General features: G+C 30.6%; 52 protein-coding genes (1 of these 52 running past the window's edge). 26 read left to right on the top strand and 26 right to left on the bottom strand.

Features of this window, described 5'->3' with window-relative positions; translation table 11 throughout:
* Positions 1–157: 157 nt before the first annotated feature.
* From HNV10_RS17235 to HNV10_RS09035, 12 genes are all read right to left on the bottom strand, one after another.
* Complete coding sequence (locus HNV10_RS17235) at positions 158–397, bottom strand: DUF6095 family protein (protein WP_241695484.1); 240 nt, start codon at positions 395–397, stop codon at positions 158–160.
* Positions 384–1,196, bottom strand: a complete 813-nt coding sequence (gene murQ / locus HNV10_RS08985; RefSeq protein WP_173301019.1) for an N-acetylmuramic acid 6-phosphate etherase — start codon at positions 1,194–1,196, stop codon at positions 384–386. Before murQ ends, HNV10_RS17235 begins: the two co-directional genes overlap by 14 nt.
* 79 nt (positions 1,197–1,275) lie before the next feature.
* Positions 1,276–2,088, bottom strand: a complete 813-nt coding sequence (locus tag HNV10_RS08990; RefSeq protein WP_173301020.1) for a DUF4249 domain-containing protein — start codon at positions 2,086–2,088, stop codon at positions 1,276–1,278.
* Between the two features lie 2 nt (positions 2,089–2,090).
* Positions 2,091–4,466, bottom strand: a complete 2,376-nt coding sequence (locus tag HNV10_RS08995; protein ID WP_173301021.1) for a TonB-dependent receptor — start codon at positions 4,464–4,466, stop codon at positions 2,091–2,093.
* A gap of 143 nt (positions 4,467–4,609) precedes the next feature.
* The gene (locus HNV10_RS09000; protein ID WP_173301022.1) at positions 4,610–6,829 is read right to left on the bottom strand and encodes an NADP-dependent isocitrate dehydrogenase; all 2,220 of its coding nucleotides are present in this window, start codon (positions 6,827–6,829) and stop codon (positions 4,610–4,612) included.
* 972 nt (positions 6,830–7,801) lie between these two features.
* On the bottom strand, positions 7,802–8,152 hold the full coding sequence (gene rplS / locus HNV10_RS09005; protein WP_173301023.1) for a 50S ribosomal protein L19: 351 nt from the start codon (positions 8,150–8,152) through the stop codon (positions 7,802–7,804).
* A gap of 185 nt (positions 8,153–8,337) precedes the next feature.
* The gene (trmD, locus tag HNV10_RS09010) at positions 8,338–9,015 is read right to left on the bottom strand and encodes a tRNA (guanosine(37)-N1)-methyltransferase TrmD (protein ID WP_173301024.1); all 678 of its coding nucleotides are present in this window, start codon (positions 9,013–9,015) and stop codon (positions 8,338–8,340) included.
* Positions 9,016–9,076: 61 nt separating this feature from the next.
* Positions 9,077–11,101: a DUF3857 domain-containing protein gene (locus tag HNV10_RS09015; RefSeq protein WP_173301025.1), complete on the bottom strand. Its 2,025-nt coding sequence runs from the start codon at positions 11,099–11,101 to the stop codon at positions 9,077–9,079.
* Positions 11,067–12,896 (bottom strand): transglutaminase-like domain-containing protein, encoded by a 1,830-nt coding sequence (locus HNV10_RS09020; RefSeq protein ID WP_173301026.1) that lies wholly within the window; start codon positions 12,894–12,896, stop codon positions 11,067–11,069. The genes HNV10_RS09015 and HNV10_RS09020 overlap by 35 nt, the downstream gene beginning before the upstream one ends.
* 406 nt (positions 12,897–13,302) lie before the next feature.
* Complete coding sequence (locus tag HNV10_RS09025) at positions 13,303–13,911, bottom strand: tRNA (guanine-N1)-methyltransferase (RefSeq protein WP_173301027.1); 609 nt, start codon at positions 13,909–13,911, stop codon at positions 13,303–13,305.
* Positions 13,912–14,174: 263 nt separating this feature from the next.
* The gene (locus tag HNV10_RS09030; RefSeq protein WP_173301028.1) at positions 14,175–15,623 is read right to left on the bottom strand and encodes a glyceraldehyde-3-phosphate dehydrogenase; all 1,449 of its coding nucleotides are present in this window, start codon (positions 15,621–15,623) and stop codon (positions 14,175–14,177) included.
* A 148-nt stretch (positions 15,624–15,771) separates the two neighbouring features.
* The gene (locus HNV10_RS09035) at positions 15,772–17,181 is read right to left on the bottom strand and encodes a trypsin-like peptidase domain-containing protein (RefSeq protein WP_173301029.1); all 1,410 of its coding nucleotides are present in this window, start codon (positions 17,179–17,181) and stop codon (positions 15,772–15,774) included.
* Positions 17,182–17,342: 161 nt separating this feature from the next.
* Here HNV10_RS09035 and dapF point away from each other — a divergent pair, with 161 nt between their 5' ends.
* The 5 genes from dapF to HNV10_RS09060 all read left to right on the top strand — a co-directional run bounded on the left by dapF (position 17,343) and on the right by HNV10_RS09060 (position 21,370).
* Positions 17,343–18,122 carry a diaminopimelate epimerase gene (gene dapF / locus HNV10_RS09040; protein ID WP_173301030.1) on the top strand — a complete coding sequence of 260 codons (780 nt, stop codon included), beginning with the start codon at positions 17,343–17,345 and terminating at the stop codon, positions 18,120–18,122.
* A complete protein-coding gene (locus HNV10_RS09045; protein WP_173301031.1) occupies positions 18,116–18,640 on the top strand; it encodes a GNAT family N-acetyltransferase in 525 nt (174 codons plus the stop codon). The genes dapF and HNV10_RS09045 overlap by 7 nt, the downstream gene beginning before the upstream one ends.
* A gap of 2 nt (positions 18,641–18,642) precedes the next feature.
* Complete coding sequence (gene mltG, locus HNV10_RS09050; protein WP_173301032.1) at positions 18,643–19,686, top strand: endolytic transglycosylase MltG; 1,044 nt, start codon at positions 18,643–18,645, stop codon at positions 19,684–19,686.
* 39 nt (positions 19,687–19,725) lie between these two features.
* Positions 19,726–20,595: a DUF2279 domain-containing protein gene (locus HNV10_RS09055; RefSeq protein WP_241695485.1), complete on the top strand. Its 870-nt coding sequence runs from the start codon at positions 19,726–19,728 to the stop codon at positions 20,593–20,595.
* 118 nt (positions 20,596–20,713) lie between these two features.
* The gene (locus HNV10_RS09060; protein ID WP_173301034.1) at positions 20,714–21,370 is read left to right on the top strand and encodes a lysozyme family protein; all 657 of its coding nucleotides are present in this window, start codon (positions 20,714–20,716) and stop codon (positions 21,368–21,370) included.
* Positions 21,371–21,382: 12 nt separating this feature from the next.
* Here the strand turns inward: HNV10_RS09060 and HNV10_RS09065 are convergent, their stop codons facing one another.
* The 4 genes from HNV10_RS09065 to dnaA all read right to left on the bottom strand — a co-directional run bounded on the left by HNV10_RS09065 (position 21,383) and on the right by dnaA (position 25,484).
* Positions 21,383–22,099, bottom strand: a complete 717-nt coding sequence (locus tag HNV10_RS09065) for an SAM-dependent methyltransferase (RefSeq protein WP_173301035.1) — start codon at positions 22,097–22,099, stop codon at positions 21,383–21,385.
* A complete protein-coding gene (locus tag HNV10_RS09070) occupies positions 22,099–23,520 on the bottom strand; it encodes a PQQ-dependent sugar dehydrogenase (protein ID WP_173301036.1) in 1,422 nt (473 codons plus the stop codon). Before HNV10_RS09070 ends, HNV10_RS09065 begins: the two co-directional genes overlap by 1 nt.
* A gap of 65 nt (positions 23,521–23,585) precedes the next feature.
* Positions 23,586–24,044 carry a low molecular weight protein-tyrosine-phosphatase gene (locus tag HNV10_RS09075; protein ID WP_173301037.1) on the bottom strand — a complete coding sequence of 153 codons (459 nt, stop codon included), beginning with the start codon at positions 24,042–24,044 and terminating at the stop codon, positions 23,586–23,588.
* Positions 24,045–24,056: 12 nt separating this feature from the next.
* Positions 24,057–25,484 carry a chromosomal replication initiator protein DnaA gene (dnaA, locus tag HNV10_RS09080; protein WP_173301038.1) on the bottom strand — a complete coding sequence of 476 codons (1,428 nt, stop codon included), beginning with the start codon at positions 25,482–25,484 and terminating at the stop codon, positions 24,057–24,059.
* A gap of 200 nt (positions 25,485–25,684) precedes the next feature.
* Here dnaA and HNV10_RS09085 point away from each other — a divergent pair, with 200 nt between their 5' ends.
* Entirely contained in the window at positions 25,685–26,092 is a 408-nt protein-coding gene (locus HNV10_RS09085) for an acyl-CoA thioesterase (RefSeq protein WP_173301039.1), read from the top strand.
* Here the strand turns inward: HNV10_RS09085 and HNV10_RS09090 are convergent.
* The 5 genes from HNV10_RS09090 to HNV10_RS09110 are packed head-to-tail and all read right to left on the bottom strand — an operon-like array spanning position 26,087 to position 29,607.
* The gene (locus HNV10_RS09090; RefSeq protein WP_173301040.1) at positions 26,087–26,692 is read right to left on the bottom strand and encodes an IMPACT family protein; all 606 of its coding nucleotides are present in this window, start codon (positions 26,690–26,692) and stop codon (positions 26,087–26,089) included. The genes HNV10_RS09085 and HNV10_RS09090 overlap by 6 nt on opposite strands.
* Positions 26,692–27,543, bottom strand: coding sequence for an EamA family transporter (locus tag HNV10_RS09095; protein WP_173301041.1), 852 nt, complete (start codon positions 27,541–27,543; stop codon positions 26,692–26,694). Before HNV10_RS09095 ends, HNV10_RS09090 begins: the two co-directional genes overlap by 1 nt.
* On the bottom strand, positions 27,540–28,157 hold the full coding sequence (locus HNV10_RS09100) for an HAD family hydrolase (RefSeq protein WP_173301042.1): 618 nt from the start codon (positions 28,155–28,157) through the stop codon (positions 27,540–27,542). Before HNV10_RS09100 ends, HNV10_RS09095 begins: the two co-directional genes overlap by 4 nt.
* Entirely contained in the window at positions 28,144–29,148 is a 1,005-nt protein-coding gene (ribD, locus tag HNV10_RS09105; RefSeq protein WP_173301043.1) for a bifunctional diaminohydroxyphosphoribosylaminopyrimidine deaminase/5-amino-6-(5-phosphoribosylamino)uracil reductase RibD, read from the bottom strand. The genes HNV10_RS09100 and ribD overlap by 14 nt, the downstream gene beginning before the upstream one ends.
* Positions 29,149–29,607 carry an LEA type 2 family protein gene (locus tag HNV10_RS09110; RefSeq protein ID WP_173301044.1) on the bottom strand — a complete coding sequence of 153 codons (459 nt, stop codon included), beginning with the start codon at positions 29,605–29,607 and terminating at the stop codon, positions 29,149–29,151.
* 50 nt (positions 29,608–29,657) lie between these two features.
* Between HNV10_RS09110 and HNV10_RS09115 the strand changes: the two genes are divergently transcribed.
* The 5 genes from HNV10_RS09115 (at position 29,658) to HNV10_RS09135 (ending at position 35,310) form a co-directional block, all read left to right on the top strand.
* Positions 29,658–30,149 carry a GNAT family N-acetyltransferase gene (locus tag HNV10_RS09115; RefSeq protein ID WP_173301045.1) on the top strand — a complete coding sequence of 164 codons (492 nt, stop codon included), beginning with the start codon at positions 29,658–29,660 and terminating at the stop codon, positions 30,147–30,149.
* 3 nt (positions 30,150–30,152) lie between these two features.
* On the top strand, positions 30,153–31,025 hold the full coding sequence (gene prmC / locus HNV10_RS09120; protein WP_173301046.1) for a peptide chain release factor N(5)-glutamine methyltransferase: 873 nt from the start codon (positions 30,153–30,155) through the stop codon (positions 31,023–31,025).
* A gap of 52 nt (positions 31,026–31,077) precedes the next feature.
* Entirely contained in the window at positions 31,078–32,454 is a 1,377-nt protein-coding gene (locus tag HNV10_RS09125; RefSeq protein WP_173301047.1) for a hypothetical protein, read from the top strand.
* An 11-nt stretch (positions 32,455–32,465) separates the two neighbouring features.
* On the top strand, positions 32,466–34,460 hold the full coding sequence (ligA, locus tag HNV10_RS09130) for an NAD-dependent DNA ligase LigA (RefSeq protein WP_173301048.1): 1,995 nt from the start codon (positions 32,466–32,468) through the stop codon (positions 34,458–34,460).
* Between the two features lie 103 nt (positions 34,461–34,563).
* Positions 34,564–35,310 (top strand): hypothetical protein, encoded by a 747-nt coding sequence (locus HNV10_RS09135; protein WP_173301049.1) that lies wholly within the window; start codon positions 34,564–34,566, stop codon positions 35,308–35,310.
* Between the two features lie 83 nt (positions 35,311–35,393).
* Here the strand turns inward: HNV10_RS09135 and HNV10_RS09140 are convergent, their stop codons facing one another.
* Together HNV10_RS09140 and HNV10_RS09145 are read right to left on the bottom strand one after the other, a co-directional pair.
* Positions 35,394–36,305 (bottom strand): bifunctional metallophosphatase/5'-nucleotidase, encoded by a 912-nt coding sequence (locus tag HNV10_RS09140; protein WP_173301050.1) that lies wholly within the window; start codon positions 36,303–36,305, stop codon positions 35,394–35,396.
* Positions 36,306–36,309: 4 nt separating this feature from the next.
* Positions 36,310–37,035 carry a 5'-nucleotidase C-terminal domain-containing protein gene (locus tag HNV10_RS09145; RefSeq protein WP_241695486.1) on the bottom strand — a complete coding sequence of 242 codons (726 nt, stop codon included), beginning with the start codon at positions 37,033–37,035 and terminating at the stop codon, positions 36,310–36,312.
* Between the two features lie 104 nt (positions 37,036–37,139).
* Between HNV10_RS09145 and HNV10_RS09150 the strand changes: the two genes are divergently transcribed.
* The 15 genes from HNV10_RS09150 (at position 37,140) to HNV10_RS09220 (ending at position 54,009) form a co-directional block, all read left to right on the top strand.
* The gene (locus HNV10_RS09150) at positions 37,140–37,658 is read left to right on the top strand and encodes a DUF6913 domain-containing protein (RefSeq protein ID WP_173301052.1); all 519 of its coding nucleotides are present in this window, start codon (positions 37,140–37,142) and stop codon (positions 37,656–37,658) included.
* Positions 37,658–38,542, top strand: coding sequence for a 4-hydroxy-tetrahydrodipicolinate synthase (gene dapA, locus HNV10_RS09155; RefSeq protein ID WP_173301053.1), 885 nt, complete (start codon positions 37,658–37,660; stop codon positions 38,540–38,542). The genes HNV10_RS09150 and dapA overlap by 1 nt, the downstream gene beginning before the upstream one ends.
* A gap of 108 nt (positions 38,543–38,650) precedes the next feature.
* Entirely contained in the window at positions 38,651–39,463 is an 813-nt protein-coding gene (locus HNV10_RS09160) for an outer membrane protein assembly factor BamD (protein ID WP_241695487.1), read from the top strand.
* A 2-nt stretch (positions 39,464–39,465) separates the two neighbouring features.
* The gene (locus HNV10_RS09165; protein WP_173301055.1) at positions 39,466–39,792 is read left to right on the top strand and encodes a DNA-directed RNA polymerase subunit omega; all 327 of its coding nucleotides are present in this window, start codon (positions 39,466–39,468) and stop codon (positions 39,790–39,792) included.
* Between the two features lie 8 nt (positions 39,793–39,800).
* Entirely contained in the window at positions 39,801–41,012 is a 1,212-nt protein-coding gene (gene coaBC, locus HNV10_RS09170; protein WP_173301056.1) for a bifunctional phosphopantothenoylcysteine decarboxylase/phosphopantothenate--cysteine ligase CoaBC, read from the top strand.
* A complete protein-coding gene (gene porD, locus HNV10_RS09175; RefSeq protein ID WP_173301057.1) occupies positions 41,005–41,892 on the top strand; it encodes a type IX secretion system protein PorD in 888 nt (295 codons plus the stop codon). Before coaBC ends, porD begins: the two co-directional genes overlap by 8 nt.
* A 108-nt stretch (positions 41,893–42,000) precedes the next feature.
* On the top strand, positions 42,001–43,653 hold the full coding sequence (gene recN, locus HNV10_RS09180) for a DNA repair protein RecN (protein WP_173301058.1): 1,653 nt from the start codon (positions 42,001–42,003) through the stop codon (positions 43,651–43,653).
* A 53-nt stretch (positions 43,654–43,706) separates the two neighbouring features.
* Positions 43,707–44,525, top strand: coding sequence for an enoyl-ACP reductase FabI (locus HNV10_RS09185; protein WP_173301059.1), 819 nt, complete (start codon positions 43,707–43,709; stop codon positions 44,523–44,525).
* A gap of 240 nt (positions 44,526–44,765) precedes the next feature.
* Positions 44,766–48,440 (top strand): GEVED domain-containing protein, encoded by a 3,675-nt coding sequence (locus HNV10_RS09190; protein ID WP_173301060.1) that lies wholly within the window; start codon positions 44,766–44,768, stop codon positions 48,438–48,440.
* Positions 48,441–48,607: 167 nt separating this feature from the next.
* Positions 48,608–49,609: a glycosyltransferase gene (locus HNV10_RS09195; RefSeq protein ID WP_173301061.1), complete on the top strand. Its 1,002-nt coding sequence runs from the start codon at positions 48,608–48,610 to the stop codon at positions 49,607–49,609.
* 11 nt (positions 49,610–49,620) lie between these two features.
* Positions 49,621–50,583: a YbbR-like domain-containing protein gene (locus HNV10_RS09200; protein ID WP_173301062.1), complete on the top strand. Its 963-nt coding sequence runs from the start codon at positions 49,621–49,623 to the stop codon at positions 50,581–50,583.
* Between the two features lies 1 nt (position 50,584).
* Positions 50,585–51,172: a dephospho-CoA kinase gene (gene coaE / locus HNV10_RS09205; RefSeq protein ID WP_173301063.1), complete on the top strand. Its 588-nt coding sequence runs from the start codon at positions 50,585–50,587 to the stop codon at positions 51,170–51,172.
* A 111-nt stretch (positions 51,173–51,283) separates the two neighbouring features.
* A complete protein-coding gene (locus tag HNV10_RS09210; RefSeq protein WP_241695488.1) occupies positions 51,284–52,816 on the top strand; it encodes a sensor histidine kinase in 1,533 nt (510 codons plus the stop codon).
* Between the two features lie 10 nt (positions 52,817–52,826).
* Positions 52,827–53,534 (top strand): response regulator transcription factor, encoded by a 708-nt coding sequence (locus tag HNV10_RS09215; RefSeq protein WP_173301065.1) that lies wholly within the window; start codon positions 52,827–52,829, stop codon positions 53,532–53,534.
* A gap of 73 nt (positions 53,535–53,607) precedes the next feature.
* Positions 53,608–54,009: a VanZ family protein gene (locus HNV10_RS09220; RefSeq protein WP_173301066.1), complete on the top strand. Its 402-nt coding sequence runs from the start codon at positions 53,608–53,610 to the stop codon at positions 54,007–54,009.
* An 8-nt stretch (positions 54,010–54,017) separates the two neighbouring features.
* Here HNV10_RS09220 and miaA read toward each other — a convergent pair whose 3' ends face one another.
* The 3 genes in view from miaA to HNV10_RS09235 are tightly spaced (at most 24 nt apart) and all read right to left on the bottom strand, a layout consistent with a single transcriptional unit that may run on beyond the window.
* A complete protein-coding gene (gene miaA / locus HNV10_RS09225) occupies positions 54,018–54,923 on the bottom strand; it encodes a tRNA (adenosine(37)-N6)-dimethylallyltransferase MiaA (RefSeq protein WP_173301067.1) in 906 nt (301 codons plus the stop codon).
* A complete protein-coding gene (locus HNV10_RS09230) occupies positions 54,916–55,794 on the bottom strand; it encodes an ion transporter (protein ID WP_173301068.1) in 879 nt (292 codons plus the stop codon). Before HNV10_RS09230 ends, miaA begins: the two co-directional genes overlap by 8 nt.
* A 24-nt stretch (positions 55,795–55,818) precedes the next feature.
* Positions 55,819–57,671 carry the 3' portion of a DUF3857 domain-containing protein gene (locus HNV10_RS09235; protein ID WP_173301069.1) on the bottom strand. The gene runs 94 nt beyond the window's last position, so the window shows 1,853 of its 1,947 coding nt (coding positions 95–1,947); its start codon lies off the right edge, out of view — the gene reads right to left on this strand; it ends in the stop codon at positions 55,819–55,821.

The raw sequence follows: 57,671 nt of genomic DNA on the forward strand, positions 1-57,671 counted from the left end.
GTTAAGCCCGTTTGCGCCGATGGTACTGCTTAACTGTGGAAGAGTAGGTCACCGCCTTTTTTTACCGAATTAATCGGTATTGTAAAACCCTTACTATATTATTTAGTAAGGGTTTTTGTGTTTTATAAAGTAATTTAGAAAAATAAAAAATATGGAATTACTTTTTATTATTAAACATACTATTCATTATTGTGTTAATACCAACTACTAATAAACCGATAGCCAAGATACATAGTAAAATCGCCAAAATTAGTAGTGCAATATAAAGTGGTTTGTTTTGATTGCTAAAGGCTAAGTGGAGTATTGCAGGTCCTAAAAACATAAAGATTAAACACAATAGTAACTGTTTCAACCCTTTGGTTAAAACCTCTTTGTTCGTTCTGTTATTTTCTTCCATGGATAATACTTTTTCTAACTGACTTAAATTTAGTTAATAATTTAGAGGCTTCTGATTCAGCAATGTTTAGTTCTTGCATTATCATTTGTATACCTCGCTTTACTAGTTTGTCATTGCTTAATTGCATATCGACCATTTTATTCCCTTTAACTTTACCCAACTGAATCATACTTGTAGTTGTAATCATATTAAGTACAAGTTTTTGTGCGGTACCTGCTTTCATCCTTGAACTTCCTGTTAAAAATTCAGGGCCAACGATGACTTCAATAGGATATTTTGCTGTTAAAGATAGTGGGCTATCTTTGTTACATGTAATGCAAGAGGTGATTATATTATGTTTATTACATATTTCTAAGGCATGAATCACATAAGGAGTAGTCCCAGAAGCTGCTATACCTATAACAATATCTTTTTCTGAAATATTCACGTTTAATAAATCTTTCCAGCCTTGAGTAGTTGAATCTTCTGCATTTTCGACAGCTTTTCTAATTGCTTTATCTCCACCTGCAATTATTCCAATTATTAAATTATTTTGAACTCCAAAAGTGGGAGGGCATTCAGATGCATCTAGAATTCCTAATCTCCCGCTTGTTCCTGCTCCAATATAAATTAATCTTCCTCCAGTTTTTAGTTTTGAAACAACTTGTATAATAACACTTTCTATTTGAGATATTGATTTTTCGACAGCTAATGGAACTGATTTATCTTCGTTATTAATAGAGCTCACAATCTCATTAATAGACATATCTTCGAGATTATTGTAATTTGATTCTTGTTCAGTTGTTTTTGTAAATTTCATGATTTAAAGATATGAAATTTATTATGTAGAATTTCGAATTTATAATTGTATTGAATTACTATTTTAATCAAATAAAATATTATTCTATGATATATATTTGTTCTTCAACTTCCGATAGTCGGAAGTACCCAAAAGGATAATTATCTTCATTAGTTGTATTGATACAGTTTCCTCTTACAGTTGCTGGTTGTGTTTCAAATGGACCTCCACCATCTTCACTACCTTGCTGTAATAGTATAAACATGAATTCATAGTATTGTTCTGAAACTCCATAATGTCTTATCGTTATCTCATTTCCTATTTCTAAATCTTCTTCTGCATAAAATCCGAAAATTTGATTACCATCTATAAATTTATCATCTAAAACATCTAATGATATATCTTCTAAGTCAGTGTAATACTCAAAGAAATAGTAATTATCTATATTTATTGGGTCTGTAAAATATACTTTAACCTCTATTTCATCACCTAAAAAACCACCATCATTATTTTGTTCTATATAATCTATTGGTACTACTGACATTAATATTTCTTTGGCGGTATAAATCTCATTGTTATAATTAATAGTTAAAGTGTATTCTTGATTAATGATAGGAATAAAATTATTATTTAAATAGATGCCTGTATTTGCATCTTCGATAAAATTAAAGATATTATTATTTGTGTCCGTAATCTGAACTATTGCTCCATTAGCAGGAGGAATTTCATCGTCAAAAAATGGAGATGAAAGAGATAGTTTAATACTCTGCTCGTTTCCCGCAGTATTTTTATACCAGTTTATTGAAGCTTCTATAACCAGTCTTGGTTCCGTTTCATTTAAATCTACATCTATTACATCCTCACAATTGTAAAATGAAATACAAATTATAAATAGGTATATTAACTTTTTCATAATTAAAATTTAAAATTATATGAAATTGATGGCACCATTCCGAAAATTGCTAATTTTATGGCTTCGTTTGTGCCAGTATCACTATTTTCTCTAAAAGAAATACTAGCGGCATTTTTGCGACCATATACATTATAAATTCCAAATACCCATTCTCCTTTAAAAGTCCTATTACTTTCTGGTTTTGGATTGTAATTGGCAGATAAATCTAAACGATGATAAGATGGTAGCCTACTAGAGTTTCTAGCTTCATAATTAGGAATTACAAGTCCATTATATTCATATTGACTATTAGGATAGGTGGTAGGTTGACCAGTTTGAAATATAAAATTAGAACTAAATGACCATTTTTTATTTAATTCATAACTCCCTGTTAGCGAAATGTCATGTGTTTTATCGTAGGCTGTGTTGTACCATTTTCCATTATTTATGCCTGTTTCTACATCAGTTCTTCCAGGTGTTCGTTGTTCAGATTTAGATAGTGTATATGCCAACCATCCTGTAAAGCGGCCTTCATTTTTTCTAAATAATACCTCTAATCCATATGCTTTTGCTTCTCCATTTAATATAACTTGTTCAATAGCATCATTAGCAATTAAATCTGCTCCATCGACATAATCTATGCGATTTTTAATGGTTTTGTAAAAACTTTCTACTTCTAATGAAAAAGTATTGTTCTTAAAAGTTTTAAAATACCCTAGTGCGATTTGATCTAATAATTGTGGCTTTACATATTTACCACTTGGTGTCCAGACATCTAAAGGGGTAGGAGAGGTGGTATTAGATAATAAATGCAAATATTGACTCATTCTATTATAACTAGCCTTTATGGATGATACCTTATTTAATTGATACGCAACAGCAAGTCTTGGTTCTAAATTGGCAAATGATTCAATAACATCGCTTTTATCAAATGTTTCGGTTGCAATAGGTTCTGCCTTTTCGTATATGCCAATTTCTTCATTAAATGTTAGAGGTAAGTTGTTCTCATAAATATTTAATTCATCTTGGCCGAGCCTATGGAACATACTTAACCTTGCACCATAACTTAAGGATAGTTTATTATTTATTTTATGTTCAGCATCTATATATATGGCATTCTCTAAAGCATATTTGTCAATTAATTTGTAGGGATTAATTCCTGATGTTTCTGTCGTAGGATTAATTTCTCCGGGATTAAAATTGTAATACATACTATTAAAACCGTATTCTAGTTTAAAATCATTATTAAGATAATGTTTAAAATCATATTTAAGGTTGAAGTTTAAAATACCAGAAACCCAATCAAATTCAACAAAACTCAATTCTAGTCCATAATAATAATCTGAATAGATTAAAGACAGATTAGAAAATAATTTATCAGAAAACAAATGATTCCACCTAAAGTTAAGAACTGTATTTCCAAACGTATTTTGAAAACTATCAGAGATTTCAAATACATCACGCCCAAAATAACCTGATAAATAAACATTATTATTGTTATTAATATTGTAGCTTAATTTAGTATTTAAATCATAAAAATAAGCTTTACTGTCTATGTCAAATAACGGTAAGAACAAATGTGCATAACTACTTCTTCCTCCAATTAAAAAAGAGCCTTTATCTTTTTTTATAGGACCTTCTGCTAGTAAACGGCTTGATATAAGGCCAATTCCTCCATTCATATGAAACGAATTACTATTGCCTTCTTTCTGATAAATATCTAAAACAGATGAAACTCGACCTCCATATTTAGCAGGAATTCCTCCTTTATACAATTTAAGATCTTTAATCGCATCTGGGTTAAAAACTGAAAAGAAACCAAAAAGATGTGAGGAATTAAAAATTGTAGCTTCATCTAATAGAATTAGATTTTGATCGGCTGCTCCACCTCTTACATTAAAACCTGAAGCACCTTCACCTGCATTTGTAACACCAGGTAAAAGCGTGATGGATTTTATAACATCTACTTCACCTAAAACTACAGGCATATTCTTTATCGTTTTTATAGATAAAGAGTTAACACTCATCTGTGGTTTTTTTAAATTTAATTTTTCAATTTTCTCTGTAATAACTACTTCATCTAAACTCTCAGTAGTTTCCTCTAATCGGTAGTTTTTAGTAAGGTTAGCGGTAAGTTCTAATGTTTCAGTTATAGTTGTAAAACCAATATAACTAATTTGAATCTCATAGTTGCCAGAAGGTAAAGTTATAGAGTAAAAACCATATTCATTAGTTATAGTTCCTGTTTGTAATTCAGGAATAATAATGTTAACACCTATAAGTGTTTCATTACTGCTACTATCTGTTATTGTTCCACTTAATGTTATCTTATCTTGAGCACTAAGATTGAACGAAATAAAAAATAAACACAGAAAAAAAACTCTTATTAGTGTTTTCATATATAATGATAATAGTTTTATTGATGAATTCTTATTTTTAAAACGAATACTTTCAAATCTTGTTACACTAAAAGTAAATTAAAAAGCATAAAAAAAGCTTCTCGGAAGAAGCTTTTTAACAAAATCTTAATTGTAATATATAGTTAATTTATAATACTATTAAATGCCTTACTTGGTCGCATTGCATTTGAAACTAAATCTTCATTTGGTAGATAGTATCCTTCAATATTTACAGGTTCACCTTGGCAATCTATTAATTCTTTAACTATAGTTTCTTCATTTTTAGATAATGCGCTAAATACTTTAGTAAATTCTGCTTTTAAATCAGCATCGTCATTTTGGTTAGCTAATGCTTCTGCCCAATAAAGTGCAAGGTAAAAGTGGCTACCTCTATTATCTAATTCATTTACTTTTCTAGATGGTCCTTTTCTGTTTTCTAGTAATTTATCTGAAGCATCATCTAAAGCAGCACCTAAAATACTTGCTTTTTTATTTTTGTTTACTTCAGAAAAATGTTCTAAAGAAACCGCTAACGCTAAAAACTCTCCTAAAGAATCCCAACGTAAATGGTCTTCTTCTAAAAATTGTTGAACGTGTTTTGGTGCAGATCCACCTGCTCCGGTTTCAAATAAACCTCCACCATTCATTAATGGTACAATAGATAACATTTTAGCACTTGTACCAACTTCTAAAATAGGGAAAAGATCTGTTAAATAATCTCTCAATACGTTTCCGGTTACAGAAATCGTGTCTTTTCCTTCTTTAATTCTTTTTAGAGTAAAATTAGTAGCTTCAACGAGGGATAAAATTCTAATATCCAAACCTTCAGTATCGTGGTCTTTTAGATATGTATTTACTTTTTTAATTAATTCTGCATCATGTGCTCTTTTCTTATCTAACCAAAAAACTGCAGGAGTCTGAGATGCTCTTGCTCTAGTTACGGCTAATTTTACCCAATCTTGAATAGGCGCATCTTTAGTCTGACACATTCTCCATATGTCTCCAGCTTCCACTTTATGCGTTAAAAGAACATTGCCATCTGCATCAATTACTTCTACTTTTCCTTTAGATTCAATTTCAAAAGTTTTGTCATGAGAACCATATTCTTCAGCCTTTTGAGCCATAAGTCCAACATTAGGTACTGTACCCATAGTTGTAGGATCAAATGCGCCATGTTTTTTACAAAAATCTATTGTAGCACTATATACTCCAGCATAACTACTATCTGGAATCACTGCTTTTGTATCTTGTTGTTTACCATCTGCGTTCCACATTTGTCCAGATGTTCTGATCATCGCAGGCATAGAAGCATCAATAATTACATCACTTGGTACATGCAAATTTGTAATTCCTCTGTCAGAATTTACCATGGCTAAATCAGCGCTATGGTCTAAGGCAAAACGAATATCATCTCTAATTTCGTCGCGTTTATCTTCTGGTAAATCATGTAATTTTTCTAGTAGATTACCAAAACCATTATTAACATCAACACCAATTTTATCGAAAGTTTTGCCATGTTTTTCAAATAAATCTTTAAAGAACACACGTACAGCATGACCAAATATAATTGGGTCAGAAACTTTCATCATTGTTGCTTTCATGTGTAAAGAAAATAATACACTTTTATCTAAGGCATCTTCAACTTGCTCCTCTAAAAATTCAAGCAAAGCTTTTTTGCTCATTACAGTAGCATCAATAATTTCACCTTTTAATAAAGATAATCCTTCTTTTAAATTTGTTGTCTGCCCTTTAGAATCTGAAAGTACAATTTTTATAGTTGTAGCATCAGCAAGCGTAACCGATTTTTCATTGTGAGCAAAATCACCTTTTGTCATTGTTGCTACATGGGTTTTAGAGTCTGGAGACCAAACACCCATGCTATGTGGATTTTTCTTAGCATAATTTTTAACGGCTTTTGGTGCTCGTCTATCAGAGTTTCCTTCTCTAAGTACAGGGTTTACGGCACTACCTTTTATCTTATCGTATCGCGATTTTATTTCTTTTTCCTCATCATTTTTTGGTTCTTCTGGATAATCAGGCAGTTTAAATCCTTTTCCTTGCAACTCTTCTATTGCAGCTGTAAGTTGAGGAACTGAAGCGCTAATATTTGGTAATTTAATAATATTGGCTTCAGGTTTTTTTGCTAGGTCGCCTAATTCAGCTAAAGCGTCGTTAACTTTTTGATCAGTGGTTAAAAAATCCGGAAATGCAGCTAAAATTCTAGCTGCTAATGATATATCTTTTGTTTCTATGGTAATGCCAGAAGACTTTGTAAATGCTTGAACAATAGGTAAAAATGAACGTGTTGCTAGAGCTGGTGCTTCATCCGTTTTTGTATAAACAATCTTTGCTGTTTTTGTCATAAGTCTTGAAAAAATTTTGAATGAGATTTTGCTTAAAATTAAGCTTGCCAAATATACGAAAACGTTTGATTTTTTTAGATAAAAGATTTACAGTAAACAGCTTCTAATTTTAGGAAATTGACAAAATAATTATATATAATATATTTTTAACTAATTATCTTAATGTTGAAGGCATTGCGTAAGCCAGAAATTGTTTCTTTTGTATACATTAAATGAAAATTCAATTAGTGAGATTTACGTAGTAATTGTTTATTTTAGTTTATTTGAATATCGATTTTTAAACTAATTCTATAGATAATAGAACTAAAAATTTAGACAAATAAAAAGCCATATCACTCAGATTAAATCTGTGTTGACATGGCTTTCTTAGAAACAGTACTACGTGACCTGTCTAGCTTACGCTAACTCTTAGGAGGATGACCGAAATCATTCCGTTTTTGGTTCAAGTGTTCCTGCTTCAAATTCGAAACAATTCATACCTTTCAAAATGTATTGACCTGATATTACTATGTCTCTTAGGTCTGTTTTTCTTGATGTTTTTCCTTTCAAACTTCGTATAAACGAACAAATAGGTTTAAACATTGCTCTTTCTTTTTGTGTTCACTTTCGATTCCACTACTTTTTCTGAGCTTTCCACTTTATTAATATCACCTACAACGCATGTCATATTACTAAAGCTTCATGATTGTTTTACAAACACTTGCTAATGCAAATTGCTACACAATCTCAAAAAACGACCTCAATACATAAAGAACGAATCTTTAGTAACAATTTAACATAAATCTAAATTTTACTTTAAAACCAAACTAAGTTTGTTGTTAATTGTTTGACTAAATTATAATTTTTTTTAATAAATCACAACCTTTTAACACTTTAGATATCAACAGCTTATAAACTGTAGTTATTAACAATTGTTTATAACCAAAAAAGCCTTCTAAAAAGAAGGCTTTAATTGTAATATATAAGTTGGAATTATCTTCTAACTTCTTTGATTCTTGCTTTTTTACCAGTAAGACCTCTAAAGTAGTAAATTCTTGCTCTACGTACTTTACCACGCTTGTTAACTTCTATCTTTTGTAAAGCTGGTAAATTTACTGGGAAGATACGTTCTACACCAATAGTTCCTGACATTTTACGGATAGTAAAGGTTTCAGAAGATCCACTTCCTTTACGTTGCAATACAACTCCTCTAAAAAACTGAGTACGTACTTTTTCACCTTCTCTAATTTCGTAGTAAACAGTGATTGTATCACCAGCACTAAATTCTGGAAAGTCTTTACGGGTTACAAATTCGTCTTGTACAAATTTTACTAAAGAATTCATTTTCTTTTATTTATTATAGTTGATTTAAAGCAACATTCACGATTTTCGCCAGAGGTTGGTCTAAAATGGTGTGCAAAAGTAATGATATTTTAAATATACACAATGGTTTAAAGGGAAAAATTTTATTTAAAGATTACTAGTTGTTTGACCTTAGCCTTTAGGTATTTGACTATAGCTAACAGAACTTAGTCATCTAAAAGGTCTGGTCGTCTTTCTTGAGTTCTTTTATAAGCTTGTTCTTCTCGCCATTTTTCAATTTTAGCAAAGTTGCCACTAAATAAAACTTCAGGAACTTTCATACCATCATATTCTCTTGGTTTAGTATAAATAGGTGGTGCTAATAGATTGTCTTGAAATGAATCGGTTAGGGCAGAGGTTTCATTTCCTAATACGCCAGGAATTAATCTAATTACGGCATCACACAAAACGGCAGCTCCCAATTCGCCACCAGAAAGCACATAATCTCCAATTGATATTTCACGTGTAATAAATCTATCTCTCACACGTTGATCGACACCTTTATAATGGCCACAAAGAATAATAATATTCTCTTTTAAAGATGTTTGGTTGGCAATACTTTGATTTAATTGTTCACCATCTGGTGTCATATAAATAATTTCGTCGTAATGACGTTCAGATTGTAATTTAGAAATACATTTATCAATAGGAGCAATAGACATTACCATACCTGCGCCTCCTCCAAATTGTGTGTCATCCACGGATTTGTAGTTTCCGGTGGCATAATCTCTTAAATTATGAAAGTGTACTTCTACTAGACCAGCTTCTATAGCTCTCTTTAATATGGAAGCTTCAAACGGGCTTTTTAAAAGTTCTGGTAAAACGGTAATTATATCTATGCGCATGGGTAATATATATAGTTTGCAAAGATAGGATTAATAAAAGAAAATTTAATATTTGTAATTATTACTGTTTTAATTTTATTATTAGACGCATGTTTTTTACGATCTTAATTTTTTCATTAAGACGTTTTAGTTCTTCATAATTTTCTTTAGGTATTAAGTTTTGAATTATTCTATATTTTGAATTAAATCTCAATTGGTTATTATTACTCGTCATGATTTTAAAAAAATATTCTCCATATTCATTTTTAAAATCAACATTTTTGTTATCAAGTCCTACAACTTCTATATCGCACGGAAAATTTAAATCGAAAAATAAATTGTCGGAATAGCTATAATCAAGATAATAATCTAATTCTGACGTATCAGTAATTGTTTCTATTTCATTATGTTGTATTAATTTGTTTACTGATACACTTACTAAGCTATCATTTATAAACGATACTACATTATTTAAAGTCCCATTGCCATTCATAGTATAAGAAAACGGTTTATTTCTATTAAATATTACATCTGTTATAGTATCAATTTCTAAAGTGTTATCATTGCCTTCAAAATCAGATAAGGCCTCATAAAAATTACTTGCATCTTCATTTTCATTTAGCATTTCAAAAAAAGTTCTTACATCTGTTGATAACCCTCCAGAGATTTTAAATTTGTATCTAAAAGATGTGGTTTTTTTATCTATATTTATATTACTCGATATTGATTGTATTATATAATTATGGTTGGCGTCCATTTCAGGTAAATTAATTTTAGCAACGGATACCGAATCTACTTCTGCAAGTTCTAAATCTCTATTTATAAATTTGTCTTTTCTTTTCTTGTTAGCTTCAAAATAAGGCTTAACTATAATGGCTTCTGTACCATAAATAGATGTTGGTATTTCATCAATTTGGTACATATAAAAGTCTTCATGTGGATATAGAAATTTAAGAAATCCTTTTTCGTTTTCATATGCGAAAAAAATATGATCAAATTCACCTTTTCTAATATAATGTGCATCTATTTTACCAGCTCGTTTGGTTCTGCTAAAAACTGCCCAATATTTTATGTCTAAATCCTCTAATATTTGTCTATAAAAACGTCTTATACTGATAGCATCAAATCGTTGTTCTTTTAAAAAATATCCTGTGGACTTTATAAATTCACTATCATTTATGGGCTCAACTTTAAAGTTGTCTAATACTGCGGAATGTAATAGTTTAAATTTATGATATTTACTACTATCTTTTGCAGTACCAATTACTCTTCGTTTCCACCTTTTGTAATATGAGGAATTGTCATAGTCTAGTGCCATAGGTTGTGTTAGAAAATTAAATTCTTGGTTGTAAACATCTTTCCATGTTCTTAATTCGCTATCTTTTTCTTCTAAAGAGTAATATATATATGGTTTTTCACATGGTAAACAATTGTGGTCGTTTACCAATTGTCCTTTTAATTTATCCATAGAAAATTGTACATAAACCATGGTGTCGTTTGCAACAATTGCTGGCTTAGGGAAGTTGTTGTAAGACTTATATCTTACTGATAACTCAGGGCCAGTTCTTACAGTAAACTGACTATTTATACTGGGAATGTCTCTATACAAATTAACAAAATTCATTAATTCGTGCTGTCGTAGGTTTTTATAATATACGTAGTTGGTTTCAATGGTGTCACCAGGTTCTACAGCAGGTATAGGGTAATTTATAGCGCTAAATTTTTTGCCTTTTGAGTTTTTAAAAAATACTTTACTTGAATCTAATTCTACTATAGAACCATCTGCTTTTAAGGTTTTTATTTTAATGCTTTTTAAGTGGTTGCTTTCGTATTCGTCTAAATTTAAGAAAGCATAATTTTCCACACCTTTTATAGAGTTAACAACTAATTTATTACTGACCGAAATATAAGTTTTATAACGTGCCCAGCTTTTTGCATAGGAAATATCTGTATATGAGTACAAATAATACGCATCTGCATTTTTACATAACTCAGTGAAAGGGTCGTCGCTATTATTTTTAAAGTTAGGTTTAAAGCTGAAAAATAATGCAAATGAGCATATGATGATAATGCTATATTTTTTGTTTTTTAAGAACAATTGGTTCATTTATTATTTTTTTAAATGATTGTAGTATTTCATTGGTTTTACTAATGTTTTCTTTGTCTATAAAAATATAGTTGGAGATAAAATCATAGTTGCACTCTAAGACTAAATTAGATGTAGCTTTTATTTCCATTTTAAGCGAAATTCCATTTTCCATATATTCATAGTTGATGGAATTAAATATTTCTATTGGCTCATCTAATAGAATTGTTACTTGTACTTGTTTATAAAAAGAGTTTCTTAAGTAAGTACCTTCCATTAAAGTTTCTCTATTTTCAGTTTCTATTAGTCTTGGTAAAAAATCAATAAAAAGATATTTATTTTGGTTATCATTAAAAGTTTTTCCATTTATAGATATATGACCATTAAAGTGAAATTTTTGTACCTCGTTGGTGAAATTTAAGTTGCTAACTGATTGGTTACCAAAAATTTCTTGGTACAATTGTTTGCTATAATTATTAAATTCTATTTTAGTTTCATAATTAAGATTTCTACGTAAATAATTGCCAGAAGCTCCAAAATAATCAATATTAAAATCACCTTCTATAAGTGTTTTTTTAGAATCTAATTTTAAATTTATTTTATAATTAATTTTGTTTTGTTGAGGCGTTAATGCTTCCACTTTATAGAATAAACCTCCATTAGAGTTAACAATTAATATGGTGCGTCCTTGCAAACTTTGAACTGGTGTTCCTTCTATATGGATTGGGTCAGTTGGGTCTAATAGTAGTGTTTTATTGTTAATGAATGCCGTTGCTATAACATGATTAGCTGAGCTTAAAGAAGGAAAATCACAATCACTAATATGGTCAAAAGTTGCAGCCAAAGCAATGTTACTAGTAATCCCTTTATATCTTAAAGCTTCAGATAAAAAATTAGATAAATCTTTACAGTCTCCTTGTTTATTTAAATATACTTCGTTTGGATGAGAAGGAATAAACGCTCCCATACCAATTTCTATAGCGACATATTTGAAGCTATTTTTTACATAATTATATATAATATTAACAATTTCAAGAGGGTCATTAGTGTGTGATGTTAAATCATCTATTTTTTCTTTAACTGTTACATTTAATCCCTTTTTTTCTGCTACATTTTTATTATACCAATCATTAATATAACTGATAGGTTTATTATTATATGAATTAGGGTATACTATGGTCCTCATAAAGGGAATCTTCATATTTTTATAGATTCCAAAAAACTGTAGAGGATCAGGTTTAATTTTTTTTGGACATGCGACAATAAGCCATTCAGATCCTGTATTGGTTTTTGTTGAATCTATCTTAAAAAAAGGTAATGAGTCTGTATAAATTGTTTTGTGTGCTAATTGAAATTGCTTAGGAATATTGATTTGATACTTTAAGGTATCTATAACGTTATATGAAGAGAAGTGCAAACTAGCGAAATACATTAATTGGTTGCATGATATTTGATAGCTTAATATTATATCCATATCAGCTGGTATCACTACAGATTTATTTTTTTGACTAGTTATGTAATCTAATTTAACGTCTTGCTCATATATTTTTTTGATAGCTATTTGTTTTTGGCGTTTTCCTTTTTTAACATAGAGTCTAATATTTGAAATTTCTTCTAGTTCCGAATCATAAAATATGGGATAGATCCTGACTTCATCACTTTTTTTAAATGTAACTATTATTTCATTTGTAAAAGTGGAGTCTTCTTTTATTTTAATTTTTTCAAACTTAGATTTTAAATGTAGATTTTGAGAGACTCCATTTAAATTGTAAAAGGTTAAAAGCAAAGTAATTATTGGGACAAAATAACTTTTCATATTTAAATTTAATCAATTTTATATAATTTTAAAAATTTGAAATGATTAAATTTTTTGTAAGTTATTTATTACTATATTTTTTAATCTATAATATTAGAGATTTTGGATATGTTTTATTTAAGACTCTATTTCTCTTTCAATTATAGGGGCAATAGCTTCTCTGTATTTATTGTAAGCTCATGCAGTCAGATGAATGCTATCAAAAGAGAATACGTCTTTTAATATTTGCTTATAAGGGAATAGTATATTAAAATCAATATATTACCATTCTTCTCTCACATAGTTTTTTACTTATAAAATGTTTTTGTTAAAGCATTTTAGGTTATATAAGATTGGGAATCTTCTGAATTATAAATAAAAAAATCCGTAATTAAATTACGGATTAAACTTATATTTAATTTTGTTATTAAGACTTTTGCTTATTTAGCTCGTCTTGTAACTGGCGTCTTACTTTTTGTTCGCGTTCTAAAGCGGTACGTCTGTGATCTTCAAACTCAATTTCTACTTCTTCTAATTTACGCTTAGCTTCTCTTGTAGATGAATTGCTTCCTTTAAATTTGTAAATAAACAAAAGTAATAAGGCAAATAAAGCACCAATAATACTCCACATTAAAACCTTATAACTTGCTTTACTAGTTTGTATGCCAAATAACGAAATGTTATCTTTTTCCTCATTTGTGGCATTTAGCGTAGTTTCAGTATTTGCTAAATTAGATTTTAAACTTTCAATTTCATCTGCTTGTTTCTTTACTACTGCCTGTGTGTCTGATAAATCTTTGTGTACTGCCTTTAGTGTATCTGCTACATGAGATTTTAAGGTATACAACCAAGTTCTTTTAACTACTTTGTATTCTTGATACTTACCAGATTTTCTAATTAAATATTCAAACTGATTATCTATTGTACCACTGTTAAGAGATAATTTCTCTTCTGTTTCCGTTTCAGTTTGTGCTTTTATAGTTTGTAAACTAAATGTAACTAAAAGAATAACAGAGACTTTGGTTAGGAATTTCATCTAAGGTGTAATTTTGATTTTGTTAGATTAATTGATTGCCAAGATAATAATTTTATGAAGATTTCCATACATATTTACTAAACAAATAGCCTCACAATAATGTGAGGCTACTTATATACGACTTAAAAATTATTTTAGATGTTCAACAATCTTAAAAGTAAAAAATTTCTAATTATTGCACTTTAAAGTATTGGTTATTGGATACCAAAATGAAAAAAATCTCACCAATGGGTAAGATTTTTTCTTTTCCTTTTTCAATAATTCTAATAGTAAGTATAGCGTCTTACTTTAGAAATATACTTTGCCAAACGAACTACTTGATGACTATAACCATATTCATTATCATACCATATATAGAGTATAGCATTTTTACCATCTTTTCTCACAATAGTTGCTTTACTGTCATAAATAGAAGGTGCAGAGCTACCAACAATATCGCTAGATACAAGCTCGTCGCTCATTTCGTATTTAATTTGTTCTACCAAATCACCTTCAAGCGCATATTTTTTCATAATAGTATTAATGCTATCAACTGAAGTTTCATTTTTTAATTCTAAATTTAAAATTGCTAGAGATCCATTTGGTACAGGAACTCTAATAGCATTTGAGGTTAGCTTGCCTTCTAAAGATGGTAAAGCTTTGCTTACAGCTTGGCCTGCACCAGTTTCTGTAATTACCATATTTAATGCTGCAGCACGTCCTCGTCTATATTTTTTATGAAAATTATCTACTAAATTCTGGTCATTGGTATAAGCGTGTATTGTTTCTAAATGACCTGTAATAATACCAAAAGAATCTTCAACGGCTTTTAATATAGGAGTGATAGCATTGGTTGTACAAGATGCAGCTGAAAATATTTTAACCTTATCTGGATTATGTTCTGTATGATTAACACCATGTACAATATTAGGAATTCCTTTACCTGGTGCAGTAAGTAATACTTTGTCAACACCTTTTGCTTTAAGATGTCTACTTAGAGCTTCCTTATCTCTAAATGCACCAGTATTATCAATAATTAAGGCATTTGAGATTCCATATTTAGTATAGTCTATATCTTCTGGCTTATTTGCCGAAATGATTTTTACAGTAGTACCATTAATAATTATTGCTGAGTTTTTTGGGTCTGTACTTACCATTCCGGAGAAATCACCATGTACAGAATCGTTTCTTAGTAAAGAAGCTCGTTTTTCTAACACCGTTTCATCAATGTCGCCTCTGGTAACAATAGCTCTTAATCTTAATTGGTTCCCTTTACCAGTACGTGTCATTAATTCACGTGCTACTAAACGTCCAATTCTACCAAATCCATAAAGTACAACATCTTTAGGTTCAATAGCTTTATTGTTTTTAGCCTTACCTAATTTTGAAGCTACAAATGCTGTAGCATTACTATATTTTTGGTCCTCTAAATGAAACTCGTAAGTTAACTTCCCTATGTCTAGCTTAGCAGGAGGGAAGTTTAAAGCACTAATTGCTTGTGCAATTTCAACAGAATCAAAAATTGAAATTGGTTTTTGAACAAATTCACCTGCATATTCATGTAAATTTAAAATTTCGCTTACATTTCTGTCTATTAATTGATTTCTAAACAAAACGAGCTCAATAGACTTATCATACCATAAGTCACTTATTATTTTAATAAATTCTACTGTTGCTCTGCGACGGTCAGCTTGAAACGCTAACTCTTTCTCGTAAGTGGCATTAAAACCCATATTAATTGGTTTAGAGATTAAATATTGATTAGTTTATTTTTGCGAAAATACTATATTTCAAACGTTTTCGTAGCACTTTTTAACGAAAATAAAAACCCTTCAAAGAATATTACTTTGAAGGGTTCTCTTAACCTAATTATTAAAGAATTTATCTAAAATTATAGACTACTTTTTCACCATCATTATTAATAACCTCTATTTGTAAAGGTTCATTTATTGCTCTTGTTTTTATAGCATTTTGTGCATCGTCAATGGTATAAAGTTTATTACCATTAATTTTTGTGATAATAGAACCTTCTTCAATACCATTTTTATTCCAATATGGTTTATAATTTTCGTCGAAGGTTGAAATCTTAACCCCAAATTCAGTTTTATATTTTTTAAGTTCTGCTTTTGTAGCATTTTTTATAAAACCAATTGTTGGTAGTTTAATAGTTGAAGGCTTAAGTAAAGTTACTGGTACTGTTTCTTCTTCTCCATCTCTAAGTAATGTAACGTTTACGACATCATTAGGGCTTTTAGTTTTTAAATAGCCAGATAAGTCTGAAAATTTTTGAATTTTAACATTATCAATTTTATAAATGATATCACCAGATTGTATACCAGCTTTTTCAGCACCTGTGTCTTCTTGCACATCACTTACATAAAAGCCTTCTGTAGTGTCTGTCCCTAATTCTTTTGCAGCATCATTATTTAAAGCACCACCAACAACACCAAGAATTCCGTTTTGAACATTACCATATTCCATTATATCATTCACAATTTTACGCGCAATATTACTTGGCACGGCAAAAGAATAACCAATATAAGAACCAGTTTGCGATGATATAGCCGTATTTATACCTATTAAATCACCACTGGTATTTACCAATGCACCTCCTGAGTTTCCAGGATTTACAGCAGCATCAGTTTGTATAAAGGACTGTGAGTGGTTGCCAGATAAATCTCTAGATTTTGCACTTATAATACCAGCAGTTACTGTTGAGTTAAGGTTAAAAGGATTACCTACTGCTAAAACCCATTCGCCAACTTTAGCATTATCAGAATCTCCAAAGGCCATAAATGGTAGGTCTTCATCGGTTTCAATTTTTAACAATGCTATATCTGTGGTTTCGTCCGTACCTATTAATTCTGCCATATATGCTTTATTGTTATTTAGCGTAATGCTTATTTCGTTTGCATTCTTAATAACATGGTTGTTTGTTACAATATAACCCGTTGGAGAAATAATAACACCACTTCCTGTACCAACGTGTGCACGCTGAGAGCTACGACCATAAAATAAGTCTCTCATTGATGTTGGCGCATTTACAATAGCTGTGTTTTTTACATGGACTACAGCATCTAAAGATTTATCAGCTGCTTCAACAAAATTTGCTGCAATTAGATTGTTATTATTTACTGTATTGTGAGTAGATGTTGGCACAAATACAGGAAGGTCAGTAGACGCTTCAACAGTTAAAGGTTGCGATTCATTTTCAACAAAAAGCTTATAACCACTTAAGGTTAAAAATCCACCTAATGCCGAAACAAACACTAATAATAATACCTTCTTCATAATTTTCAGTTTTAAGTTTAATTTTATTTTTCTTTTATCTAACGATTAAAATTAGAAATTTATTGATTTCAATTTTCAATTTAACGTCTTTTTAACTTCAATTTTAACGCGTGTTTAACAACTGTTTATAACATGTATTATTCTTATATTTGCCTCTAATTATGATTATGACATTTTACAAATATCAAGGTACAGGCAATGATTTTATTATTGTAGATAACCGACTGCAAACTATAGATAAGAAGAATACTAAAGGTATTAAGGAATTATGCGACCGTCGTTTTGGCATTGGCGCAGATGGATTTATACTTTTAGAAAATGATGAGGATTCAGATTTTAGAATGGTGTATTACAATGCAGATGGTAATGAAAGTAGTATGTGCGGAAATGGAGGTCGTTGCATTGTTGCTTTTGCAAAATTTTTAGGCATTATAGAAAATGAAACTCAGTTTAATGCTATTGATGGACTGCATAATGCAAAAGTTGAAGCTGATATAGTACATTTACAAATGCAAGATGTTTTAAATATTGAAACTCACAACAATCATCAATTTTTAAATACAGGATCGCCTCATCATGTAGAAATGGTTTCAGGCATTTCTAATTTTGAAGTTAATTTTTATGGTTCTAAAATTAGATATGGAGAGCCTTATAATGAAGCTGGTAGTAATGTGAATTTTGTTGAACAAATAGACACAAATCATTTTGCAGTTAGAACCTATGAAAGAGGTGTAGAGGATGAAACTTTGTCTTGCGGAACAGGTGTTACTGCAGTTGCAATTGCAATGCATAAAATAGGAAAAACAGAAAGCAAAAATATTAACTTAAAAACACAAGGTGGTGAGCTAAAGGTTACATTTAATTATGATGCTAACGGTTACCATAATATTTGGTTAGTTGGACCAGCAGAGCAAGTTTTTAAAGGCAATATTGAATGGTAAGTCTAAAAGGGAAACATATCTATTTACGAGCTTTAGAACCAGAAGATTTAGAGTTTGTCTACACAATTGAAAATGATACAAACCTTTGGCATTTAAGTGATACGCAAACACCATATTCTAGGTTTTTAATAAAACAATATCTCGAAAATGCTCAGCAAGATATTTTTGAAGCCAAACAGTTAAGACTAGCCATTTGTAATAAAGATGACGATACTGTTGGTTTAATTGATGTTTTTGATTTTGATATAAAAAATAAACGTGCAGGTATTGGTATTCTTATAAAGGATAAAGAGAATAGAAATCTGGGTTTTGGTAAAGAAGCGTTGGAATTATTGGTAGATTATTGTTTTGAAACTTTGCATTTGCATCAAGTATATGCTAATATATCAGTAAACAACTTAGCAAGTTTAAAACTGTTTCAGAAAAATGGATTTAAGAAAATAGGACTAAAAAAAGATTGGAGTTTTGATGGTAAAATCTATACCGATGAATTCCTTTTACAACGAATCAACAATTAACTATGTATATTAAAAAAATTCTTTGGGCAATTGCTCTTATTGGTTTGGTAATTTGTGGCGCCTTTGCTTACTATATATATGGAGCAATGTTTAAGCCCAATACAAAATTTAATAATGAAACGGCTTATATTTTTGTGCCAACGGATGCAACTTACCCACAAGTGCTTGCGCAATTAAAACCACTTTTAAAAGATATAGATAAGTTTGATGCTTTAGCAAGTCAGAAAAAATATAATACTAACATTAAAGCTGGTCGTTTTGCAATTTCTAAGGGAATGAATAATAATGACATTATTAATTCTATAAGAAGTAAAAATCTTCCAATTAAAATTGCTTTTAATAATCAGAATAGTATTGAGGATTTAGCAGGAAGAATAAGTAACCAAATTGAAGCCGATAGTTTATCGCTTTTAAAGGCAATGACAGATTCTGAATTTTTATCAAAAAATGATTTTAACCAAGCAACTGCTTTAGGCATGTATTTGCCAAATAGTTATGAATTCTTCTGGAATACTTCTGCTGAAACCTTTAGAGATAGAATGTTAACTGAGTATAATCGCTTTTGGACAGACAAAAGAAAAGCACAAGCTAAGAAACTGAATTTAACACCAAATGAGGTGATAACTTTGGCTTCTATTGTACATGAAGAATCTAAGCAAGCAGATGAGCAACCTAGAGTAGCTGGAGTCTACCTTAACCGATTAAGAATTAAAATGCCATTACAAGCCGATCCTACATTAAAATTTGCAGCTTATAAATTGCCAGAATATAAGAATACTGTTATAAGACGTGTTCTAAATGTTCATAAAGAAATAGAATCACCATATAATACCTATAAATATTCTGGTTTACCACCAGGACTTATTGCTATGCCAGACTTATCAGCAATAAAAGCCGTTTTAAATCCGGAAAAGCATAATTACTTATATTTTGCAGCAGACGCCAAGCGTATTGGCTATCATAAGTTTGCTAAAACGTTGGGTCAGCACAATAATAATGCAAGACAATATCATAACTATTTGTCTTCTCAAGGTATTAATAAGTAAGATTTGAATTATTCAATTTGCCATATTATATTTTTCATATTGGCTAGCAATTTTCTCTTTTCGCAATCTAACTTCAATAAAGTTTTAAAACCTAGTGATAGTTTAAATAAATCGAGACGAAACACTGTTATTATTACTGAATCGGTCTTAGCTTCTACAACTTTAATTAGTCTACACCAGCTATGGTATGCAGATTATCCTCGTTCTAGTTTTAAAACTTTAAATGATAGTGGAGAATGGTTGCAAATGGATAAAATGGGTCATGTGTTTTCCTCGTATCAGTTAAGTAGATTAGGAGTAGGTGCTTTAAATTGGGCTGGTGTTAAAGAAAAAAACCAATTAATATATGGTTCTGCATTAGGCCTAGGGTTTTTAACAACTGTTGAAGTGATGGATGGTTTTTCTAAAGAATGGGGATTTTCTTGGACAGATATGGCTGCAAATGCAGCAGGAACAGGTTTATATGTTGGGCAACAATTACTCTGGAAAGAACAACGAATTACATTAAAATATTCATTTCATAGAACACAATTTGCAAAGCAGAGACCAAATAAACTAGGAAATGGTTTATCTGAAGAGTTTTTAAAAGATTATAATGGACAAACCTATTGGTTGAGTGCTAATATTAATTCATTTTTAAAAACCGAAACTATACCTAATTGGTTGAATTTAGCTTTTGGTTTTGGAGCAGAAGGCATGTTAACGGGAGAAGCCAGAGATCCTTTATTTTTAAATCAAAATAGAAGACGTCAATTTTACCTTAGTTTAGATGTTGATTTAACCAAAATAAAAACAAAATCTAATGTTATGAAAACCATTTTTGACGTTTTTAACGTAATTAAGGTTCCGTTCCCAGCGATAGAACTGAATGACAATGGACGTGTTAAATGGCATCCTGTCTACTTTTAAGTTAAAATTTTAACACTTAATCGGTTGATTTTCAGTTATTACAAAATTGTTGTATATTTGCACGCGAATTTTGTATCATAGTTTGGGGAAACTATTTTACTTTAAAAATTTAGCTGTTATGACTAAAAATAGTGTTAAGAACTTTATAGTACCATTTGCAGTTTGTTTATTATTGGCAGTTGCATTGTATCCAGATTCAACACTTAATCCTGAGACTTATTCCACAGAAGGGTTAGAACTTAATTATAATATTTCTGCAGATTTAGCAATGGTTGATAATAACCATTCTTTAAATCATAATTTCTTTTCACCTCAATTAGGTAAATCCTTTGAAGGTTTTAAAGAGGCTATTGCGTTTAAAGAATCTCAAGGTGATTACTTTACCGTAAATACCTTAGGTTATTTAGGAAAATATCAATTTGGAAAAGAAACTTTAAAACTATTAGGCGTATATACACCTAATCAATTTTTATATAATCCTGAATTGCAAGAAAAAGCATTTATTGCCAATATAGAGCGTAATAAATGGGTTTTAAGAAAAGACATTAAACGTTTTGAAGGTAAACACATTGCTGGTATTAAAGTTACCGAATCTGGTATTTTGGCAGCTGCACATTTAGCAGGTCCAGGTAGTGTTAAAAAATTCTTACGTAGTTATGGTGGTAATAATATTTCCGATGATTATGGTTCAACCGTAAGAGGGTATATGAAAAAGTTTTCTGGCTATGACACTTCTATGATTGCACCAGACAAGAAGGCAAGAGTAACAATGTAATTAAGGTTTCAATTAATTTTTCTGAATAATAAAGATGGCAGGTCTTTTGTGAAAATCTTCTTTATTGTGTTTCCACTCTTTGGCTGTTTTAGTTTTTATAAATTCTGTTGGCAAAGTTAAATCACATGCCACACAGACTCTAGTTTCTGGATGTAACATATTGGCTAAATCTTCAAGCATTTTCATGTTTCGATAAGGTGTTTCAATAAAAATTTGTGCTTGGTTGTGCTCCGAAGAGATTCGTTCTAATGCCTTTATTTTAGATTTTCGTTCACTTTTATCAATAGGTAGGTAGCCGTTAAATGTAAAACTTTGACCATTCATGCCAGAACCCATTAGAGCTAAAACTATGGAAGATGGGCCAACAAGTGGAACAACTTTAATATCCATTTGATGGGCTAATGCTACTATGTCGGCACCAGGATCTGCAATTGCTGGACAGCCAGCTTCAGATAATAAACCTATAGAAATCCCAGACAAACAACTGTTTAAAAAAGTACTACGTTCTTCTTCCGTTGTATACTTATTCAAAACTTGTAGTTTTAAAGAAGGTTGCGATTTACTTGGAGAAACACGTTTTATAAAACGACGCGCTGTTTTTTCGTTTTCAACAATATAGTAATCTAATTCTTCAATAATTTTTTTGATTGAAATTGGTAGTACCTCTAATGGTGGATTATCACCTAATCTTGTTGGTATAAGATATAAAACTCCTTTTGTAGTGCTCATTAAATTTTAACCAGTTTGTTAATATATTGTTTAGAATTAGGTCCAGTTATTTTTAAAATATAAATCCCGTTGGATAGTTCTGATATGTTTATAGTTTGTATTATATCAGAATTACGTTGTATTGATTTAGTTAGTTTTCCTTGTAAATCAAAAATAGATATTTTATCCGAAATGTTGTTAGTGTCTACTGAGCCAAAATTTATACTTAGATAGTTATTACTTGGATTAGGATATATTGAAATTGTAGAATATGTATTGTCATTAATACTTAAAGATGTGTCTGTAATTTTATATATACTGCCAGATGTTGGGTCTGCAACATATAATTCACCATTAACATCTTCACCAAAAGAAGACCAATTGCCATTAAAATCTTGTAATGTCTTGGTCCACATATTTATTGCTTCATCAAAGGCTAAATAACCAATTTCTTCACTGCAATAGTCGGCAAAAAAATAATAGCCATAAATATTAGGAAATTCAGTTCCACGATATCTATAACCACCAGTAATAGAGCATTTAGACTCACCATCTCCAAAATGATTATAACCTTCAACAGGAAAGGTATAGGAGCTAGGTGTAGAGCAACCGTTGGTATTGTAGGGTAGATTACCTTCATAACAGCGCCAGCCATAATTTAGACCTGTACTAGCTTCAATTGCAGTGACATGATTTATTTCTTCATAGTCATTTTGTCCAACATCAGCAATCCAAATATCACCATTTAAGCGATCAAAAGAAAATTTCCACGGGTTTCTTAATCCATAAGCCCATATTTCGTCTCTAACGGTTGTATCACCAATAAAAGGATTATCCGAAGGAATACTATAATTATGAGTTTCAGTTGTGGTATCAATATCTAAGCGGAGTAGTTTACCTAATAAACTTTGTGTATTTTGAGAATAGTTATCTGGGTCACCACCTGATCCTCCATCACCAGTAGCTATGTATAAATAACCATCAGACCCAAACGCTAAATCTCCTCCATTATGGTTGCTATAGGGTTGGTTAATTGATATAATATTAAATTCAGAATTTACATCAGCAATTAATGGATTTGACGCTTGTCTTGTAAATCTAGAAATAACTGTATTCCCAGAATTATTAATATAGTTTACAAAAAAATAACCGTTAGTACTATAATCAGGATGAAAAGCTAAGCCTAGCAATCCTCTTTCAAAGCCAGTGTTTATAACAATATTATCGATGTCTAAGAAAGGGGTTGCTTCTATTGTGCCGTTAGAATTTATTATTTTTATATAGCCACTTTGTTCTACTATATATAGCTTGTCTTCGCCAGCATGTTTTATACTAACAGGTCCATTTAAACCATTGGCATATAATTCTAATTCTAGGCTTTGTGATTGTGAATACTGAATAAATAAAAATGTAGATATGATTAAAGTTGTTAATGATTTCATATTTTTATTAAAATGGTTCAGCTACTAAGTTACAAAAAAGAGTTTTAGTAGAGTTGGAGATAGTTTTAACTCCTCATTAAAGCTTTCGCAATAATATTGCAAGTTTCATTAACCAATTTATACACATATTCAAATCCATCTTTTTCACCGTAGTATGGGTCTGGCATATTTTTGTTTTTTACAGAAGGATTAACATCTAAAAACAATTTAACCTTGTTAACATCATCTGTGTCTCTTGCTAATCGGATAATGTTGTTGTAGTTAGACTGATCCATAGCATAGATATAATCAAAAGCATCAAAGTCAGAGACTTTAAACTGTCTTGCGCTTTGTGTACTGATGTCTAAACCATTTTTTTTTGCAACAGCAATAGAGCGTCTGTCAGGGGCATTACCAATATGATAGGCACCTGTGCCAGCTGAATCTACATAGAAATGGTCTTCTGGTAATTTGGATTGTAAAATGCCATGTGCTAATGGCGAACGACATATATTCCCCAAACATACCATTAAGATACAAGTCATAATTAAGAGTAATTAAAGCGCTAGTTTTTTAGATAAATCTTCTACGTATTTTCTAAATTGCTTATCTGTTGAAGATAAATTGTCTACTGTTTTGCACGCATGAAGAACAGTAGCATGATCGCGTTGCCCAATTTGAGAACCAATACTAGCTAAAGAGGCTTTAGTGTATTTTTTAGCAAAGAACATTGCTAATTGACGGGCTTGTACAATATGACGCTTACGTGTTTTAGATTGAAGCGTATTTACATCCATTTGAAAATAATCAGATACTACTTTCTGTATATAATCTATAGATACTTCACGTTTTGTATTCTTTACAAACTTCTCTACTATATCCTTAGCAAGGTTAATTGTAATTTCTTTCTTATTGAAAGAAGATTGCGCAATTAATGAAATTATAGCACCTTCAAGCTCTCTAACATTAGTTTTAATGTGCTTTGCTACATACTCTACAATTTCATCAGGCATTTCAACACCATCTCTGTAAAGCTTGTTTTTTAAAATCGAAACTCTTGTTTCAAAATCAGGTGTTTGTAATTCGGCAGAAAGTCCCCATTTAAAACGAGATAATAAGCGTTGCTCAATATCTTGCATATCAACAGGTGCTTTGTCACTTGTTAATATTACTTGCTTACCATTCTGATGTAAATGATTAAAGATGTGGAAAAATACATCTTGTGTACCTGTTTTACCAGATAAAAACTGTACATCATCAATAATTAAAACATCTATAATTTGATAGAAGTGAATAAAGTCATTTCTATTATTCTTTTTAACAGAATCTATATATTGCTGAGTAAACTTTTCAGCAGAAATATATAAAACTGTTTTTTCAGGATATTTATCTTTAATATCAACACCTATGGCATGCGCTAAATGTGTTTTACCTAGGCCAACACCACCAAAAATTAACAAAGGGTTGAATGATGTACCTCCAGGTTTATTTGCAACAGCAATTCCTGCATTTCTTGCCAAACGGTTAGAGTCACCTTCTAAAAAATTTTCAAAACTATAACTAGGGTTAAGCTGAGATTCTATCTTAACATTTCTTATTCCTGGGATTATAAACGGATTTCTAAGCTCAGGGCTTTTATTGTTAAAAGGAACATCAACATCTTGTGATTTTACAGCCGATCGGTTAGAACTTGGTATCTTTTCTGTAAAAGGTTGTTTGTTGCCATACGTGTTTTCCATTTTAATAACGTAAACCAATTTGGCATCTTCACCTAACTCTTTTGTAAGGGCTACCTTTAAAATTTTAACATAGTGCTCCTCTAACCATTCATAGAAAAATTTACTAGGAACTTGTATACTTAATGCATTACCAGAAAGTTTCACTGCAACTATAGGTTCAAACCATGTTTTATAGGCTTGAGGTTGTATATTATCCTTTATAAAGGCAAGACAATTACTCCATACAGATTGCGCTGTGTTATCCATGCGTTAAATTAAATTTTACGTTGTTAGTTAGTTTAGCAAAAAAAAAAGAGAATTAGGATTCTCCAGTAGTTTTGAACAGGACAAATATGTGAACAAAATTCTTAATAAAAAAATTAAAAAACTTTGAATATTTAGAAATAATTCCTCATGTTTAAAACGATTTTAAAATTACAAAATTATTCCTAAATAAATTTATATAAATGAATTATAATGAAACTAAAATAAGGGTACGTTATGGCGAGACAGATCAAATGGGTGTAGTGTATCATGCCAACTACGCTGTGTACTTTGAAGTAGGTAGAACTGAGTGGTTGCGCGAGTTTGGGTTGAGTTATAGTGGTATGGAAGCAGATGGCATTATGTTGCCAGTTGTGTCATTGTGTGTAAACTACAAAAATTCAGCACGTTATGATGATGTTCTTAAAGTAAAAACTACACTAAAAAAAATGCCTAAAGCTTCTATTGAATTTGAATATGAATTACGAAACGAGTCCGACATTTTATTGGCAACAGGAAGCACAATTTTAGCTTTTATTGATGTGAAGAAGAATAGACCTACGAGATGTCCAAAATATCTTTTAGACAAACTGCAAAATTATTCGTTATAATTCTTTGATTTCAACACCGAAAAATTGATCGAACAAATCAAAAACTTTAGAAGTGTGACTTTTTCTGACAGATATTTCTAACAAACAATTTAATTCTAAGGTTTGATTTTTTATTTCAACATCATTTTCTTTTAAAATCCGCATAACTTTGCTCATATTTTTATATTCAAACTTGAGCTTAAATTTTTTATCGATGGTTCTTTCAACAATTTTAGAGGCTTCTAATGCTAATTTCGCTCCTGTTCGGTAGGCATTAATTAATCCGCCAACACCAAGTTTTACACCTCCATAATATCTGACCACTATAATTAAGATATTGGTGACTTCAAAAGATTGTATCTGTCCATAGATTGGCATTCCGGCAGAATTACTTGGTTCGCCATCATCATTAGCTCTATATTGAATAGTTTCTGTACCTATTTGGAAAGCGTAACACCAATGTCTTGCCGCATAATGCTCTTTCTTAATCTCTTCTAGATGTTGTTTTATCTGTTCTTCGTTTGTGACAGGAAAAGCAAAACCATAGAACTTGCTATTCTTGTCTTTAAATAATTCGCCTTGGGCTGGTTCAGTAATAGTTTTATATAAATCGTTTTCCATTACGATAGTGTAACTAAAAGTATAGCAATAAAAGCCAATCCAATACCAATCCAGTTCTTCTTAGATAAGTTTTCTTTAAATAGCGCTAATCCTAATAGTGTTGATAGAGCTAAAATACCAATGTTGTTAATGGTAAATATAGTAGAGCTTTCAGTGTTTTCTACTCGTAAAGCTAATATTAAGAAGTACATAGAGCAATAGTTAACTAAACCTAACACAATACCAAATGGTACACTTTTTATTTGTAAAGTCTTTTTTGAACTTATGGACTTATATATCAATAAGAAGAATCCCATTATACCAGCAATTCCGAATATGGTAGACAAAAACATAGGAATATTCCCTTCTGGAGCAAAATGATTTACAGTAGTATCTATAATGCCAGAACCGATAAATAGAATTATTGGTAAATAGATTGATTTTGTTAAAACGGTTGTGTCTTTTTTCTTAATTGAGGTTAAATAAACAGCAACTAACGCTAAAGCAATTCCAATTAATTTTTGAGCTTCTGTACTTTCGTTGTGCACGTATATGCCAAATAGTACCGGAATTACTAAACTCATTTTACTAGCAACCGAAACTACAGAGAGTCCATTTTTTTGCGCTGTAAGCGCCATAACGTTAAATATTGCAATAAACAGAAAACCTAAGCCAATGGCGGCAATAAACCAATTGGTTTCAATTATTTGAGTAGGTGATATGTTACCATCATATAAAATAAATCCGCATACAAAAGCTGTAGCATAGTTAACCACAATTGCTTGTAAAGTGTCTACATTGTATTTGCTAAAAAGCTTAAATAATACAAATATTGCCGTAGAGGACAATACGCTTAAAAATAAATATATCAAAAGAGGTCGTTTTTAGTTTCAAAAAGTGTGATGACATCTTCTTTAGTTTCGTCGATGTTCCAAGTATGGAATCCCATTTGGTCTGCTGTGTCAGTATTGGCTTTGGTGTCATCAATAAATAGACATTCATTCGCGTTAAGGCTATTTTCATTTAACACGAATTCAAAAATATCGTTATTCGGTTTTCTAAAATGAATTTGCTGAGATAAATAAAAGACATCAAAACACGACTTAAATTCTTCAAAAAACGGAACCGTTTCCTTTACATAATCAATATGCATATCATTTGTATTACTCAGTAATATGAGTTTGTATTCTTTTTGAAGCGCTAAATTTTTAATAAACTCTAGGCGATGCTCAGGAAAATCTTTAATGATACAATTCCAAGCCTTAATAAGTTCTATGTCACTAATATTTGGAAATTTCGATTTGTAGAATGCAATAAACTCTGAAGTCGTAATCTTTCCTACTTCATATAATTCATTGATTCCAATCATATCAACTTCAAAGGTTTCTAAATTGAATAAATCTAAAGCATGCTGCATAGCACCTTGCTTATCAAGGTTAATAAATACATCGCCAAAATCGAAAATTAAAGTCTTAATCTTTTGCATATATTTTTAAAGTATCATTTTTAATAGTATTTTCAAATATTAAATTTCCTATGATTTGTGGTGCTTTAATACCTGATTTAAATTCGGTTTTTCCGATAAAAACTCTGGCTTCATCCCAAAGATTTTCGTCTATAAATGTTTGAAGTGTTTGTGAGCCACCTTCTATAATAATAGAGTTGATATTTTGTTTGAATAATACATCTGCAATTTGAATCGCTATTGGTTTTTCAAAATCAATATCTTTATCCGTAACTCTTATAGTTTTGGCTTCATCATTAAAAATAGAGTAATCAGAGTTTAATTTTGAAGTTCTGTCTAATACCACTCTAATAGGATTTTCGCCAGACCAATCTCTAACCGTTAAACTCGGATTGTCTTCAATTACTGTATTTGTTCCAACTAAAATAGCTTGTTCTTCGGCACGCCATTTATGTACTAATTGACGAGAATATTTATTGGTTATCCAAACTGGTTTTTTTTCATCTTTCTTAATTGGCGCCATAAAACCATCAGTTGTTTCTGCCCATTTGAGTATTATATAAGGGCGCTTTTTATTGTGAAATGTAAAAAATCGCTTGTGATGCGCTTTACATTCGGCTTCCAAAACACCAACAGTAACATTACAGCCAGAAGCTTTGAGTTTAGCAATACCTTTACCCGCAACTTCAGGATTATCGTCAATACAGCCAATGACTACATTCGGAATTTTATGTTTTACAATTAAATCGCTACAAGGTGGTGTTTTACCAAAATGGCTGCAAGGTTCTAATGTTACGTAAAGTGTGCATTTAGTTAAAAGCGACTTGTCTTTTACGGCATTTATAGCGTTTACTTCAGCATGGTTACCACCATAAGCACTAGTGTAACCTTCTGCAATTATCAAATCATTGTGCACAATCACAGCGCCAACCATTGGGTTTGGTCTTGTGGTTCCCAATCCGTTTTTGGCAATTTGTAAACAGCGTTTTATGTAGGTTTCGTGCGTAGTCAACTAGAGTTTTATTTTAACATCTTGGATTTCATCAACCGTATATGTAGAAGAGTAACCCATAATTTTATATTTAATATCACCTTTATAATGTACTTTCAGGCTTTGGCTAATTAAACTACCTAACAAGCCACCAAGGCTATTCTTGTCTATAAGACGTTCGGTTTCTACAGTGACAGTTAAAGGAATTGTGAAATTCTTTTTGCGAGGCACATCAAATTCATCAGAGATAATCGTTGCGACTTCTGCATCATTAATGTAAACCTTTAAATCATCAGTTTTTAAAGTGCCACCAACATCGTTTTTATTGAGAAAAAAAGCATCTGCACTAAGCGTAATCCTTTTAGAATTAGAATCAATGACTTTGATATTATCGAGTTTAACAAACTCAGGTTTTTCAGTTACAGCACAGTTGAAAAGTAGTGTAAAAGTTAGGGAAAACATTAAGAGTCTTTTAAACATAAAATTGTTTTTATATGTATTTTTGATTTTGACTAAAAAGTAATTATTAAGTGCGCAAAGATACTATTGTTATCCGAGAAATTGAAGCTAAGGACAATCCTAAAATAGCAAAAGCAATTCGGACTGTTTTAATAGAAATGGGAGTTCCTAAAGTTGGAACAGCTTATGAAGATGCCGCTTTAGATTGTATGACAGAAACGTACGACCAACCTAAGAAAGCGTATTTTGTAGTTGAAAGTGGTAACGACATCATTGGTGGTGCCGGAATTTCGCCCTTAGATAATTACGAAGGTAATGTGTGCGAATTACAGAAAATGTATTTTATGCCAGAAGGCAGAGGAAAAGGTTTAGGTAGCAAAATGATGAATAAGTGTTTAGATTTTGCTAAGCAATCTGGTTTTAAACAATGCTATTTAGAAACCTTACCTTATATGGATGATGCCCGAAAATTATATAGAAAAGTAGGTTTTAAATCTATTGATAAGCCAATGGGAAACACTGGTCATTACTCATGTACAGTTTGGATGCTTAAAGATTTGTAAGTAATGGTATTAAAAGAACTTCAACATATATTTCATATAGAATTAGATGCTATTTATGGTAAACATGAAGTGGATAGTTTCTTCTATTTGTGTACCGAACATTATTTAAACGTGCCAAGAATACAATTGACATTAGAACAAGGATTAGCAATTACAAAACCTGAAACAGAGACTTTCTTTAAGGTTTTAGAAGATTTAAAACAGCAAAAACCGATTCAATATATTTTAGGTGAAACAGAATTTTACGGATTGCCATTTAAAGTAAATGAGCATGTGCTGATTCCGAGACCAGAGACTGAAGAACTTGTAGATTTAATGATTCGTTCTGTCACAGCGAGTGCAGTCGAGAAGTCTATAAAAATCCTGGATGTTGGTACAGGTTCTGGTTGTATAGCAATTTCATTAGCTAAAAACTTACCAAAAGCAGAAGTTTACGCTTTAGATGTAAGCAATGAAGCGTTAGCAATGGCAAAAGAAAATGCTAAAGGTAATAATGTAGACATAACATTTATTGAGGTAAGTATATTAGAAGCGTCTAATTGGAATTTGTTTTTTGAAAATACAAAGTTCGATGTCATTGTGTCTAATCCACCATACGTAAGAGAAATAGAAAAACAAGAAATACAACCCAATGTTTTAGATAACGAACCACATTTGGCTTTGTTTGTTGAGGATGATAATCCTTTAATATTCTACAAAGCGATTACTTATTTTGCAGTTAAAAAGTTGAAGACAAACGGTAAATTATATTTTGAAATCAACCAATACCTTGGAGAAGAAACGAAGCAATTATTAGTTGATGCTAATTTTGAAAATGTTGAGTTGCTGAAAGATTTAAATGGGAATGATAGAATGTTGAAAGGAGTAAAGATATAATATGAGAGTTTGGTTAATCTTAATAGTTGTATTTATTTGTTTTTCTTGTAAAGTGAATTCACAAGAAACGGAAAAGAAAAAAGTAATTATTGAGCAAGCGTATGATTTTAGTTCTATTGATAAGGACACGCTTTTTATTGAAGGTAAACAATTACTGTATGTGAAACCTTCTCAGAAAGAATTCGAAATTATAAAAAACATAGAAGGAGTTCAAGCTTTAAACAATACATTTAATTTTTCTGCATCAAATATCATTGACTCTTTAAAGTCGCAAAATTTAGTTTCAATAACTAGTAAAAGAGTTTTAGGAATTATAACAAAAAATGACACCATATATATTGACCGTTTAAATACCAAAAAATTCAATTCTCATAATCATTTTTCAATATATTATATAAATACGTGTAATTATATTAGTTACACTTATAGAACTCGAGATAATCCCTATTTTGTTGTAGATAAGTTATATGAAGACATGTCTTGCGATTCCATAATTGAGCAAAAATATGTGATTGCACAAAATGGATTAAATATTAGAAAAGCAGGAGGGCAAGTTACAGGTAAGTTTAATAATGGAGATATCGTTAACGTAATAGGTTACACTAAAGATTCTATTGAAATAAAAGACAAAAACAAAATTGTAAAAGGGAGATGGGCAATTATTAATTATGAAGATTTTGAAGATGGTAGACGTCATAAAAAACGATATGTTTTTGAAGGTTATTTAGGTAATATTGAAGATGTAAAAGTTTATGATGAAGACTTAATTTATGGTTCTGTAATAAAAACTCCTGCTGAGCAAGACTATAATGACGATGCCTATATTGAAAATCTTTCTGATTATTTTAAATATGAACTGATATCAGCAAGTAAATTCAATTCTGTAAATCAAGATAATTCATATTTTTTAACTAAAAACCCTTCGATTAAGATTACTAAAAATGAAGATAAAACAGAGAATTTTAATCTTCCTATAAAAGATAGTATACTAACTTTTAAAAGTAAGATGGATTACAGTGCAGCTTCGTATACATATTATGGAGATATTGATGTTATTAATTCATATCTCGTTTATGGAGTTTACTATAAAGCAGAAGAAGCTTTGTTTAGTGTAATAGATAAAGAAACGGGAGAAACAAAGTTTATGTTTCCTGAGTTTCCTAATTTCTCTCCAAACAAAAAAAGAATCATTTGTTTTAGCTATAATATTTATAGCGAAATCAATTATTTAGAAATTTATAGTGTAAAGCCAAATCAAACAATGATTTTAGATTATGTGTTTACTTTTCCCAATTGGATTAATTTTGAAAGTGATAATGTAAAATGGTTATCTAACGATACAATTGTATTTAAAATAGTAAATCCGAATATCTACAATGGAAGTGAAGTTGTAAATCCACAATATTTAAAACTTCAATTTAAAAAATAGAATAAGAATAAATGAATACAAAACAAAAAATAGAATCACTTAGAGAAGAAATACGTCAGCACAACTACAATTACTATATTTTAGATGATGCAACCATTAGTGATTATGAGTTTGATATAAAACTAAAAGAACTTCAAGCTTTAGAAGAAGCTCATCCTGAGTTTTTCGATGCTAATTCACCAACACAACGTGTAGGAGGAGAGGTGACTAAGAATTTTAAAACCACGGTTCATGATTCGCGTATGTATTCTTTAGATAATTCCTATTCTAAAGAGGATTTATTGGATTGGGAAACGCGTATTAAAAAGATGGTTGATGGTGATGTTAATTATACATGCGAATTAAAATACGATGGTGCATCTATAAGTTTAACTTACGAAAACGGTAAATTATTAAGAGCCGTAACTCGTGGAGATGGCGTACAAGGTGATGAAGTCACCGCAAACATAAAAACCATTAACACCGTTCCGCTTCAATTAAAAGGTGATTTTCCAGAACGTTTTGATATTAGAGGAGAAATTGTATTACCTATTGAAGGCTTCTTAAAAATGAACGAAGAACGGATTGAAAATGAAGAAGAACCTTATAAAAACCCAAGAAATACAGCTTCAGGAAGTTTAAAACTGCAAGATAGTTCTGAGGTTGCCAAACGTCCTTTAGAATGTTTGCTATATAGTATAGTAGGAGACAATCTTAATATCACATCACAATTTGAAGGTTTAGAGAAGGCTAGAGCTTGGGGTTTTAAAGTTCCACAAGAAGCTAAACTGGTAAATTCTATTGATGAGGTTTTAGAATATGTAGACTATTGGGATGAAAACAGACACAATTTACCTTACGAAATAGATGGCGTTGTAGTAAAGGTTAATAATTTGTATCAACAAGACGAATTAGGCTTTACGGCAAAAGCGCCACGTTGGGCAATGGCTTATAAGTTTAAAGCCGAACAAGTGTCTACGCGTTTAAATGAAATCACTTACCAAGTTGGAAGAACAGGAGCCATTACACCAGTGGCTAATTTAGAGCCAGTGCAATTGGCTGGTACAACTGTAAAACGTGCATCGCTTCATAATGCAGACCAAATTGAGAAATTAGATATTAGAGAAGGTGATGAGGTATTTGTTGAAAAAGGAGGTGAGATTATACCAAAGATAATTGCGGTTGACTTCACTAAGCGTCCGGAGAATTCGGTACCAACAACCTATATTACAAACTGTCCAGAATGTCATACTGAATTAGTAAGACTAGAAGGTGAAGCAAAGCATTACTGTCCTAATTATACGGCATGTCCACCACAAGTGGTTGGGAGAATTCAACATTATATCTCTAGAAAAGCTATGGATATTGATGGGTTAGGAGGAGAGACGGTTGCTTTATTAGTAAAGGAAGGCTTGATTCATAATTATTCAGATTTATATGAATTGACTGTAGAGCAAGTAATTCCATTAGAACGTATGGCAGAAAAAAGTGCTGTAAATTTGGTTAATGGTATTGAAGCTTCAAAACAAATTCCATTTGAGCGTGTTTTATTTGCGCTAGGCATTAGATATGTAGGTGAAACAGTTGCTAAGAAATTAGCTAAGCATTACAAATCTATCGATGCACTTATGTTAGCTTCTCTATTAGATTTAGTTACAGTAGATGAAATAGGAGAGCGTATTGCAGAGAGTGTTGTTCACTTTTTCTCTATGGAAGAAAACAAACACATTATAGAGCGTTTAAGGTCATTTGGAGTACAATTAGAAATTTCGGCAGAGAAATTAGCTAACCAAACCGATAAGCTTAAAGGTCAGACTTTTGTAGTTTCTGGTGTTTTTGAAACCATTTCTAGAAATGAGCTTAAGAAACTAATAGAAGATAATGGAGGAAAAGTATCTTCATCTATCTCATCTAAAACAACTTATGTTGTTGCAGGTGACAAAATGGGACCAAGTAAACGTACAAAAGCAGAAAATTTGAATATTCCACTGCTAACTGAAATGGACTTTTTAGACCTTTTGAAATAAATTCTTACATAAAAAAGAGCTTTTATTCGATGAAATACACAATTTTAACGCTAAAGTGTTAAAAAAATGTTTATATTTGCTTCCGTTAATAAGGGATTAATTAATGTTAGTAAATAAAATTTTAAAAGGTGGATTATTGCTCTTAGGTGGCATCTACATTTTACTTGAAGGTCTTGCCAAAGAAGTAGAAGGAGCAGTTCTAGGTGCAATACTCTTGGTTTTGCTAATATGGCTGTACTCGCGTATTACAATTCATAAGTCCAAGTTTTTTTATTCCTTTCTAATAGTCTTTACTTTAGGGCAAATATTAAGTGCAATTTCATGGTTTAGGTTAGAAATAGAAGAGGGAGAAATTGATTACATGTATTTTTTAACAAACATACTTTTTATTATTTCTTATGTTTTACTCATTCTTAAAACAGTAAAGCAGTTAAATTTAAAAGTAGTATTTTCAGAGCTCACCACACCTATAATTGTCTTAGTTGTTTTAGATGTTTTTTGCGTGTCATTAATATCGGGTACTACAGAGGTAGCATTGTCCAACTCTCAATATATTTTAGAATATGTTTATAATGCAGTAGTAATGACTTTATTGTCGTTTGCTTTAATAGATTATATGTACAGAAACAATTCTAAATCCATGTTGTTTTTGCTAGCTGCAATTTTCATGACATTTTCTGAAATTATTCAGCTTGCTTATTATTATATCTTACAAGATGATAATTTAGGTTTTATATATGCTTTCTTTTTAGTGATAGCTTTTGTCTTCTTTTATTTACAATCACAGTATAAGGTAACCGCTCCAGTAGCTGCTTATGAGGAGGAATCTTTAGAAGTTAAGAATAGTTAATCATTTTTAAAATGAATTGTTTTTTATACCAATATCAAATGGGAGAAATTTCCACGTCACCATTTAGGATTTAAAATCAAAATCTACACCATTACAGAAGTACCTTCAGATTTAATTTGCTTACCTGAATTAAAATAGAAATCTATTTTTCCTAAATACAAACCATAACAACCTACTTGGTTTACTAGTACATTTTTACCAATACTATTTGTTTCTATAGTAGGTTTGGATAAAAACGTATGTGTATGTCCTCCAATAATGAGGTCAATATCTTTAGTTGCTCTTGCAAGTTTTATATCACTAACTTTATTTGGCTTGTTTTTATAATCATATCCAATATGAGAAAGGCAAATAACCAAATCACATTTTTTTTCTTCTTTTAAAAGACGAGACATGTCTTGTGCTTTTTCTATTGGGTCATGATATACGGTTTCTTTATACATGTTTTTGTCTACTAAACCTTCTAGCTTAATGCCTAAACCGAAGACACCTATTTTTATTCCATCTTTAATGATGATTTTATACGGCTTAACATGGGTATCCATTACTGTGTTTGAGAAATCGTAATTTGCAGAAACGAATTCAAAATCTGCATGAGGAATTTGTGCATACAGTCCGTCTATACCATTATCAAAATCATGATTACCTATAGTAGCGACATCGTATTTCAGCATACTCATTAGTTTAAACTCTAATTCGCCTCCATAATAATTAAAATATGGAGTGCCTTGAAAAATATCACCAGCATCTAACAATAAGGTATTAGGGTTTTCTTGTCTTATAGATTCAACTAAAGTGGCACGTCTTGCAACGCCTCCTTTATTAGCATTTCTACCATCTTCTGGTCCAAAAGGATCTATATGGCTATGTACATCATTGGTATGTAAAATTGTTATTTTTTTTGTTTTAGAACCAAATGATTGTAAACTAAGTCCGCCAACACCAGCTAAAACAGCAGCAGCTGTCGATTTTTGTATAAATTGTCTTCTTTTCATATTCTTAATCGTTAAGCTGAATAAAACGTTTGTCTTGTTTTGGGTTTATGGTGTCTTTCTTTTTAAAATTGTCTAATAATACATCTCTTATTTTATAGTTTAAAACATGTAAACTTTCATTTTTGCTAAAAAATACCATGCCATCACCACCATTAAATAGATAATCATTGGTGGCTACAAAATAAGTTTTAGAGGCGTCTATTGGTTCTCCTTTAATCGTTGCAGATACAATATTTCCATCTTTGTCTAAAGTTAATTGCAACTGATTAGAAACCGGATGCGCACGTTTGGCTTTAGCCAGGTATTGCATCATTTCATTAACCTGCTCGCCTTTTAATTCTACAATTACCACGGAGTTTTCAAAAGGCATAATTTCAAAAGCCGTTTTTGTAGTGATATCTCCTTTTGAGATGATGGAGCGTATTCCACCATGATTTAGTAAAACAAAATCAATGTTGTTGCCTGTTCTTTTATTAAAAATAGGATTACCTTCCATATAAACAGCATCTGCCATAAAATTACCAATAGCTGTATTATAATCGCCATCAGATTTCGTGTAAGTTTCAGGTGCATAAGAGATGATATTATTCATGTCTTTATTAACGTGCTCTCTGTATGGTTTTATAAAAGCTTCAACGGCTTCATTAGGTTCTAACTTTTCATCTATATTAAGTCGTTCGCCTTCAGTTTTTGATATTTTTGGCGATGCACAGCTGAAAATGAGTAACAAAAAACATAATTTTAAAGTGTGTTTAATAGTCATTGAATAACTTATATAAAGTTTATATTAATATGTTGGTGCTTTTATTAAATTTGCACAAAGGCTAAAGATAAATGATTTTAAAAGCATTTAAAGAAAAATCAAATCGAAAATATGTTAATAAATTATTGGCAGAACGTAAATCTTCTGTAAACAATAATAAAATAAGGACAGTTGCAGTATTATTAAATGCTAATGAGTTTCATGAGTTTGAGGTATTTAGAGTTTATTTTAAGGCATTAGGCTTAATCTCTCCAAAGAATAAAATAGTTGCTTTTACAATGGACGATAAGTTAGAACATAATCAATGGAACACACATTTTAGTCCAAAAGATTTTGGATGGAAAGGAAAAATAAAAAATACAGATTTACAGTCTTTTATAAATGAACCATTTGACATGATGATTTCTTTTTATAAAAGTGAAGTTTTACACTTGAATCAAATTACGGCAGCATCTAAAGCTCTTTTTAAAGTAGGTATATCTAATGAGGATGAAAGACTTTACGATTTAATAATAGATGTAGAATTAAAGGAAATCAATGTTTTTAAAGAAGAACTAAAGAAATATTTAAACATACTAAAAAAGATATAATGACCAAGTTTATAGGTACAGGTGTAGCATTAATTACACCTTTTAACGCAGATTTAAGTATCGATTATGATGCTTTAGAGCGTCTTGTAGAATATAATATTGAAAACGCGACTGATTATTTAGTTATTAGCGGAACTACAGGAGAGAGTGTTACAGTAACGCCAGAAGAAAAAAAAGAACTTATTGCCTTTATATCTAAAGTAAACAATGGAAGATTACCACTGGTTTTAGGTGTAGGAGGAAACAATACAGCCAAGGTTATAGCAGAAATTAAAGCAACAGATTTTTCTGGCATAGATGGCATTTTGTCTGTTTCACCCTATTATAGTAAACCAACACAAGAAGGAATATATCAACATTTTAAAGCAATTGCTGAGGTTTCCCCTAGACCAATAATTTTATATAATGTTCCTGGTAGAACATCATCTAACATGTCGCCTCAGACCACATTGCAATTAGCTAAGGATTTTAAAAATATAGTTGCAATAAAAGAAGCAGGTAATAACGTTCACCAATATTTAGAATTATTAAGAACTAAACCAAAAGACTTCTTAGTGCTTTCTGGAGATGATGATTTAGCTCTTGGTGTTGCATTAGCTGGTGGTTCTGGTGTTATTTCTGTAATAGGACAAGCTTTGCCCAAAGAATTTTCAGAAATGATAAGATTAGGTATAGCACGCAAAGCAAAGGAAGCATATGATATTCATTTTAAATTAATGCCTATTACAAGTCTTATATTTTCGGAGAATAATCCTGCAGGTATAAAAGCTGTATTAGAAGGGTTAAATATATCTAAACCACATGTACGTTTACCACTAGTTGAGGCAACAAATGAGTTAAAGTCTGCCATTAAAAATGAATTAAAAATATTGGGTAAAAGTTAAACTTTATATAAATACCTGAATTGCCTAGAAACAAGGCTTAATTTAGCCAATAATAATTGTTTTTAAATTCCGTTAATAATGCTTACTTTTGCATCCTGTTTAAAATTTATGAAGAAAGGTTTATACATACTATTATTAAGTATTCTATTTGTTTCATGTAGCGATTTTCAGAAAACTTTAAAATCTGACGATACTGCAGCGAAGTTTGAAATGGCAGAAGAGCTTTATGATGCGCAGAAATGGGCAAAATCATATAGGTTGCTAGACCAAATACTTCAGAAGTATAGAGGAAAACCTCAAGCTGAAAAAATAACATTTATGCATGCTATGTGTTCTTACCATTTAGGTGATTATTACATTGCAAGTTATCACTTAGATAAATTTACAGATGTATATCCTCAAAGTGAAAAGTTAGAACAAGCATCTTTTTTATCTGCTAAAGGCTATTATTTTAATTCGCCTGTTTACTCTAAAGAGCAAAAAGAAACCTTAGAGGCGATTGAAAAATTACAATTATTTATAAATGCGTACCCTAATTCACAATATTTAGGAGAAGCAAATACATTAGTAAAAGAATTAGATTTTAAACTAGAGAAAAAGGCATTCGAAATTGCTAAACAATATGATTTAATTAAAGATTATAAAGCTTCAATTAAATCATTTAATAATTTTTTATTAGAATTTCCTGGGACTTCTCTTAGAAGTGAAGCATTTTTCTACAGACTTGATGCTGCTTACAATTTAGCGATTTTAAGTGTAGATTATTTAAAAGAAGATCGACTTAAAGAAGCCATAAGTTATTACAATGCATTAAAGAAATCCTATCCTAATTCTACAAATTTAGATAGTGCTAATTTAATGAATGAAAGATTACAAGAAGAATTAAAGACATTTACTACAAATAAAGTTAAAACATTATAATGATGGATTTAAAAAAAACAGATGCACCAGTAAGTACAGTTACTTATAACAGAAACGCAATTGATGCGCCTACAGATAATATCTATGAAGCAATTTCTGTGATTTCTAAGCGTGCAGAACAAATAAATACAGATATAAGACGTGAGTTAATAGATAAACTAGAAGAGTTTGCAACTTATAACGATAGTCTTGAAGAGATTTTTGAAAACAAAGAACAAATTGAAGTTTCTAAGTTTTATGAGAAATTACCTAAGCCACATGCTTTAGCAGTTAAAGAATGGTTAGATGATAAAATTTATCACAGAAATACTGACGATCCACAGCCTTAAATAAAAGCATGTCTATTTTAAAAGACAAAAATATTTTACTAGGTATTACCGCAGGTATTGCCGCATATAAATCTGCTAGTTTAGTCAGATTATTCATAAAAGCAGGTGCTAACGTTAAAATCGTTATGACACCTGCTTCTAAGGATTTTATAACACCACTTACACTTTCTACTTTATCTAAAAACCCTGTTTATTCCTCTTTCGTTAATGATAAAGACGGAAATGGCGTATGGAATAGTCATGTAGATTTAGGACTTTGGGCAGACCTCTTTGTTATTGCTCCAGCCACTGCTAATACAATGGCTAAGATGGCAACTGGAGTTTGTGATAATTTACTATTGGCCACTTATCTTTCTGCAAAATGTCCTGTTTACTTTGCACCAGCAATGGATTTAGATATGTATTTGCACGAAACAACTAAAAGTTCTTTTGAAAAACTAATCTCATTTGGTAATAAGTTGATACCTGCAGGAACAGGTGAGCTTGCTAGTGGTTTGGTAGGTGAAGGTCGTATGTCAGAACCAGAAGATATTTTGGCATATATAAAGAAAGATATTTTAAATCAATTACCGCTAAGAGGAAAGCAGGTTTTAATAACAGCTGGTCCTACTTACGAGGCTATAGATCCTGTACGTTTTATAGGAAATCATTCAAGTGGTAAAATGGGTTTTGAAATTGCAAAGGCAGCTTCAAATTTAGGTGCTGAGGTGACTTTAATTACGGGTCCAACACATCAAAATATAGTACATAATTTGGTAACTGTTATACCTGTGGTAAGCGCAGAGGAAATGTATAACAAAGTCCATTTACATTATAAAACTGCCGATATAGCTATACTTTCTGCGGCTGTTGCTGATTACAGACCAAAAAATGTATCCGATCAGAAAATAAAAAAGAAGGATTCAACGTTTACTGTTGAGTTAGAAAAAACAAAGGACATTTTAAAATCACTCGGAGAGATAAAAACCAATCAATTTTTAATTGGGTTTGCCTTAGAAACAAATAATGAAATGGAGAATGCAATCGGGAAATTGAAATCTAAGAATTTAGATCTTATTGTGTTAAATTCATTGCAAGACAAAGGAGCTGGTTTTGGAGTATCCACAAATAAAGTTACATTTATAACATCTTCTAACACCATTATAGAAAATGAATTAAAATCTAAGGCTGATGTGGCCAAAGATTTAATGCAACTAATATTAAAACAAACGCATGCGTAGATTAATTCTTTTATTTGCTTTTTTATTTTCAGCAGTAGGGTTTTCTCAAGAACTAAATTGTACTGTTAATGTTATTGCTCAGCAAACAGGCAATGAGAATGACATAATTTTTAAAACTTTAGAAAAACAATTAACAGAGTTTATAAATAATACAAAATGGACAGATAAGACTTTTAAGCAAAATGAGCTTATTAATTGTAGTATGGTTATAAATGTGAAAGAAAACAATAACGATATGTTTTCTGCCTCTTTACAAGTGTCTTCTTCTCGTCCTATTTTTAACTCAACTTACAGTTCGCCAATATTTAATTATAATGACAAAGATTTTAACTTTCAATATTTAGAGTTTCAAAATTTAGTTTTTAATGAGACACAGTTTGAATCTAATTTAATTTCAGTATTAGCTTTCCATGTTTATATGATTTTAGGGATGGATGCAGACTCTTTTGAGTTAAATGGTGGAGATGATTATTTTGAGCAAGCTCAAACTATAGCTAATTATTCGCAACAGCTTAATGGTCAAGGTTGGAAATTAGAAGATGGTTTACAATCACGTTTTGCCTTAATAAATAGTTTAATGTCTCCAACATATAGTGGTATACGCTCTGCGATCTATAAATATCATATTGAAGGTTTAGATATTATGAATGAAAACTTAAAGGAAGGGAAAAACAATATTATTTCTGTTTTTAATGATTTAAAAAAGGTACATAATTCTCGTCCTAATTCTTTCTTAATGCGTGTTTTCTTTGATGCAAAGGCAGATGAAATTACAGATATTCTCTCTGGTGGACCAAACGTTAATATATCTAATGCTAAAGATATTTTAGATAAAATAGCACCAATGTATTCCCAAAAGTGGCGAAATATAAAGAATTAAGATTTTACAATATTACTGCTGTAGTATAAAAGAATTCTTAATATTTTTCTTTCTAGTTATTATTTTAAAATCTTAATTACTTAATTTGTATTACTAAATTATAAACGGTTGTTAACATCACTTTACATAAAGAATTACGCCCTAATTGACGAGTTAAACGTAACGTTTAATAACGGTCTAACCATTATTACAGGAGAAACTGGAGCAGGTAAATCTATTTTGTTAGGTGGTTTGTCTTTAGTTTTAGGGAAACGCGCAGATTTAAGTCAGGTAAAAAACACCAAAGAGAAATGCATAATAGAGGCTGTTTTTGATGTTGCTAATTACGATTTAAAAGCGCTGTTTAAAGCATTAGACTTAGATTACGATGTGCAAACCATTATTAGGCGCGAAATTTTACCATCAGGAAAATCTAGAGCATTTATTAATGATACACCTACCAATTTAGAAAACTTAATTGCATTGAGCAGTTATCTAATAGATATTCATTCGCAACAGCAAACTCAGCAGTTAACACAAGATGATTATCAGTTTAAAGTTATTGATGCTTTGGCTGATAATGAATTAAATCTCAAAGAATTTTCAAATCGATTAACGGACTATAAAACACTTCAAAAGAAATTAGAAGAATTAAAGCAGTCTAAAGCCGAATTAATAAAAGAATACGATTACAATCTGTTTTTATCTAAAGAATTGAATGAAATTAATTTAGAAAAAATAAATATTGAAGAATTAGAAGCACAATACGAAGAACTTAATAATGTTGAAATTATAGCAGAAAAATTAGGAAGTGCCAAAACAATATTAAATGCGGAAACTCTGGGTGTTGTGGATCAAGTTAATTTGGTTAAACAAGAGCTGTCAAAAATTGCAAACTTTGGAAAATCATACGATGCTTTAAGAGAGCGCATGGTAAGTATTAGTATAGAAATCGATGATATATTAGTAGAACTTGACGACTTAGAAGAGAATTTATCATCTGACCCACAAGAATTAGAACGTGTTGGGAGTAAACTTCAAATTATAAATAATTTATTTCAAAAACATTCCGTTGTAGATATTAATGAATTATTAGAAATTAAAAATAATTTACAATCTAAAATTGATAATACAGAAAGTTTAGATGAAACAATAATTCAAAAAGAACAAGAAGTTTTAAAATTAAACGAAAAACTTAATGAAATTGCCTTAAAAATTCATAAAAAAAGGAAAAAGGTGATTCCTGTATTTGTTTCAAAATTAGAAGCAATACTATCTGATTTAGGTATGCCAAATGCTAAATTTAAAGTAGAATTAGAAACTATTGCTAAATTTTCTAAAAATGGAAAAGATAATCTGCAGTTTCTGTTTATGGCCAATAAAGGGTCTAGTTTTAACGAATTAAAAAAATCTGCCTCAGGAGGAGAACTTTCGCGTATAATGTTGGCTATAAAATCTATTTTGGCAGAATATATTCAGCTACCTTCTATAATGTTTGATGAAATAGATACAGGTGTTTCTGGTGAGATTTCAAATAAAATGGGAGAAATTATGAAGCAAATGAGCGGAAAAATGCAAGTGTTTACTATAACACATTTACCCCAAATTGCGGCTAAAGGTAACTCGCATTTCAAAGTATTTAAAACGGATATTGAAGATATAACACATACACAACTTAAAAAGCTAAATGAAGAAGAACGTATTGTAGAAATTGCACAAATGTTGGGTGGTTTTGATATAACTGATTCTGCAATGGCTCATGCAAAGCAATTATTAAATTAAGATTGTTATATTAAAAAAATCAACCATAAATAAACCAACTAAAATATATAAGTATGTCATATAATTTACTAAAAGGAAAAAGAGGAATAATATTTGGAGCATTAGATGAGAATTCCATAGCTTGGAAAACAGCTGTTCGGGTACACGAAGAAGGAGGAGTTTTTGTATTAACAAATGCACCTGTCGCAATGAGAATGGGACAAATAAATGAATTGGCAGAAAAAACAGGTTCTCAAATTATACCAGCAGATGCAACTTCTGAAGAAGATTTGCAGAATTTAGTAGAAAAATCTATGGAAATCTTAGGAGGTAAAATTGATTTTGTTTTGCATTCTATTGGTATGTCTATTAATGTTAGAAAAGGAAAGCATTATACAGACCAAAATTATGCATGGACACAAAAAGGAACAGATGTTTCTGCAATGTCTTTTCATAAAGTAATGCAAACTCTTTATAAGGCAGATGCCATGAATGAATGGGGAAGTATTGTAGCTTTAACTTATATGGCTGCACAACGTGTATTTCCAGATTATAATGATATGGCAGATAATAAAGCCTACTTAGAAAGTATTGCTCGTAGTTTTGGTTATTTCTTTGGAAGAGATAAAAATGTTAGAGTAAATACTATATCGCAATCACCAACGCCAACTACAGCTGGTTCTGGCGTTAAAGGTTTTGATGGTTTTATAGCATATGCAGAGAAAATGTCACCCTTAGGAAATGCAACTGCAATGGATTGTGCTAATTACACCATAACATTGTTTAGTGATTTAACAAAACGTGTTACACTCCAAAACCTTTATAATGATGGAGGGTTTAGTAATATGGGAGTAAGTGATGCAGTGATAGATACTTTTGTAGAGAATCAATAAGTTATTAAATTTAATATTAAATAAAAGCCGTTTCATTTAAATGTAACGGCTTTTATTTTTTTTGAATTTACCGAAATTTGATAATTAATAATAATAGAGTTCAATTAAAATTTATCTATTATGTTAATTGATGTTTCTTGTCGTGATTTTTTACATTTTATCGATTTGAAAGTTAAACATCCGTATCTTCTAAAGAATTAACATATTTTTAAAGAATTACTAACTTTTAATCCATTTTACATGAAAAAAATTACAATAATGCTATTTGCGTTGGTTGCTTTTTGTTGGCAATCTAATGCGCAAATTTTTATTCAAGAAAGTCTAGATTCTGGTTTCCCAGCAGGATGGACACAAGTAAGTTATTTTACTAGTACAGCTGAAGCTTATTTGTGTGAAGGATCAGGGAACATCGCTGATAACATGTTCAGTTCAGCATCAAATGATGGTTCTTTTACATCACCAAATTATGTTGGAGGTTCAAACGGAACAGATACTACGGTTGAATTTCAATGGTTGGCGAGACCATATTTAACTAATGCTGTTGATTATATTATTTATGTAGAATACTCTACTGATGATGGTGCTGCTTGGAATTCAATTTCGTCTTTTGGAGTTACAGAAACTACGGCTTGTTCGCAATACTCTGAAACTATACCAGCAGCAAGTTTGCCAAGTGGCTCTGATTTTAAATTTAGAATTAGAGGAGAGTGGCAAAGTGGAGATAGTTATTTTTATTTAGATAATTTATCTGTAACTCAAGTTATCGCTAATGCCCCAGATTGTCCTACAAATATTGTAGCTTCAGCTGATGCAAGTTGCGGAAATTTCGATGTTCCAATTACATGGGATTCAACGGCCACAGCAACAGGATATAAAATTTCTGTAGGTACCACTGCTGGAGGAACAGATATTGAAAATGCAACAGATTTAGGTAATGCTACATCTTATACACTTTCTAATACTGCTTTAAGTACAGATTATTATTATACTGTTATAGCTTATAATGATTTAGGCGATTCTACAGGCTGTTCTGAAATGTCATTTACAACAGGTGCTAACGAGTGCTATTGTGATCCTTCTTCTGAAAATACAAATACTACAACTTTAATAAGTGACTTTGTTACAACAGGAGGTGATGATAATATCTCAAATACTGCAACTGGTTTATCTGTTGGTCATTATGAGAGTTTTTATGATACTCATTTTGTTTCTAGTTTTGCGGATGGACAATTTGATTTCAGTGTTACTATTGAAGGAGGTACAGTTGGTTGTGCAATTTGGGTAGATTGGAATTCTGACTATGTTTATGATGTAGCTACAGAAACAGTTTTTAATACTACAAGTTATGGAAATGGTCCGTTTACCGGAACAGTTACAATTCCTACGGGAACAGCTAATGGTGATTATTACATGCGAGTAATGATAGATTGGAATGATGCTAATCCTTCAGCTGATGCTAGTGATGATGCTTGTACACTTAATTCAGGTAGAGGTGAAGTTGAAGATTATAAAATTACTGTAATCGATGCACCTAGTTGTCTTCCACCTACAGATTTATTGGTTTCAGCAATAGGTTCAGACCAAGTAGATTTAGAATGGACAGAAAATGGTACAGCATCATTATATAATGTTGAAGTAGTAGCAGAAGGAGCTGAGCCAACAGGTACAGCTACAGATTTAGGTGTTTCTAATCCATATACAAAAACTGGTTTAACACCTGTAACAATGTATGATTATTATGTTCAAGCAGATTGCGGTGGAGGTGATGTGAGCGCATGGTCTGGCCCTTATACTTTTATGACAGGTTGTACTGCTTATGCAGCTCCATATATGGAGAATTTTGATGAAGTTTCTTCTTCAGAAGTACCTGCATGTTGGTCAACGATTGTAAATTCTACATCAGAATATGCTACTGTGCTTACAAATACTACACAAGCTGTTTCGGATCCGAATTCTATGCGTTTCTATAACTCTGGAGATACAGATGCAGAATTAATTTTAGTATCACCTAATTTTAGTGATGACTTTACATTAAATAGAGTTCGTTTTTCTGCGAGAGATGCTGATGCAAATGATTTTATTGTTGGTACTATAACAGACCCAACAGATGCAAGTACATTTACAGCATTTCAAACGATTACGTTAACTTCAACACATACAGAGTATTCAGTAAATTTTGATACTTATACAGGTACTGATGAATACATTGCTCTAAGAATGGTGCCATCTGGAACGTATGATTACACTTATGTAGATAATTTTAATTGGGAGGCTATTCCTAGTTGTTTAGAACCTTCAGATTTAGTACTTACAGGATTTACAGCAACATCAGCAGATATTGCTTGGACAATTGGAGATTCAGAAACACTTTGGGATATTGAATTAGTTGATATTACAAATGGTGGATCTGTTACAGGAACAGCAACGTCTACCGATGTAACAAACCCATATACAATAGAATCTTTAACTGCTAATACTGATTATGAAGTATATGTTAGAGCAAATTGTGGTGATAGTTATAGCCCTTGGGTTGGTCCGTTATCTTTCTTTACAGGATATTGTTCATCAGTACCTTCAAGTAATGATGGTGATGGTATTTCAAATCTTCAAGTTGGTTCTGTAGATTTTGCAAGTGGTGGTGATATTACATATGAAGATTTTACTGGTTCTCCAGTAGATTTGGCTGCTGGTATTAACTCAAATGTTCAGATTACATTTGTAACAGGTTATACTTATGGTACAAATATTTGGATTGATTTTGATGATGATTTAGTATTTGATGCTTCAGATTTAGTTTTTACAGGTGAATCAACAAACGCTAATCCAACAACATTAGATGCATCATTTACTATGCCAGCAGGTGCTAATTTAGGTCAGCATAGAATGCGTATTGTAACAGATGATTCTAATTCTAATGCTACAGACCCATGTAATAGCTCTACCTATGGTGTAACAATGGATGTAGATATTAATATTATTGAAGCATCTTGTGCACCTGCAGAAGCAACAGCTACAATTGTATCTGATTGTGATAATAATCAATTTTCAATAGATGTTGATGTTACAGCTTTAGGTGATGGTACTCCAGAACTTTATGATGGCACAAATACGTATGCTGTTTCAGGTTTAGGAGTTATAACAGTTGGTCCTTATACCAGTGGTACTAGTGTTGACTTAAATATTTTACATGGTACAGATAATACTTGTGATTTATTTGTAGGATCTTTTGTTTACGATTGTCCTCCTTTAAATGATGATTGTTTAGGAGCATTTTCTGTTACTGTAGAAAATGAAATAGCAGATTTTGCATCTGCAACTCAAATTCAAGGCTCAATAGCTGCAGCTACAGATTCAGGTGTTGCTGCTTGTGCAGGAACTTCAAATGATGATGTATGGTTTAGTTTTGTTGCAACTGCAACGGACATTAATATTGATGTAACTGATGATTTTGATGGTGTAATAGAGCTATTTAGTGGAGAATGTGGTAGTTTAGTATCTGTAGAATGTGATGATTATGATGTTACTTTTGGTAATCCAAGAATTAGCCGTACTGATTTTGTAGTTGGTGAAACTTACTACTTAAGAGTTTTCTATTATTATGCAACTACGTCTTCAGCATCAGATTTTACATTGGCAATTTGGTCAGAATCTGAAGAAGCATTATCTATTGATAATTTCGAAAACGAAACAGCTTTCTCATACTATCCTAACCCAGTTAAAAATACATTAACTTTAAATGCTCAAAATACAATAGAGCAAGTTTCAATGTATAATATGCTAGGTCAAGAAGTATTAAGAGCTATGCCTAATACTATTGATAGTGAATTAGACATGTCTCAGTTACAGACAGGGACTTATTTTGTAAAAGTTACTATTGCAAATGTTACTAAAACAATTAAAGTGATTAAGCAATAATAGCCTAATCCAAATAATTATTAAAAAGCCGCTTTTTAGCGGCTTTTTTTGTTCCTTATTTTAACAATAATGTGCTGCTGTTATCTTTATATAAGTCTAAAGATAATTTTTATTTAAGCTACTCTTAGCATTAATTTTTGTGTTAGGTTTAATTACCTTTGTAACTTATGAAAACATTAGATTTTTCTTTTATTATTCCTGTATATAATAGACCTGAAGAAATCGAAGAACTCCTCAGTAGTTTTTTGAATTTTGATGGTGATAATAACTTTGAAATAGTAATAGTTGAGGATGGTTCTTCTGATACATCAGAGCATGTTGTAGAAAAATTTCAAAGTAAATTAGATATCTCTTATTATTATAAACCAAATTCTGGTCCTGGAGATTCTCGAAATTATGGGATGCAAAAGGCAAAAGGCAATTATTATATTATTTTGGATTCAGATGTATTAATGCCTTCAAATTATTTAGCTGAAGTAAAAGCTTTTTTAGAAAAAAAATATTTTGATTGTTTTGGAGGTCCAGACGCTGCACATAGTTCATTTACTAATCTTCAAAAAGCCATAAATTTTGCCATGACTTCTTTTATTACTACAGGAGGAATAAGAGGAGGTAAGCAACAGGTAGAGGATTTTCAACCGCGTAGCTTCAATATGGGTTTGTCTAAAAAAGCATTTATAGCATCTGGCGGATTTGGAAGGATTCATCCTGGTGAAGATCCAGATTTATCGTTACGCTTGCATAAACTCGGTTTTAAGACTGCACTTATAGAAAAAGCTTATGTGTATCATAAACGTCGTATTTCTTGGACGAAATTTTATAAACAAGTAAATAAATTTGGCATGGTTAGGCCAATACTTAATCAATGGCATCCAAAATCTAAAAGTCTAGTGTATTGGTTTCCAACTTTATTTAGTTTGGGACTAATTGTTTCATTACTTTTAATGATATTCAACTGTTATTTACCTATTTACTTATATGGATTGTATTTTATTATAGCCTTTGTTTTAGCTTTAATTTTTAATAGAAGTATTGTAATTGCTTTTCAAGCTTTATTTGCCATTGTTATACAGTTTTTTGGTTATGGTTTAGGGTTTTTAATCTCAACATTTAAATTGGTTGTTTTAAGAAGAAACCCAAAGGAAGCATTTCCGCAATTGTTTTTCTAAGTTTAAAAAAAATGAAATCAAATATTAATTCTAACATATTAGATTATTTTAAAAATAAAAATTACAAGCGCTTTAGTTTATTTTTTTTAGCAGCCTTTATTTTATTGATTTTTTCTAAACTTTCTAGTGATTATAAGCAAACCATAAAGGTAAAAGTAAAATTAATTAATGTAGAGGATGAGATTATAATTAAAAATGACTCAGCTAATTATATTGATGCTTATGTTGAAGCTAAAGGTTTTTCTTTGGTGCCACTTCTTTTTAATAGTTCAAAAGAATTAATAGTAAATTCTAAGAATAATTTGACAAAAAAAGGAAATCAATTTATTTTTGATGTTCAAAAAAACAAATATTTATTAGAAGGGCAGCTGGGTAATTCCTTTAAATTACTAACTGTTTTGCCAGATACACTTTTAATTACTTTTTCTAAAAGAGCATCAAAAGTTGTACCTATAGAACTAGTTAAAAATATTAATTACGCTATTGGTTATGATTTAAAAGGTGAATTTAAGTTTAATATAGATAGTGTAAAAGTTGTAGGGTCATCTGCAGTCGTAGATACTATTTATTCGATACCTACAGAAGAATTAGCTCTAGATAATGTTAACCAAAACATTAATAAAACTTTAATTTTAAACACGTCTGCATTAGAGCAGGTTGAAGTTTTTCCAAAAAATGTAAAGGTTACTGGAAGTGTAGCAAGGTTTACAGAAGGAATTAAGGAAATTCCAGTTATTGTAACCAATCAGCCAAAAGATATTACTATAAATATTTTTCCTAAAACAGTAAGTGTATCGTTTTATGTGGATTTAGAAGAATATAATGATGTAAAAACAGAAGATTTTAGAGTAGAATGTAATTATGAAGAATTAGATTTTAATCAGACCTATTTATTACCAAAAATAGTAAAGAAGCCATCTTTTGTTAAGCGAGTTAATATTAAGCAAAAACGAATCGATTATATAAAGTTGTAAAATGGTAGTAGTTGGTCTTACAGGAGGAATAGGTAGTGGTAAAACCACTATTTTAGAGGTTTTTAAAAGCTTAGGAGTACCTGTATATATTGCAGATACGGAAGCTAAAGCATTAATGAATCGTTCTAAAGTTATTAAGCGAAAACTAATACATCTATTTGGTGAAGAAGCCTATAAAAATGGGAAACTAAATAGACCTTATTTATCATCAAAAATTTTCAATAATAAAGAATTATTAATAAAAATGAATGCTATTGTTCATCCTAAAGTAGCATCTCATTTTAAACGATGGGTATCCAAGCAAAATGCCGAATATGTTATAAAAGAAGCCGCAATTATTTTTGAAAACAATCTTCAGAGTCAATATAATTATATAATCACCGTTGTAGCAGATGAAGATTTAAGAATAAAGCGTGTTATAAAACGTGATAATGCTTCAGAAGAAAAGGTGAAAACAATAATTAATAATCAATTATCTGATGCGGAAAAAATAAAAAAATCAGATTTTGTTATTATTAATAACGATTTGCACGAAGCTAAACAACAAGCCTTAAACGTACATAAAGAAATTCTTAAAAAAATAAAATAAAAATCGAGCACTTTCTTTTGTTAACGTTAGGTTAAACATAATTTGTGCTAAATGTTAAAATGTTAAATTTGGCTGATGGGCAAAAAGCTATTCGTCTTATTGGTAGTTCTTATGAGTTTATCGCTCCTCGGAATTATTTTTGTACAATCGTTTTTTATAAACAATAGTTTAGAAAATGAAGAGGAGAATTTTGTAAGAAGTGTAAAACGATCTTTAAGCTATGTTTCTAATTCAATAGAAGAAGATGAGTTTAAAGATTATTTAAAGAAACTACAACCTTATTTAAATAATGAAAATAAGGCAAATTCTTCTATCATAAAGCAATTGTTAATTACCGCAGAAGACGATATTAATGATAAAACCATAGTGCATCGTAATACGGTTTTTGAAGAGCTTTACAAAGTACCATCTATGTTCATTGAAATTGATGCAGATAGTTTTAATATAAGTAAACTATATAGTGAGCGTGTAACGGAATATTACAATACCACAACCATAGACGGTAAAAAACGAATGGATCCTGAAACGAGTCTAAAAGAGTATTCCTCTTTGGGAGATTTAGATAAGCAAGTTTATGAAGAAACCATTAAAACATTATTAAAAGACCAACCAGTTTACAGACGTGTTTCTGCAAAACAAGTAGAATCGTTATTAAGAAAAGAACTAACAAAAGAAGGAATTGATTTAGATTTTGAGTTTGCTATTTATGATGAAGATTTAGCGACTAAAATAATGTCTCAAAATTTTGAAATGACTTCAGAAGCACGTGGAGTTCCTATATTTTTAGATAATTATAATGAAAGTAGTTATAATCTTTGGGTAGAATTTCCGGAAAGAAAAAAATACCTTTTATCTTCTATTTTAAAGATGATAGTGCTTTCTATTGTATTTACTAGTATTATAATTGTCGCATACACAAGTGCTATTTATCAATTAATTAAGCAAAGGCAAATATCACAGATTAAAACGGACTTTATAAATAATATGACGCATGAGTTTAAAACACCAATTGCGACTATTAATTTAGCTTTAGACTCTATAAAGAACCCCAAAATACTAAATGACCAAGAAAAGGTTCTGCGTTATTTAGGAATGATAAAGGAAGAGAATAAAAGGATGCATGCGCAAGTAGAAAATGTATTACGTATATCTAAGTTAGAAAAAAATGAGCTAAATATTAGTAAGGAAAGATATGATATACACGACTTAATTGAAGATGCAATAACACATGTAGAACTTATTGTAGAAGATAGAAAAGGTTATGTTAAAACTCATTTGAGTGCAGAACAGGCGTCAGTTTTAGCAAATGAAACACATTTTACTAATGTGTTAGTAAACATATTAGACAATGCCATAAAATATTCGGATGAAGCACCTAAAATTGATGTTTACACCGAAAATGTAGGAAATAATATAATAGTAAAAATAGCAGATCAAGGCAACGGAATGAGTAAGGCTGTTGCAAAACGTGTGTTTGAAAAATTTTATAGAGAACACACCGGAAATGTACATAATGTAAAAGGTCATGGGCTAGGATTAGCTTATGTAAAAAGAATAGTAGATGATCATCAAGGTCATATATCAGTAGAAAGCGAAAAAGGAAAAGGCAGTACTTTTATTATAAGAATGCCATTAATATCATAAAAATCGAATTATGGAAGAGCAAAATAAAAAAATACTTTTAGTTGAAGACGATCCAAATTTTGGAACAGTTTTAAAAGATTATTTAATGATGAACGATTACGACGTGGTTCATGCTAAAAATGGTATGGAAGGTTTTGAGAAGTTCAAAAAAGACGATTACGATCTTTGTATCTTAGACGTTATGATGCCCTATAAAGACGGATTTACGTTAGCAAAAGAAATACGAGAAAAAAATACAGATGTGCCTATCGTTTTCTTAACGGCAAAGGCTATGAAAGAAGATGTATTAAAAGGTTATAAAGTAGGAGCAGATGATTATCTTAATAAACCTTTTGATAGTGAAGTGTTATTAATGAAAATTAAGGCTATTATGCAACGTAAAGCAACAGATACTGTTGCAGATAGCAAACAATTTGAATTTAAAATTGGTCGTTTTGATTTAAATTCTAAACTAAGATTTTTAAAATTTGATGGAGGAGAGCCAACAAAACTATCTCCTAAAGAAAACGAATTGTTACGTTTATTAGCTTTACATGAAAATGATTTAATGCCTAGAGAATTGGCATTAACAAAAATATGGAGAGATGATAACTATTTTACATCGCGTAGTATGGATGTGTATATTGCAAAATTACGTAAATACTTAAAACCAGATCCTAATGTAGAAATTTTAAATATACATGGTGAAGGTTTCAGATTAGTTATAAATAACCAATAAGGTTTTTGCTTTTGTATATTATAAAAAAAATCCAGTTCATTGAACTGGATTTTTTTTAATACTATTTTTATAAATGATTAAGTTCTTTCAAGGAGTTACAATTGTATTTCTACTTTTTATAATTTGGATTATATTTTCTGCTAATACAGGTGGTAATAATATATTTTTTGAGTTTGTGAATTGGTTGCCTTTTGGTGATAAAATTGGACATTTTTTCTTGTTTGGATGTTTAACCCTTGGTGTAAATTTTGCGTTCAACTTTAAAAAGTTTACATTCTGGGAAGTATTACCCTTAGGAACGTTTTTAGTTTCTGTTTTTGTGTTAATAGAAGAATTAAGTCAAGGCTTTTTACCTAATAGAACCTTGGATGTAGCAGATTTATTAGCTGATGGTTTAGGAATAGTTAGTTTTACTTTTATTGGAAATGTACTTAGTAAAAAAGGATTTTTCGGATTGAGAGTAACAAATAAATAAAACAATCTTTATTCTTCAATAGAGTTTATATAAGATATAATCTCACTCACATTAGTTTCGTAATCGAACCACTTAATTGATTCCTCTTTTTTAAACCACGTTAATTGTCGTTTTGCAAACCGTCTTGTATTTTTCTTTATTTCTGAAATAGCAAAATCTAAAGACCAATTTCCTTCAAAATAATTAAACAATTCTTTATAACCAACTGTATTTAAAGCATTGAGTTGCTTGTGGGTTATTAGCGATTCTACTTCATCTAATAAACCATTCGCCATCATTATATCTACACGCTGATTAATTCTATCATAAATAATAGAACGTTCTGCGTTAAGGCCAATAGTTATGGTTTTAAACGCTCTCACTTTTTTGGGATTTGTAAGAAATGAAGAATAGGGTTGGCCTGTGCCAATACAAATCTCTAAAGCTCTTATAATACGTTGAGGATTATCTATAGCAATCGTTTTATAAGTTTGAGGGTCTAAATTATGTAATTGGGTTTGTAATGATTTTAGGCCTTTGCTTTCTAGTTCTTTATTGAGTTGTAGTCTTATATTAGCATCTACATCAGGAAAATAATCTAAACCTTTAGCAACAGCTTTTACATACAAACCAGAGCCACCTACCATAATGACAACTGGATTTTTTTTATGTAATTCTTTAATTTTAGAAATTGCTTCACGTTCAAAATCACCAACATTAAAATTATCTGTAATAGATTTATTTTGAATAAAATGATGTGGTGCTGCATTCAATTCTTCTTTAGAAGGTACAGCTGTTCCAATAGTCATTTCCTTATAAAATTGACGAGAATCAGCAGAAATAATTTCTGAATTAAAGTATTTAGCAAGCTTAATACTTAAAGAAGTTTTACCGATGGCAGTTGGGCCAACTATGGAAATAAGAAGTTTATTCATGGTGTAATTTACAACCACATTTATGGCAGTATTCTGCACCATCTTGATGCTTTTCGGCTAAACAATTAATGCAGCATTGCGAATTTGTATGTACTTCAATTAAATCTTCTGGTTGAATAAGTTTGTTACCTTTATTTTCTTCTTTGTTTAGGCTGTTTTTAGCATATTCGGCAGATACTATTCCCGTTGGTACCGCAATTATACCATAACCTAAAATCATAATAATTGTAGTTATAAATTGACCTAGTGGTGTTTGTGGAGCAATATCACCAAAACCAACAGTGGTTAAAGTTACGATACACCAATATACACTTTTAGGAATATTAGTAAATCCATTGGCTTCACCTTCAACCAAATACATTATTGTACCAAAAACTACAGAAGATACCATTACAGCAAATAAAAACACCAAGATTTTTACTCTACTTCCAATTATAGAATCTTTTAGTTGTTTGGATGCACCTAAATAACGCGCTAATTTTAGAATTCTAAAAACCCTTAATAATCTTAACGCTCTAAGTGTTACTAATGCTTGTGCACCTCCAAATAAAAAGGTAAGGTACATTGGTATTGTAGATAAAAGATCTATAATGCCAAAAAAGCTAAAAATGTATTTTAAGGGTTTCCTAACACTAATTACTCTCAATACATACTCTATAGAAAATAGGATAGTTACAATCCATTCTCCAATATATAATATCTGATGATATTCTCTATCTATACTAACCACGCTTTCTAGCATAACTAGTATAATACTTATAATAATAAATGCTAATAATAGAATATCAAACCATTTACCGTTAGGTGTATCTGCTTCATAAATAACTTCATGAAGTTTTGATTTCCAGGTATGTTTGTTTTCTATTTCCATTATCTAAAAGTACAAAAAGTAAAATTATTGTTTTTCTAGTACAATGACAGCGTTGTTTTGTATTTCTACAACCTTATCCATAAACTTTTTTAAATAAGGATAATACTCTGGTGCATAGATAGGTAAATTAAATTGCACTTTAAAATAGAGTATTAAAGATTCATCATTTAACTCAGAATTAAACAAAAGACTACCCGATTTATTTGGCAGTATATAATTGATTGGTTCGGGAATTTCGAGTACTGTTAGATCGTCATCAATTTTAATTTGTATGCTATAATTGTAAATGTCTTTGTAACCAAAATCAATAGGATAACTGCGTTCTTGCAGTTTAAAAGGATTTTCTTCAAAAAACTTTATGAGAAAAGGATTCAAGTAAATTTTATTTCCAATAAATTCTGGCTCAAGAGTAACATCTGCCTCTTCAATAAAACTTGATTTAGAAATATCAAAATCTTCAACTTTGTGATTTTCAATTGCAATATCTGTAAATTCATTGATTTTGTTCTCTAAATAACTAGTTGGGTTTTCATTGTATTCTCTTTTTTGTTGATGAGAATGATAACCAGAGTATTTACTCTGTATGGTTCCAGTGAATTCGTCTTCTATAAAAGAATCGAGTTTTACTCTATGAGTTCTCAGGGAAAAAGGTTCAATAATAATATCTTCCCAATAGCTACCATCTTTAAAATCAATAAGTCTACCGTATTGGTTTAATGTTCTAAATGGTAATTCACCAAAGGCGAGATATTTATCAGTTGCATCTAAATAATAATCTTTTTCATCGATTGTGGTTTTCAAAATCACATAATTAAATTCAGATAAAACCGGAAAAATTTTGGTGGCAAGTGCGTTATCTCGTGTAGATACTAAAATGGGATAAACCGTAAAACCTTCATTAGTTAGTAAGTTTTCTAATAATAAGTTAATTTCAAATACACTACCTACTTTTTCTTTAATTAGGTTTTTTACTGATACATCGTGACGTTCTATTTTACCATTCCAGTTATAATTAGTTAAAACGAATTGGTAAATCGCATTAGCTTTTTCTAGTTTATTGTTTATTGAGGATATTTGTTCTGGTAATACACCTTTAATAAGACTTTTTTTACTAATCTGTTTACCAAAATCCTTATCTGCTTTTAATTCTTGGTCAACATCTTTCCATGTTTTAGTTATTTTATCAACGGTGCCATCAAATCCTTGATATACGCTTAATTCGTATTCAATTCTTGCTGTATAGTTGAGAGCTGTTGTGGTAAAACCTTCTGGTTTATATGCAGGTATATTTTTCATTACATACTTACTAACCGTGCAGTCTGCAGTGCCACCTCTACCAACTTCTAGGCAATTTCGTTCTATTTTAGCATCGTTAATTTCTAACGGAATTCCGCCTACTAATTTTACGTGATAGTCGTAGTTGCCAGGAATACTAGTGTTATATTCGCTGTATAAAACGGGATCTGGACCTTGAAAATACCAAGGCTGAAATTTATTCATAAATCGAGACTGTTTTTCATAACTATAGGTTATAATACTACCAACTTTGATATTAGGTAAAACAAATTTTACTGTAGTTGAGTATTCGTTTTCTTCTTTAAAAATGGCATTTAAAGAGAGTTCTGTCTTTACTACTTTTCCATTTTCTAGGTTATAAGTTGCGCCTTTAATATTATCAATTCGTTCTTTGGACGATTTACCTTTGTATAAAGTTACCTCAATTTCTCCTCTATCAAATCCACTTGATTTTAAAATTTTTACTTTTTGTTTTATTTGCACTTTTAGCCAAAATGTTTCCTTATCAATGAAACTATTTCCGTAATCATATATAACAAGTGCATTAGCTGTAGAGTCTTTTGAATAAGACGTTTGTTCTA

Origin of the sequence: Winogradskyella litoriviva, assembly GCF_013249065.1 — a bacterium.
Lineage (GTDB): Bacteria > Bacteroidota > Bacteroidia > Flavobacteriales > Flavobacteriaceae > Winogradskyella > Winogradskyella litoriviva.

Coding starts and splice junctions, on each gene's coding strand:
- HNV10_RS17235 (WP_241695484.1), bottom strand. CDS start 397: ATGGAAGAAAATAACAGAACGAACAAAGAGGTTTTAACCAAAGGGTTG.
- murQ (WP_173301019.1), bottom strand. CDS start 1,196: ATGAAATTTACAAAAACAACTGAACAAGAATCAAATTACAATAATCTC.
- HNV10_RS08990 (WP_173301020.1), bottom strand. CDS start 2,088: ATGAAAAAGTTAATATACCTATTTATAATTTGTATTTCATTTTACAAT.
- HNV10_RS08995 (WP_173301021.1), bottom strand. CDS start 4,466: ATGAAAACACTAATAAGAGTTTTTTTTCTGTGTTTATTTTTTATTTCG.
- HNV10_RS09000 (WP_173301022.1), bottom strand. CDS start 6,829: ATGACAAAAACAGCAAAGATTGTTTATACAAAAACGGATGAAGCACCA.
- rplS (WP_173301023.1), bottom strand. CDS start 8,152: ATGAATTCTTTAGTAAAATTTGTACAAGACGAATTTGTAACCCGTAAA.
- trmD (WP_173301024.1), bottom strand. CDS start 9,015: ATGCGCATAGATATAATTACCGTTTTACCAGAACTTTTAAAAAGCCCG.
- HNV10_RS09015 (WP_173301025.1), bottom strand. CDS start 11,101: ATGAACCAATTGTTCTTAAAAAACAAAAAATATAGCATTATCATCATA.
- HNV10_RS09020 (WP_173301026.1), bottom strand. CDS start 12,896: ATGAAAAGTTATTTTGTCCCAATAATTACTTTGCTTTTAACCTTTTAC.
- HNV10_RS09025 (WP_173301027.1), bottom strand. CDS start 13,911: ATGAAATTCCTAACCAAAGTCTCTGTTATTCTTTTAGTTACATTTAGT.
- HNV10_RS09030 (WP_173301028.1), bottom strand. CDS start 15,623: ATGGGTTTTAATGCCACTTACGAGAAAGAGTTAGCGTTTCAAGCTGAC.
- HNV10_RS09035 (WP_173301029.1), bottom strand. CDS start 17,181: ATGAAGAAGGTATTATTATTAGTGTTTGTTTCGGCATTAGGTGGATTT.
- dapF (WP_173301030.1), top strand. CDS start 17,343: ATGATTATGACATTTTACAAATATCAAGGTACAGGCAATGATTTTATT.
- HNV10_RS09045 (WP_173301031.1), top strand. CDS start 18,116: ATGGTAAGTCTAAAAGGGAAACATATCTATTTACGAGCTTTAGAACCA.
- mltG (WP_173301032.1), top strand. CDS start 18,643: ATGTATATTAAAAAAATTCTTTGGGCAATTGCTCTTATTGGTTTGGTA.
- HNV10_RS09060 (WP_173301034.1), top strand. CDS start 20,714: ATGACTAAAAATAGTGTTAAGAACTTTATAGTACCATTTGCAGTTTGT.
- HNV10_RS09065 (WP_173301035.1), bottom strand. CDS start 22,099: ATGAGCACTACAAAAGGAGTTTTATATCTTATACCAACAAGATTAGGT.
- HNV10_RS09070 (WP_173301036.1), bottom strand. CDS start 23,520: ATGAAATCATTAACAACTTTAATCATATCTACATTTTTATTTATTCAG.
- HNV10_RS09075 (WP_173301037.1), bottom strand. CDS start 24,044: ATGACTTGTATCTTAATGGTATGTTTGGGGAATATATGTCGTTCGCCA.
- dnaA (WP_173301038.1), bottom strand. CDS start 25,484: ATGGATAACACAGCGCAATCTGTATGGAGTAATTGTCTTGCCTTTATA.
- HNV10_RS09085 (WP_173301039.1), top strand. CDS start 25,685: ATGAATTATAATGAAACTAAAATAAGGGTACGTTATGGCGAGACAGAT.
- HNV10_RS09090 (WP_173301040.1), bottom strand. CDS start 26,692: ATGGAAAACGATTTATATAAAACTATTACTGAACCAGCCCAAGGCGAA.
- HNV10_RS09100 (WP_173301042.1), bottom strand. CDS start 28,157: ATGCAAAAGATTAAGACTTTAATTTTCGATTTTGGCGATGTATTTATT.
- HNV10_RS09110 (WP_173301044.1), bottom strand. CDS start 29,607: ATGTTTAAAAGACTCTTAATGTTTTCCCTAACTTTTACACTACTTTTC.
- prmC (WP_173301046.1), top strand. CDS start 30,153: ATGGTATTAAAAGAACTTCAACATATATTTCATATAGAATTAGATGCT.
- ligA (WP_173301048.1), top strand. CDS start 32,466: ATGAATACAAAACAAAAAATAGAATCACTTAGAGAAGAAATACGTCAG.
- HNV10_RS09135 (WP_173301049.1), top strand. CDS start 34,564: ATGTTAGTAAATAAAATTTTAAAAGGTGGATTATTGCTCTTAGGTGGC.
- HNV10_RS09140 (WP_173301050.1), bottom strand. CDS start 36,305: ATGAAAAGAAGACAATTTATACAAAAATCGACAGCTGCTGCTGTTTTA.
- HNV10_RS09150 (WP_173301052.1), top strand. CDS start 37,140: ATGATTTTAAAAGCATTTAAAGAAAAATCAAATCGAAAATATGTTAAT.
- dapA (WP_173301053.1), top strand. CDS start 37,658: ATGACCAAGTTTATAGGTACAGGTGTAGCATTAATTACACCTTTTAAC.
- HNV10_RS09160 (WP_241695487.1), top strand. CDS start 38,651: ATGAAGAAAGGTTTATACATACTATTATTAAGTATTCTATTTGTTTCA.
- HNV10_RS09165 (WP_173301055.1), top strand. CDS start 39,466: ATGGATTTAAAAAAAACAGATGCACCAGTAAGTACAGTTACTTATAAC.
- coaBC (WP_173301056.1), top strand. CDS start 39,801: ATGTCTATTTTAAAAGACAAAAATATTTTACTAGGTATTACCGCAGGT.
- porD (WP_173301057.1), top strand. CDS start 41,005: ATGCGTAGATTAATTCTTTTATTTGCTTTTTTATTTTCAGCAGTAGGG.
- HNV10_RS09185 (WP_173301059.1), top strand. CDS start 43,707: ATGTCATATAATTTACTAAAAGGAAAAAGAGGAATAATATTTGGAGCA.
- HNV10_RS09190 (WP_173301060.1), top strand. CDS start 44,766: ATGAAAAAAATTACAATAATGCTATTTGCGTTGGTTGCTTTTTGTTGG.
- HNV10_RS09195 (WP_173301061.1), top strand. CDS start 48,608: ATGAAAACATTAGATTTTTCTTTTATTATTCCTGTATATAATAGACCT.
- HNV10_RS09200 (WP_173301062.1), top strand. CDS start 49,621: ATGAAATCAAATATTAATTCTAACATATTAGATTATTTTAAAAATAAA.
- coaE (WP_173301063.1), top strand. CDS start 50,585: ATGGTAGTAGTTGGTCTTACAGGAGGAATAGGTAGTGGTAAAACCACT.
- HNV10_RS09210 (WP_241695488.1), top strand. CDS start 51,284: ATGAGTTTATCGCTCCTCGGAATTATTTTTGTACAATCGTTTTTTATA.
- HNV10_RS09215 (WP_173301065.1), top strand. CDS start 52,827: ATGGAAGAGCAAAATAAAAAAATACTTTTAGTTGAAGACGATCCAAAT.
- HNV10_RS09220 (WP_173301066.1), top strand. CDS start 53,608: ATGATTAAGTTCTTTCAAGGAGTTACAATTGTATTTCTACTTTTTATA.
- miaA (WP_173301067.1), bottom strand. CDS start 54,923: ATGAATAAACTTCTTATTTCCATAGTTGGCCCAACTGCCATCGGTAAA.
- HNV10_RS09230 (WP_173301068.1), bottom strand. CDS start 55,794: ATGGAAATAGAAAACAAACATACCTGGAAATCAAAACTTCATGAAGTT.